Raw genomic sequence first — 57,671 nt, 5'->3', positions numbered from 1 at the left:
GGGTACTCTCGTCTTGTAGGCCAACCTTCGTGTGCCATCCTTTTTGAAGACCGGCACGCTTGCTAGGCGGTTCTCGGACATGATGGAACGGACCTCCGTCCAGGTGTTCTTAGCATCCTCCTCGATTAACTCTTCCGGCATGACGAAATGTTTGAAGCCTTGGAAAACATCGTCAAGACGATTCTGACCTTTCACCGTCTTGAACACCATGAAGAGAAGTTGTGAATCTCGCAGCTCGTAATAGATTAGTGATTTTTCATATTCGGCCTCGTCCAGCGTCTCTGTCAGGTCCAACGGGAAGAGCTTCGTGTCCTCTACGTGTGCCCCCTTCTCCGTCAGGCGTATCGACTTCATCAACAGATTGAGCTTCGACAAGAAGTCGATGTTACTCGCCTTGCCCTTCGCCCCCAACATCCTGACGATGATCAACTCCGCCATGGACTTCGGTTCCGTCCTGCCATACTTAATATCGAACGTTTCGCAAAGCTCGCGAGCAGTCCGACCAACATATTTCTTTGATATCCTCTTGAGCTCATTCTCCAGTTCCTCCATCGTCGAGATGTCCTCTGGAATCGATGCGTATGTCTTACCTACTGACTTATTGTACATGTTCGAGACGAATGCCCTTTTAATCCGGAATCGTGGTTGTTTCGGCCACTTCGGTGATGTGCCAAGGTAGGTGAGCTGCTTTCGCAAAGCGGAAGAGAGGGTGGAATAGTCCGGCTCTCCTCCCTGTTGCTCCTGTCGTAACGTCTTTATGTAGTCGCGGATCAATTCCCAGTCGTGCTGGAGTGTCAAGCGTTCCTCTTCCGAGAAGGTATGGAAATGGTAGCCGACCACTGGGAAGTCACGATATTTCGATGCAATAACGGTCTTAGGAGAAGCGTATTCGTAATAGACGAGCAATAGATTCTGGGTTTTCTTCCAGAAATGCGAATCAGGAAACGATTCTCTATCGATTTCCTCTGCCCTCACCGCCGTTATCGTGAGAGGCTCCTTTGCCTCCAGCTTCACCTTCGAGGACTGCTTTCGAGGCTTTCGCAAGCCCGTGGTCTTGACCTCGAAATCAACGCCGTCGACGATGATGTCGGGATCGGGACTTGAATTCGCCCCGTATCCTAGTAACGATTGTTCGACCACGGAACCTGCTATCCCCGTCACTTTCGTAGAAGTCTCGGTCATCTTGAACACATTATTCACGTCCACTTCGCCGAGTGTACGACCTTTCGCGTCTTCTAATAGATTGACGAGCTGAGTCCTTGTGAATTCTGGTCGTTCCATTACATCACATCCTTTTTTTTGTTTGGATTCGTTCCTCGATGAATCCTGTAGTTATATATCGGCTGAATCGCCTGGTTTGGAAGTGTGAGAATCAATCACAAGTTACGTGGGACTTTACAGAGCTCCCTTGAGACTCTTTTAATGCACCTGGTGAACTCTTCTTAGTTCGCTCTTAAGCGTACTCTTCTTCCTGTTTCGCCTCTGAGACCATGCGGAAAGGGCGACTTGCTTCAGTATAAATTCCGTGGTTATACGTTTTTAAAATCGGACGTGTAGGGAAATTCAGGTCTTAGGATGAGGTTCATATTCCTCCTGACCATAACGGAGGTGACAGAATCCCTGGTGCGATAGTCAATTGATGAATTTGGGCTACTGTATTTCTGTGATTTGTGGAGTAAATATACTTATACATACATAATTTATTATAATGATTAGAGGTTGCATCTAACAGTAGAAAGAAAAAAGTGCACTTCGACTGGTTGAGAAAGTAAATCTATGTCAGAATAGGAGCGTTTTATCAATGACAATAGTACAGATAGGGCCGACCTGTGGGATATATGCATGGTTGAATGGCCTTAAAGCGATGTTTGAGTTGGAGGAACTGACCTCTGTTGAAATGGAGAGTCTCGTATTAGAGCTTTTAAAAAATAATGAAAGAACGCTCTATAATAAGGAGGAGAAGGGTAAAACCTTCGTTGGTGAATTTTTCGCTTTAGAAGATTACATAGCATTTTTGAGTGGTAATCGTGCCTTTGTAATAGATGAAATACATAAAATTACTGGGAAGAAAATAAGTTTTGATATTTTTACGATGAAAATCAATGATTCAGAGGAATGCTTGAAGGAGCAAAAATGCTTATTCATCTGCTCGATTCTCCCTAGAAATTCACTCCTTCCATCGAGGAAAGTAGATAAGAATAAGACGATTCTACACTGGATAAGTTTTTTATCAAAGAGTGATGATCGTAAGTATAGAGTCATGGATAGTAGATATAGACGTGAGCTTAATATGTCATGGAAAAAAATATACGCGCAGCATAAGAGGCTGGATGAGGAAAAGTATTGTTGGGAAAATTTCAACAGAGAGACGAAGAAAGATGGTATATTCGCGTATTTGATGACTAGGGTGTTTCTAAAGCCGAAGAAAATGGATGAAATAAACGAGTATTTGATGACTAGAGTGAATCAAAAGGATTGTTATATCTCGCAAGGGATTTTAGAGAATGTTGACTATGAGGTTGGGGAAATCGTGTGTTTACGGGAGGTTTCGAAGTGTTCTGTTGAACGTTCGAATGAAAAGTTATCAACTGAAGTGTAAGAACAATGAAGCCCATGACAGCATAAAGGGGGAATCATTCATCTTGAGTACTTCAAGGGCATCAATTTTTTCAAAAGTGTTTCTTTGTCATGAAACCATTGCCTTCTATCATGCCTGAAGAATCTCAACTTCGAATAGATTCTCCGAAAACATCAGATACTTAAATTCGAAGAAGAGACCTCTAACCCCACTACTCCCCTCCTGCTCTCGAAAGTGTCAAAATCACCCTCACACATGGTTTCATGCATTCTAAAGCTGTTGCTCCTTCCAGACTAATAAAATCATTTTCGTGAGAAGAGCATAGAATGTATGTGGAGTATTTACTTCGGATCAGGAAGTGTGGAATATGAATTTCATCTTCAGGGATTCATCGACGACCGAGAGGGTGCGGATTGAATGAAGGGACTTTGGTCTCTTCTTTTTTTTCGTGCTGTTCGACAGGTGCCGATAAGTTTAAGGAAAAGAAATGAAGCGTATGATGAACACCATACGCTTTAGTCCATTTTGATAAGGCGAAGAATGCTTAGGATGCATTCTTCGCCTTATAGATTCGAGCTTCGTATGGTCGTAATGTATCCGTTCCATTCGATACGTTTTGTAAGAACATGCCTCGAAAGTCTAGAGATAACGGAAGTACCACATCTTCGTCCGAGTGATTCGAGACGATCACGAACCTATCTTCGTCGAGGCGACGCTCATACGCATGAATGACAGGATGTTTTGACAATAAATCCTTGAAGTCCCCATAAACCAGTGCACCATTCGTTTTCCGAAGATGGATCAAATCTTGATAGTAGCGGAACACAGAATCCTCTCGACGTAAGTCCGTCTCGACGTTCAGCTCGACATGGTTCGGGTTGACCCTCATCCATGGAACGCCGTCCGTGAAGCCAGAATCGGTCGAATCATTCCACTGCATCGGCGTACGTGAGTTATCACGACTGAGAGGTTGCAAGCTCGACAACACTTCTTGTGGATTTCGACCTTTCGCTACTTCTTCGTTGTAGCGATTCTTCATGGCGATATCTTGATAATCATCAATGGAAACGAATACGACACCGGTCATGCCGATTTCCTCCCCTTGATAGATGTACGGCATCCCGAGGAGCGTATGCGTGAGTGTCGCGAGCATCTTCGCGGATGCTACACGATATGTCTTATCGTCGCCATAACGTGTCACCTGGCGCGTATGATCGTGATTGTTCAAGAATTGTGAGTTCCATCCTCGTCCCTTCAATCCCTCATACCACTCTCGCTGGATTTCCTTGAAGCGAAGCATGTCCCATTTCGGCATCTCGTCGGCGATCCGGAAGTGGAACAAGGTATCGAGTTCGCATCGTGACTCGTCGACGTAGAGCGCCCCCTCGGCTGGCGTCACGAACGGGATTTCACCGACCGTCATACAGTCATAGTGACGGAGTACCTGCTCGTGCATCTCTTAAAGATAACTATGGATGCCGGGATTGTTCGCCAGGTAACTGAGGTCGTACGGATTCTCGACGTCTGATAAGTCTGTTCGTTTCGCGAGCAGGTTGATGACATCCATCCGGAAACCATCGATGCCCTTGTCGAGCCAGAATCGCATCATCGCATAGATTTCGTTCCGTAAGTCTTCATTCTCCCAATTCAGATCAGGTTGTTCGACGGCGAACGAATGATAATAATACTGTCCACTCTTCCCCTCGTACTCCCAGCAGGAAGGCGCGAAGTAGGAACGCCGTTTGGTGCCTCATCATTGATTGGGTCGTGCCAGATGTAATAATCCCGTTTCGGGGAGTCCATCGAGGTTTTCGACTCTAAGAACCAGGGATGTTGGTCCGATGTGTGGTTGACGACGAGGTCCAGGATTACCTTGAGTCCGACTGCATAGTCTTTTTCTAGCAGCCGCTTTAAATACTCCATCGTATCCGCTTTTTCCATGATGTTATAGTAATGTCAATATTCATTGAACTTGTCTAGTAACACATAGAATGGGGTTAAGCTACACCACGTTTGCTTCGAGTGCTTTCGTAATAAGGTAACTTCCAACGGACACACTCTAAATCACAATATACATTATCACCTAAAGATTTTTTTAAAATCTGAATTAAAATAATTCGATTGTGAAATCTCTTGCATCTATAAATACTAGATAAACTTCGATCAATACATTACAATCCTCGATTCCTATTTTGAACATTCCTGCTACAAAAAATACTTCGATTCTAGCAAAGATATCCACGACACCGACACAATTCATTAAGGTTATTTTCAAGTAATTTCATTGTCTATACTACTAAGAAAAATCGATTAATTACTAAAGTAACAATTAAATTGAATTCCATAGGTATCAATTAAGTGTGAATCTGTTGAAACGATGACTTGTTTCATTGAATCAGTTAATTTACTTCTAGAAACTCCAGGCTGAACGATTGAGATATTTAATCGAGTTTCAAAGCCTGATTGAATCATTTTTTTTAAGGTATTCAATATATTTAAGCCCCCTTTTTCGAATCTAGAACTTGAATGACTTTTTCTTCTAGCATTTTCACGATAAATCATACGATCAATCAGTTCAATGATGTTATCGTTCCAAATAATCGATTTTTCTGCTTGACCACATACTTCATATAAGTCTTTAACTCTAGCACCGGGTTTAACTCCATCTGAATATTTGCAGTGATATAAATTAAATGTTACATCTTTCATCTTTTGATTAATTTGGATTGAGACAACATCTGCTATTTCTCCGGAACCATCATCATCAAAGATAACATCTGATGATTGATCTACAATGTTATGAATCGTAGCATACTGAATAGAGTCAGGTTTTTTGTTAATACCTTGAGATTCAGATTTAATATCGACACCAAGTTGAATCCAATTGATTGGTATTATTTTATTTGGATTTAATTCAATATTTTTTTTAGGATTGACAGTAATGCTTAAATTTTCTTGTACAACAACGACTACACCATTATTTTGAATAAATGATATTTCAGGAGCATTATCAAACAAATAGTCTGTTGCGCTTACCTTCTTAGTTCGACTAATAAGTATAAATAATTCATCACCTTCGATTTGTGAGAAAGAAAATGAGTTTTTTTCGATACTTTGTGCAAAAACATATTTGCGTTCATTTATCCATAGTTCAAATTGAAGTTTTTCTTTTATAATTTTTGGATTTTTTAATTCAGCATTAAAAAATGGATAATGTTTATTTTCTTTTTCAATATAAAATTGCTTACTCAGTGAATTGGATGTTTCGATGGATTCAGGTAATAAAATTTTATATGGCGTACCCTTAGGAAATTTATTAATTGGTTCTGAGACTAGCGAATTTTCAAAAATTTCAGTGGTACTAATACTATCGTCTAATATTTTTGAGCCAATTAATTTGCACCATTCCTTCCAAAAACCAATGCTTTCAACCCATCTCATCCATACTTTTCCTTTATAAGAACAACCAATGCTGATTCTATTTCCATTCTGATATCCATAGCCAAACAAATTTGATTTAATTGAACCAGCAGATATTGATTCATTAATTCCAGATTTAATATCAGATCCAGTAAACATTCTAAAACTTATTCGTCCGCTTGGTTGTTGCTTTAAACCTAGTGTTCCAATCATTAAACGATTGATATCGCTTAAACTTCGATAAATTACATCCCCTTTAATAGCGGATGTTTCTTTAAAGATTTTTTCGATGAGTTTGTTCCCTTTACTGACATCGGTTTCATGTATATGAATCAACTTTTTCTCTTTATCATAAAAAACAACAAAGAAATCATAACCATATTGAAAGATATTTTTTTGATCTGACCAATGCACTCTAGATTCAATTTCTTCGATGAAAATAAAAACATTATCTTGTTCATTTATCAAGTTTGTTGTTCTAGTTTTATCTAATACATCTTCCCAACGATCTATATCAATTTCCGCAGAAAAATTTCTAAAAATGCGAGTACTTATTTTAAGTTTTATTTGAGACAAATCAATATCTTTCACATGACCTTTTTTAAAACTACTGTAAAATTCATCTGTTTCAATTTCTTTAGAAATAGCATTGCTTGAATGAATATTTAAAAGTTGATTCCAATCAGAGTTTTGGTGATAGAGTTCCTCAACGGATTCTTTCAAATCGTCTATTGCAATATTAGTTACTAATTTAGCGTTTCCTAGCTTCTTTTTTCCAGATCTAGCGAATCTACCAATGAACTGTAGAGTTATAGGTAAAGATTTGTATTTGTCATGAATAGCTGCAATTTTTAACGTCGGGATATCTATTCCTTCTCCAAACATGTCAACGCATACCACGATTTTAGATTTACCGTTCTTGATAGATTGCATCTTTTCTTTTCGTTCAGCTGCAGGAATATTTGAATGGATTACAACCGGATTAAGATGAGTAAACTTCGAATAAATCTCTTTAAACAGTTCATTCGCTCTTTTTTGAGTGTTTGCTCTAGCTAATAAAATATGATTGAATCCTTCATCTATATCTTTTTCCAAAAGTTTAATTGAAATGTTTGCAATTTCTAAATCAGATTTTTGCTCGTCGAATTCTTTAATAGGATAAAAGTCGATAGGCATAAAATATCCGGCATTTTGAGCTAATGAAAGATTGTAATTAAAAATGATTTTTCCATCAATCTTTTTTCCGTCATTTCTAAATGGAGTAGCTGTAAACTGTAGTATTTTATTTCCTGTAAACATCTCTCTGACTAATGACCACTCTTTTGCTGCTAAATGATGAGCTTCATCAAAGAACACTACATCTACTTTCTGAACTAATTGTTTCATTATTTTTGGCGACATAGAACTTAGCATTCTAGGAGTCGTAACAATAATATTAGACATTAAAATATATTCAAGTAACAAATCTTCGTCTTCTTTTTTAGGTTTTGATTTATACATTAAAGTTGTAGGTAGTAATGCTTTTTTTGATATCATTTCTAATTCAGGTAAAATCCCAAAATTTTTAGCACCCTCGTAAAGCTGTTCTCTTAAATAGTTTGAGGGAACAACAATAAGAGATGAAGTAATTCTTTCAGAGACTATTGTAGAAAAAATAGTTTCAGATTTGCCGGTACCAGTAGGTAAAACAATAGTAGCTGGAGTGGATGAAGTAGTCCAATGAGCTCGAATAGCAGATAATGCACCAAATTGAGGTACTCTTAATCCAATTTCTTCTTTCTCTCTAGATACTTTTTCTATGTAGTTATCTTTCCAGCTGTCTGAAATTTCTTCTGGACTTATAAATATATCTTTATCATCAGTAGTAATACTCAATCGATTTAATCCTAATTTTTTCTCATAACTTTTAAATTTAGACAAAATAATCACTACTTTCACAATTTAATATGAAGGAAAATAAAATAAAAAAAGTTAAAAAATGAAATTAATTTTACTTCATTTTAATAATATGGATTTAAAACCATATTATCTCTTTTCTATGAAAGTTAGCAATAGATGCGAAATAACATAAATGTGGTTACTTAATTTGATACGATTTTCGCATTCAATTTTCCTGAAATGACTTAGCTAAATTTTGAGTTATAATAATCATTTTACATATTAAAATATTTTACAATTTGAATACATATTCACCGTACCAAGTCTAATTTTATAAAATTAGACTTGGTGCAACTAGTATCGTCATTATTCGACATATGTAATAAAGTTGACATATTAAAATATAAGTTGAATTAACAGAATAATCTGTTATATTCTAGCTATCACCAGGAAGACATTGTTATAAAGCAATTCTCAAAGGAGAGGAGCATGTGTATGTACCGATTCGGAGAATGGTTAAGACATGAACGTCTAGAACATGGTTGGAGTCAGGTCGAGTTAGCAGAAAAGACGTATGGAGAAATTTCGCAGGCAACCATCAGTGCTTACGAGCGGAATCGTTCACTTCCTTCCATCCTTGATGTCCAGATTCTTGCGACAGCCTGTGAACAGACACTTGGATCCATTCCTTGGGATGAATTCGACTTGAGGATGGAAAAGAAACAAAACTGGTCAAATCTGAAGCGGGAACGTTTCGATTTAGCAGAACTCCCGCTCGCGGATTCTGTCCGCACATTCGATGGTAAGACGTATCAGTTACACGGGCGGATCGCCATTGAAAAAGAGACCAAGGAGACTCGAGAAATCGCCCAACTCTATTACCGGATCCGGACTGTTGTTGGGGAGAATCAAGTCATCGCAAAAAGGAAGCATCCGGATGACGAATTGATTCATGTCTCCCGTCGCAAACTAGTCCATCAGTAAGGTACCTATGTACGTATGTTGAGATTTACTTATCAAATAACACGAAACACGACAAGAGGAATCGATGACCGTAGCAGCATATCGCTAAGGACAGTCACTCCAATCACATACCGGCGTGTCCCTCATGTGTGACCGGATGAGCGGGATATACGCAGAAATGGTTCGGCGAGAGTCGCCTAAAACTCGCCCACAGGTCACGTATTCGTTGAGGGTCATCGAAAAACCCTAAACAGACGTCCGATATCGGATGTCAGAGTTCGTGGGGAAACCTGCTACAAACCCACCGACTTGCTTGACTCCGACTGTCCTTAAGGATGTGCTGCTGCGCATCGACCTCAAGGAAGGAGTGTACGCTATGCCGACACGTGAACAGAAGCAGAATAAGACCTTTGCCGAGAAGTTGCTCCGGATCCAAGGGAAAGACTATGAGGAGTGGCTCGACGCCCAACATCAACTCGTCATCCAAGAGAACCAGGAACTGATCTTAGAAGCACTCGACTCAAAACTGAACTTCACATCGCCTGCATCCGCGTCACGGGATTGAGAGGAGGAAAACAGATGGGATTGAATGAGACAGGACTCAGCTTACTCCAGTTCTTTCAAGGACTTGCCGTCATCGCGGCAGCGATTGCTTTCGCGGTCGGTGGATTCTATTTTATCTTTGGTGGGGATCGCGGGCGTTCGAAAGCAGTTGGTTGGCTCGTCGGCGGTGCCGTCGGCCTAATCATCGTCATGGGTGCCTTCACGCTCGCTGAGATGGTCAACGATAACATCAAATTCTAATTGAACAAGCGATCAAACAGACCGTCATTCCAAACTGGATGGCTTTTTTTATTGCCTGCGTTACGATGTCTCGCTTCAAAGGAGGAGAATGTATGCTCTTTGTCCGTTTTACCGACGTACCAAAAGAAAGCTTTCCGAACTATGAGCGTCTTCCATATGAGGAGGCGCTTTTATTATCGACTCAAGTCCATCAGGAAGCTCAGCAAGCCAACGAACGCTTCGCGAGCGAGTTCCGGATCTTTGATGATGTCGACCAGCTCGTCTATAAAGGAACGTTCCAGTTTGGTGACCCGACCTACCCGAACCTTTATCTGCAGCTGAAGGATCGGATTCCGCGTATTCGGATCCGAAAGGAGGATGCGACGAAGAAAATCCTGTTACTTGAGAACTTGGAACGTCTGACGCCAGAATCCTATAAGACGATGACGACGTCAGCGATTCAGCAACATCCGGACGCGACACACGTCTCCCGTTTACGTCGCGGACAACGGCGCCTCGTCTATGGCGTCAGTGGTGTCAGTCTGTTGCTCCTCGGTACGCTATCCGTTGTCCAACTGGTACAACCGGATCCACCCATTGGTGTCCAAGCTGCAACGTCAGAGTGGCAACCGCTATATGAAGCAGCGTTGACTGGAGAGACGGAGCCGCTCATGCAGCGTCTGGAAAAACAAAAGTCATTGAGTAACGAACAACAACAGTTTCTCATTACCCAGTATGTCGAAAGAGAAGACTATGATCAGGCGGTTGCTGTGACGAACGATCCGATCGATGTCGAGACGATTATTATACAGTCGAAGCCATTCGCAACAGACCGTCAAGAGACACTGCAAGCGTTCCAAGCGGTCTACCCAACGGATGAAGGGACCTTCGATCTCGCCATCCTAAAGAAAGACTATAAACGTGCGGTCTCCATCCCGGACATCGAGATGACGACTGCGCGCAAGGAGGCGAAGACACGTGCCTACATCGCGTTGAAAGATGTGACAAATGCACAAGAAAGCGTCAAGCTGGTTCAAAACGAACAACTGAAACAACAAGTGGCAACGCTCGTCCAATTAGATGAAGAGATTCAAGCACTCGAAGATCAAAAACGACAGTTATCCGAGAAGACAGACAAAAAAGAGCTGGAGAAGCTCAACGAGTCGCTCGAAGCGAAGCAAAGACAAGCGTCTTCAATTTTTTAATGAAAGTGTGGTGATTGAAATAATGATGAACTTCTCACTTCGTTCTCTCTTTACATCCGCTTGGCTGTGGCGATGTTTTGCCTTTTTGATTGCTTTACCACTTCTCTTGTTCTTAATACTCAATGTGGCGTTTCAATTTCTACAAGAGACAATCAAAAATCTCTTTCAGGACGGGAAGTTGACGACCGGTTCCCCGCTACAATACGAATCCAGTTGGTGGACGACGCTCGCCTGGTCATCTTCCCTCGCTTTCGCAATCTTTGGTGTCTGCTTCCTGTTTGGTTGCTATCTCTTGTTGAAGTATTGGCTCAACTTCCGTGATCTCAAAGCAGCACAGAAAGGAAGTGCCCGCTTCACGACGTTCCAAGAGCTGAAACAGCAGTATCGGGATGTGCCGGACCGTAAGGAGACCTACAGCGGATCCGGTGGTGTCCCTGTCGGTCGCTACCGTGACCGTCTCTACATCGATGACAGTGCCGTCAATAATCTCGTCATCGGGACGACCCGATCGGGTAAAGGCGAGACGTTCGTCTTCTCGACGATTGACCTCTACAGTCGTGCTGAACGCCAAGCGAGCCTGATTATCAATGATCCAAAAGGTGAACTATTCGCTGCCTCCAAAGAGACACTCGAGGCACGCGGCTATCAGGTCGAAGTCCTGAATCTGATGAATCCGTCGCAATCGATGTCCTATAACCTGTTGCAACTGACAATCGACGCGTATTTAGACGAGAACTACTCCCTCGCCCAACAATATGCCCGTTCGGTCGCCTACATGCTCTATCATGACCCGAAGGCGAAGGATCCGTTCTGGAGTAACTCCTCAACAGACCTCTGTACCGCCTTGATTCTTGGACTTTGTGAACAGGCGAAACACGAACCGGAGAAGATCACGATGTATAACGTCGCCCTGATGCTGTCCGATCTCGGATCGCGGACGGTCACGGATGACATGGGTCAGGAACAATCGGCGCTCGACACCTTCTTCGCGGCGTTCCCAGAGAATCATCCGGCACGCATGCAGTATGCGACGCTTCATTTCTCCGGTGGCCAGACCCGTGCCAGTATCCTCGCGAACACGAATGCCAAGCTCGGGATCTTCACCCTCGATGCGACGGCACGATTGACGGCACAAAACTCACTCGACATGAAATTGATCGGTTTCAACCGTTGGATTCGCGGGCGTGCCCTTCCCTTGTCACGGCTGACGTTCCACTTCCCAAGCGGAAGGCAGCTCGCCTTGACGACAGACGACGATGGGAGTTTCGTGCTGCATCACGAAGAAACACTCGAGGTCGGATCTACTATCACAGTGGAAAGTGAAGGGCAAAAGTATACTGTGGCACTATCCGGTTGGAAAGGCGAGGTGACTGGAATCTTCGACGGTACGACCGATGCCCCGATCGACATCCGGGAGATCCGCCAGCACCCGCGTCCGGTTGCTGTGTTCCTGATCGTTCCGGACTATGATCCGACGCTAAACGTCATCGCCTCACTGTACGTCAAACAAGTCTATACCTCACTGGCTCGCGTCGCTTCGCAAGCGACGAGTGGACGGTGTGAACGCCAGGTCATCTTTCTCCTCGACGAATTCGGGAACATGCCGGCGATCGAAGGAATGGCGAACATCATCACCGTCTGTCTCGGTCGGAACATCCGCTTCAACCTCATCATCCAGTCCTACGCCCAACTCGAGAATCTGTACGGGGAGGATTGGAAGACAATCGATGGGAACTGTGGGAATACGCACTACTTGTTGACGGCAGACGAATCGACGGCGGAATTGATTTCGAAGAAGCTCGGCGAACAGACGATTGTCACGAAGTCGCGTTCCGGACAGACCTTCTCACTCTCGAAATCGAAGACGGAAAGCGTTGATGGCCGGCGCTTGCTGACGGCAACAGAAGTGATGGGACTGAAGGAAGGCGAGATGCTGATCATCCGCGTCATCAAGCGACAGGATAAACAAAAGAGACGGATCCAGTCCTATCCCCTCTTCCTGACCGGACGGACAGCGATGAAATACCGCTATGAATACTTAGCGGATGACTTTAATACAGAACGTTCCATCAATGATCTCGTGATTCCATGCGCACATGCCCATCTCGACCTGAATACACTCCAAATCCCGTTCCAACTCGGTACCTCAGTTGCATTGAAGAACATTCAGACGGATGAGGAGACATCTGATGCAACAGAATGGCGTGTCTGTGATGTCCTGCAACCAAAAATCCTACGCTCAATCTTCGAGACGACGGAATACGATACCCTATCTATCACGGCGTTCGAACAAGGAATCACAGACAAAACGATTCCCGTAACTGACAACCAGCGTCACTTTTTGAAGACGATCATCAGCAAACGACTCGAGAAACTTCGGCATGGCGTCTAAGGAGGGCATCATATGACAGAACTGACACGCACCGAACGCGTCCAGCGCGAACTCCGGGTCATCGCGACCATCATCAAGGAGAACAAGAAGCGCCTCCGTCGTGGTGAAGTATTGAATATCCAAACCCAAGATGGCTTTTTAGTCGTATTTGAGGAAGAAGACCCAGACTCAGGCGACCGAAAAACTGTTACGCTTATAGACACATTCGATTTCCGGGTCCATGTCAGCAATGATGACCTGACAGGTCCGGAACAGGTGTCATCATAGGAAAAGGGGTGGAGGCATGCAAGCGAAACGAGTACTCTCCGGACTATTGATTTCCTCTGCGTTACTTTTAGTCGGTTGTAGTGAAGAAACGTCGAAAAATACATTAGCTCAGATACAAGATTCTGAAGTTGATAAGATGATGAATGGTAAAAAAGACGGTATCTTATTAGTGGTAAAAGAAACTGATGGAGAATTTGAGAGTTACGTCGATAAGATTAAAAACATCTCTGAAGAAAAGAACAAATCGGTGAAGATGTACAATACATTCCAACCTGATGGAAAAGAATTAGTTAACAGAGATACTTTTGAATACACATCCGAATTAAAAGGAGAGCGTCTATACTTCATTAAGGATGGTGAAGTACAAGACGAGCTAAATATTAATGTTCTTACTGGAACTCAACTGAACGATGAAGTCGAAAAATTTATTGATCAGAACAGTTAATAAGGAGTGAATCTTATGACAGATTCCGAGCTAATTTCAAAGTTCAAAGACCTTGAGGATGTTTTTAATCTCAGTAATCTTGTAAATGATGCACTAAGGACTGTTGGATGGATATTAGTTCGGGGACTTGCTGTCATAATTGATGGATTAGAAGAAGTAACGAACACTATCCTTTTAACAAAGACATTCTTTAATAATCCAGAAGTGGTTGAATTCGTTCAGACGATTCAACCTTTTTTATATGTCATCTTAGCTGGTAGCTTTCTTTTTACAGGCTATTTGATTATCTTCCAAAAGAAGTTTGATCGGGAAGGCTTCTTAATCAACGTGTTTATCACTCTTTTAGTCCTAGGGCTACTTTCCCCTACGATGATAAAAGTAAATGATTTTTCAGATGAAGCGATTGCACAAACTAATTCGAGCAGTTTGTATGACGACAATGACTCTACGATTTCAAATAAGATATTACTTCAGAACATCCATGATTTAGTACTCTACGATAAAAAAGATTTTAAAGTACCTGGACAAAAAGAAAAAATGAATAACATTCCTGAATCATTAGTTAAAAATCTGAGAGTCAACGAAGTCTTCAATCAAAATGATTTTGCGCTTTCTGATACAGGTATTAAACTTTCCGAGAGTTTTGTGATGTGGGATGGAAAAGAAGCTGTATTAGGCGAACTCGATCAAAGTGGCGTTGAATGGAACAACCAATATTACTATCGGTATCACCCGAACTGGCTGACAATCCTCGTCACGCTTGGGGTGGTGGGTTTCACCCTCTTCTCAATTGCCTACAAGCTGGCTCGACTCTCGTTCGAGTTGGCTTTTAATTATGTCTTGGCGATTTTGATAGCACCCGCTGATCTACACAGCGGACAAAAGACGAAGAAGGTCATTCAAAGCATCTTGAACACCTTTCTCGTCATCATTCTGATCTTCGTTTCGATCAAAATCTATACGATTGGAACGGCATACTTGGCTGATACACTGGACGGACTCGCCTATTTGATTGCGTTGATTGCCTTCTCTGCCGCTTTGATTGATGGACCAAACATGGTCGAACGTCTCTTCGGGATTGATGCCGGTCTGAAGCGCGGTTGGGGTGTCGCACTCGGTGCGTATGCTGTCGGAAAAGGAACAGCGAAAGCGGGCGCTCGTGTCGCCGGTCAGACGATGAAGATGGCATCACGCCCTGCCACTCCTTCTGTCTCGGAAGCAGCAAGTACGAAGTTACCACCGAACCCGCCACCGAATGGCGGTACACCCGTGAGTCGTCCAGATCGTTCGCCTGAGAGTGTTCCGACTCCATCACAAGCACAAGAGCGGACATCTCGTTCAACAGGACCAGAGAACCAACAAATTGAGTCAGTTGAGATGACAATGCATGGTACGGCGCAAGAGGCTCATACTGCAGCACCACCCGAATCCGTTCCACATCGCCCAGACTCTGACGCACAAGCAAAACCTGTGCCATCGACTTCGCAATCGACAATACCTGCTACGCAACCAAAGACTTTCGATTCACCGATGAATGAAAGAAATGCCAACTCATCTGATGCATTCGAGTCACCTGAAATGTCTAGTTCCTCTCAACCAGTTTCACCATCTGTGGAGACTTCTACAGTAAATCGTAAGCCAGTAACGTCTTCAGTGGATTCGACACCGTTCGACAAAATGACTACTAGCGCGCCCGCTCATTCTGTGGAGACAACAGAGAATGTGTCTCCGAGCGTCGCCTTGTCTAGCTCTTCCAGCGGCTCACCATCCATCAGTGAATCGTCGCAGGAGACGTCATCCGGAACACAGCGACAACGAAAGTCGATCTATCAGACACTGGAAACCACGACGCAGAAAGAACTCAAGCATGTTGAACAAGCCCAGACGCGCGTGACACAGGAATCGTCCCGGATGTACTCAACAGATGTTCCGCGTCTAGATCCGAAAAAGGAGTGAGAACATGCAACAGCGCCAATACCGGATTCCGAACGAAGTCACGACCGAACTGAAAATCAACAAGATGCTCTATCTCTATGATTTACTGTTCCTCGTCGCCTTAATCATCGTCCGCTTAATCGCCCTGCCGTTCATCCCGGACATCTTGCATCTCCCGTTCACGTGCTTCCTCGTTGGCTTCGGACTCTTTCTCGTCATCCGACCGACGACGAATCCGGAAAAGCGGATGGTCCACGTGCTCTATTACGCACTCATCAAGAAGAAAGACACCTATATCGCGTTGGCCGACCGGAATGAATCTTCGAAAGGAGCGTGATCAGATGAGTTTATCGGAAGATACACGATTGAAAACAAGTCCTACGAACGATATCACCTGGCTCGATGAGGTTCAGTTGACGACACCACCAGCACGCAAGGAGAAGTGTGTCCGCATCCCATCGTCTGTCGCCTCCATTTTGCCGATTATCGACTCAACAGCGCTCGATGTTTTCGAGATGCAGGACGGGACGTTTTGCGACATCATTCAACTGACTTCAAAGGATATTTACGGACTATCTGAGACGGAGAAGGACCATGACATCTTCTCCCTCGCCTATCTCTTACAGGCGTATGTCCATCCATTGAAGGTAATTCCGCTCAATACACCGCTTAATCTAGAAAAACAGAAACAACGGATCGAACGACAGCTACGACAGAATCAGATTGCCGCCTATCGTCCGTTTCTTCAAAAGAAGAAACAAGAACTGATCTACCTTGAGGAGCATCGCACGAATCGCGATTATCTCCTCTTTTTTTATGCTCCGGACGAGGCGATGCTTCGGGAACGGAAGCATCAATTGACGAAACTCCTTCGACGCAGCAACCCGATGGTCGAACTGACGATCGAGCAGAAAATCCATGTATTGTTCCAACTGCACAACCCGAATACGAAACCAACCCAGGACGGAAAGGAGTGATGGCATCATGTGGCGTACGCGTTTTCTACGGAAGCAAGATCCGGATACGATCAAACAACAGGACGGCTACAATCCGACATTCGTCCAAGCGATCCAGCCGCAAGGCGGACTACGCTTCGAACCGAACTATGTCCGGACCGGTGACGGTTATCTCGCCTGCCTCCATGTCTATAAGTATCAGTCGACCGTCTATGATTTCTGGCTCGAGCCAATCCTTAACCTGCCCGGTGTCCTGACGACGCTCGACATCGGGACAGCGGACAAGCGAGAGATGATCCGGACGATCAATAAGTCGATGGCCGAGCAGAATACGCGCTTCGAGAATGCGAAAGATAATGTCGCCCGGATTGATGCGCGCGAGACGTACAAAGAACTGAACGAACTCTACGAACAGATCACGCAGGGTGAGACGATGAAGTACTTGCATCTCCGACTCTACGTCAAAGCGAAGACACTCGAAGCACTCGAACGACAAGTCCAGGATGTGATGGAGGAACTCGAAGCACGGAACTTCCGCGCTGCTGTCTTCCTCAACGAACAGGAGTGGGAATGGCAGAGCCTGTTCCTCAGCTATGAGCAACAGCAAAAACTGCCGAACCATCGTCGGGGCAAAGAGATTCCTTCGCTCTCGATCGCAGGTGGTTATCCGTTCCACTTCACGTCGCTGCAGGATCCGACCGGTACCTATTACGGGACGACCGACACGAACGGGAGTGTCATCTTCGACTTGTTCCATAAGGATAAGCAACGGAAATTTTACAACGCGCTGATGATTGGGAAGATGGGTTCCGGGAAGTCGACGTTGCTCAAAAAGACGGTCCTCGATCAAGCAATCAAAGGCAATCACGTCCGCATCTTGGACGTGACAGGTGAATTCTCCGACCTCGTGCGGCAACTTGGTGGGAAAGAGATCGCACTCGACGGTTCCGCCGGGCGGATCAATCCGCTGCATGTCTATAAGACGGTCACGCATGCCGACGGCTCTGCGGATGAAACACTCTCGTTCATGCAACACCTGTCGAAGATTGCGGTCTTCTATCACTACATCAATCCGGCAGCCTCCCAGGAAGAAGCGAACGAGTTCGAGATTCTGCTTCGTCAGCTCTACCTTGAAAAAGGGCTCTGGAACGAGGACGGTGACGCCCCGATCACGACGCATCCAGCGAACAGCTATCCCATCTTCTCCGATTTTTTGACGCTTGTTCGTTCAGAGTTATATGCCGATGCAACACGGACATCGATCCGCGAGACCATCAGCACGAATCGTGTCAGACGGCTAGAGAACATCGAACTCGCCATCACGAATCTTGTCCATAACTACGGCAACATCTTTGATGGGCATTCTTCGATTGAGCGGTTCGATGAGGAAGCGATCGTCTCATTTCCGCTACGCAACCTGACGAATCTGAAGGATGAGATTTTTCAGGCACAGGTCTTCAACCTGATGAACATGCTCTGGGACGGGATGATCCTCAACGGTGCCGGACAACTGCGTAGCTACAACCAGGGCGAGGTGTTGATCGAGGATGCCTTCAAGTATCTGATCGTCATCGATGAGGCGCATCATCTGATCAATACGCGCGATATCGCCCAACCGGCGATTCTATACCTGCAACAGTTCATGCGCGAAGCGCGGAAATACTTCGGCGGCATCTTCTTCGCCTCGCACTTGATCACGGACTTCGTCCCGACCGGTTCGAAGTCGGAGAACGCCGAGAACGTCAAGACACTGTTCCAGCTGACGCAGTATAAGTTCATCGGCGAGCAGGATGCTGAGAGTATCCCGACGATCCAGACCGTCTTCGACGGACAACTGACCGAGAGTGAGACGCGGTTGATCCCGTCGCTCGAGACCGGACGCATCGTCCTTAGTATCTCCGGTGTGAAGACACTGATCTTCGATGTCGATGTCTCACCCGAGGAGCTGACCTTGTTCGGAGGTGGTGCCTGATGTGGAGTACGGTCCGGGAGTCGGCACGTGTCGCCGTCCGGATGAAATGGCGACTCCTGACCTTAAAGTATCGTCTGATTGCGCTTGGTATCGCACTCCTTCTCCTTCTGCTGATCATCATCGTCGCAGGCATTCTCGACACGTTGACTGGGATCGAGAACGATCAGGCGACGGAGACACCGATCGCTTACTCGGACACCAGCTTACAGGTTAGTGATGATGTTCTACAATATCGTGAGGCGATTGCGCGTGAATTAAAGAAAGAACAACTTGAAGGACAGACGAACGTCGTCCTTGCCTTGATGATGCAGGAGAGCGGCGGACGCGGGAACGATCCGATGCAAGCGAGTGAATCCAAATGCGGACGGATTGGTTGTATCACTTCTCCCGATGAGAGCATTCGTTATGGGGTGAAACACTTCGCATCCGTCTTCCGACAAGCGAACCAAGACGTCAAGTTAACACTCCAGAGTTACAACTTCGGGAGCGGCTTCATTGATTACGTCCAAGAAAAAGGTGAACGCTATACGAAACAACTTGCAATCTCTTTTTCACAGATGATGTACCAACGCGTCAAGAAAAGTGGCATCTATCAATGTCATCGTCCGAGCGCGATCGAGCATCAAGCCTGTTATGGCGACATCGAATATGTTGATGCCGTCCTCCGTTATCTGACGCCGACGGTACTGGCAGAAGGCAAGACGGGACCGATCAAAGGGAAACTCCACGCCCCCCTCGACATCCCGTTGCAGATGACGTCGGGATTCGGATTACGGATCGTTTTCGGAAAGACGGACGTCCATACGGGCATCGATTTCAGTTGCCACGATACCGATACCGTCCACGCCGTCCGCTCCGGTACCGTTACCTATAGCGGCTTACGCGGACCGTACGGGCAGTTGATTCAGATCAAACAAGGGGAATGGATTACCGCTTACGCGCACCTTTCCGCGCGCCAAGTCAAGGCGGGTCAGAAAATCGAAGCCGGACAAGCGATTGGGATGTGCGGTTCGACCGGACGTTCGACCGGAAACCATCTGCACATCGAATTTAAGACGAGTGATTGGTCCGGACACATTGATCCGGCACCACTCTTTTCTCTATAAGGAGGGATGCAACATGGCATTGAAGAGTCGTCATCTTTTGTGGCTCACGCTATTCTGTCTGCTGCTTTCAATCAGTGCTAACGTCTACCAATACCGTTCGTCGGCATCAGATGGACTACACATGACTTCAGAAAAACACACAAAGGATTCGTCACCAGAAATGATTGTACCAGACTCAACTGTCGTCACTGACGCAGAGGAGCCAGGGCAGCAGTCGTCCATTTCTAAGAATGCAGAACGCTTCATCTCGTTTGCATTCACGTGGGAAGACGGGACCTATCCGACGCGTAAGCGACAGGCCAGCCAGTACATGTCGGAGTCAATCAAACGGACGTTGTTCGCAAGTAGCGGAAGTGATAGCAAGTTTACTGCCGCTGTCTCTGACATCGAAGTCTTTCCGAGTCGTGACGAGCCAGAACATTGCCTCGTCCGCTTCAAACGGACGTTGACGATCGATTCAAACGGCTATGAAGAGACATCCGATGAGCTGATCGAACTGACGTTTACACATCAAGACGGACGCTACACCGTCAATCAGATGAAGAGCCTCAAGACGTCAGGAGGTGTCTAAATGAGTACAAAAAAACGTAAGACGTTGACCCGTGACTGGTCACGCCTGTATCTCGGAACAGGTATGTTCTTCTTGATTGGTTTTCTCTTTTTCGGTTTCTCTTCCCTCTTCTTTGCCGAGGAACAACCGATCAATGCGACACCGATTGGTAAAGAAAAACGGTTGACGAATGGACAGACTGTCATGCTTCTCGACTGGTCTCATGATGAGGAGCGAAAGCAAATGCGTGTCCGCCTCCAGTTCGACCAACCCCAAGACTACGCGACAAAACTTGTTGCTCGCATCGCTTACAAGGAACGACCGACGGATGAGCAGCGCGTCCGAGTCGTCTATCACCAAGACGAGCACTACGTCTTCGAAATCGAAGGTGTACCACGCGACTTTGATCAGCTAGCACTCCGCTTATATGTCATTAAGCCCCAACAGTCACTCGAGAAGCTGAGTGCTACGAAGCGAGAAGATGCGCTCGTCGAATCACTCTATATGGATCAGCGTCGTGTCTCAAATAAGTCACTGCCTACTCAACAAACGGATGACTACACCCAACTTTTTCTTGCCGACCAACACATACAGAGTCAAAGACGAATCAAAAAAATGAAAGGCAAACAGATGGAACAAGCTTCTCTCATCCAACAAATCGAACAGGACATCGAGACAAAACAAGCCACGTTACCCGACCTGACACTCGATGAACAAGTCGAGCATGAGGATGAAATATTTAATCTGAAGCAAGATAAAGAAGACACAGTTCTACAACAAGAAGAACTGAAAAAGCAACTCATCCAAGAAGAGAAACGACAAGATCAACTGCGTATTAAAGCACGTGAACTGAAATGGTAAGGTGGCACACACCGTGCCAAAATGCCATTTTTAGTGGCACAGGGTGTGACCTTTTCGCGATTTTGATGATATCAAGGAAACACTAGGCTCCGCCTAGGCTAGCACGCTGAGTGATAGCAGTTTCCCCTTATGCTCTTTTTCACGATTATAGGTCCATCTCTGTTTCTACGGTCTCTAAATTTTTGATTGGAGACAACTCATTTTTTTCTGTTTGATTGAATAAAAAAACGAGCATCGCAACCCGTTGAATTCATTCCAGGATTATTTTTTTTAACGTCTCAAATACTTTAAACATGACATAAAACGAACCGAAGCTACATGCTAATCCGAACAAAGCGAGTGCCCAAACCGTCATCCTCAATTCCTCCTTTCATCCTTATACATGATTTGGGAGAGCGAGGTTTCAACAAATGGAAAATTTTCTTAATTCACTTTCATCTGATCTTTATTCGATTAATGGACGTCACTCATATTTGATGAATCAGATTCACGTGTGCGCGTTCTCGAATACATGTTTTTCAGGAGTTCGATGATCAAGGAGACGATCAAGGCTTCTCCGAGTGTATAACTATGTTCGATGATTGACTGCATGTAGTTCCCTCCGTTCTTCGTCTGAGTGGTAGCACCTTTCTCACTTCTAATGACAGGAGGAACGGCTGAATTGTTCGGAAAGAATTTCATTTTTTTGAAAGTAGAGACTCACTTTCGTGTTGAAAGGAGGCAAAGAGATGGATCTCTTGATTCGCGACATTGACCCCGTCCTCGTCAAAAAACTCGATGAACAAGCGGAGAGACAGCGGTGTTCACGCCAAGAATTGTTGAAAGGTTTACTGACTACCTGGTGCGCGAATGGCGTCCAGTCGACACAGATTGCGCGCCTCGAGCGGCAACTCGAAGCGAACACCTTACATCTGAAGCGGAGCGCAACAGAACTTGAACAATTGACCACACTCTTCCGTGAGGTGATGCACGATGACTAAGGTTCCCGGTGTCATCATCAAGTCGAAGTTCAAGTTGCCTCAAGCAACCCGACGTGCGCGTCGCTATACGACGTACCTCAGTTACATCGATCGACCGGAGACGAAAGCACGGTCACAACAGTTTGAGAACTATCACGATTATATGGAGGATGAACTGAAATCGAGCGGTCTGTTCACAGCGACGCAAAATCGATTGAGTGCGATTGAACGAGAGCAATTGCGTGAAGTCTTTCGACGGGCACAAGAGAACGGCAGCATCCTCTGGCAAGATGTCATCTCGTTCGACGAAGCGTGGTTACAGGAAGTCGGCGTCAAAGAAAATCGTTATATCGATGAACAACGTTTGATGCAGGCGACACGGAACGCGACCGCGCTGATGATCGAAAAGGAACAGATGTTGCACGCGACATGGACTGCTGCGATTCATTACAACACGGATAACATCCACGTCCATGTCGCGACAGTCGAGACGATACATCCACGCGAACGCGGTAAACGGAAACCGAAAACAATCGAGAAGATGAAGGCGCAAGTCGTCCATACGCTTGCCGACCGGACACGTGAACAAGAGAAACTGAATACATTCATCCGGGAAGAAGTGCTCGCACACAAACGAAATCGTTCGACGACGTCCGCTTCGAATTGGATCCTGCACCCGGAACTCGTTCGGCAGTACAAAACGATTCAGAAACAATTACCGGACGACAAGCGGCAGTGGTATTACAACATGAACGGCATGCACGAACTGCGTCCTTCACTCAATCAATTTACTGACACGTATCTTGCGACCTACTTCGAGAAAGAGCACAGCGAGTTTAAACAACAACTCGATACCGAGGTCACATTCTACGAACGGAGTTATGGATCGGCATCCCAAGCATCGGCTTATCGCAAGACGAAGGAACAGGATCTCTACACGCGGATGGGAAACGCCATCCTGTGCGAGATGCGTGAGTCGTCCAAGGCACCTCAGAAGCTTGCGAAGACGAATACATTCTCACCTAAACAAAGAATCCGATCAGCGTTTCGATGTGAACGGATCATGCAAGAGACGCTCTATCGAATCGGACGACACATGAACAATGAATGGGAACACATACAAAACCAAAAGGCGTTTGAAGCTCTTCAGCAGGAAATCGAGCAAAATCGATAAAAGAAAAAGTCACCCTTTTATATAGAAGGATGACGGGCAACAATTTTTTTAGCGACGATTCATTTGGATTGCATAATCATTTAATCGACGGAATTCTTTATTGTACATTCGGTTCAATCTTGATTTGGAAAGTTTATAAAGAATGGCATAAGCCCACTTCGGTGTCTCTACTAACAAATCAATTTGTAACTCTGTTTGATTCTGTTTCGATTGCAATTGGTATTGACCAATCGTCGTTCCTATTTCGTTTGAAGTTCTGACATCAATGAAGGACGGTGCCTCAAGTTTCTCAACCCAAGCATCAGCGGAATACCTTTTTCCACGATGCTCTTGGATAACTTGAAGTTTCTGACCAGCGTATAAGTATTGCAATGGTTCTCCTTCTGCGTAGATATGATCCTTAGTCATATTGCTCCAGCTAAGAATATGTTCATTCTTCGTCAGGTAATCGTATACCTCTTCAATGGAGGCATCAATCACTTGAACAGATTTGTAAAAATGAATTTTTGACATGTTTGTACCTCGCATTAACTAATTTTTATATGTTAATCATACCATTCGAACGGAGTCCTGTTTCTTTGGCAATCGTTTTTACAATTGATGATTATAGAAAGGAGAATACAGATGGAGGAAACAAAGCAAGTCCGGATCCGGCTGAGTGCCGTGACAGCTGAATTTTTAGAGGAGTATCGCGAGCGGGAACGACTGTCCGGGATTGGTCCGGCAATCGATCACATCATCCGTGACTATCAAGAGATGATCAAGAAGCAATGGGATTTGAACTATATCAGTCGTTCCGTATCAAAACAGATCGAACAAGAGTTGACCACGTTCTGGGAAGAACAAATCACAAAGAGTCTCTCTCCGTTACGAAAGAGCGTCCAACAGACAGACCTTCAAACACAGGTATTGATTGAACTGGTGCAAGCCTTGATGCAGACGGAAAGCATCGAGGACATCATCACGACGACAGAATACCGTCCTTCGTTCCTTGAGACAGCGGAGACGGCCGTCAAATCACGGATCGACCAACGAAAGCAACATAAGCATTCGGATGAGGAAAGGATGACCCACAAATGAGACGACTGGAAGCTTTCACACTCGCAACGTTTCTCGAACTACAACCGACCCACGTCACAGTCTTGATTCATCAAGCGCGATACGACATCCCTGTCTCATATGACGAATATTCGTTCCTTGAGATCCTGCAAGAAGAGCCTCTGTTGTTGCTACCGGTATCACGTGATCGTCGTCATCTACTACTGGATCGACTCGCTGCCGATCCGATTGTTCTGCAGGAACTAGAAGATTTCGAAGGTGCCGCCGATTCGTCTTTCTCGTCTGAAGGAGCGTGAGACACATGGCATACAAGAAGAAAACACGTGAGGATTATCAGAAGGAATTACAAGCGTTGACCGACAAGATGGAGATGCAGCTCGCTTCTCACTTCGTCAGTCAGGAGAGCATCAAGGAACATCTCGACTTCATGAGCCGGTTCCATCGCTACTCGACGCGGAACATGCTATTGATCGAGGAACAGTTCCAAGGCGCACGTGCTGTCGGTTCCTATGCATACTGGGAGAAGCAAGGCGTCCAGGTCCAAAAAGGAGAGAAAGGGATCAAGATTTTCGTCCCCTCCCCTGTCACCTTCATCAAACGAGAGACGGATTGGGTGGCATGGAAGGATGCGACGAAGACAGAACAAAAGCGCGCAAAGGAAGGTGCTCTTCCGACACGGAAAGCGATGTACTATAAAATTGGTCACGTCTTCGAGTACACGCAGACCGATGCCCGTGAGAAGGGACTCGAAGTCTCCGAGCTGTTTGCTTCGTATCATCGGAACGGTTCAATTCGTGAAGCAGAATCATTTCGCCGTGCGTTGAACGGGATTGCTGAGACACAAGACGTGACGTTACTTGATAAACCGTTGAATGAGCTTGGTACAGCGAAGGGATGCTTCTATCCAGATTTAAACGCGATTGCCCTGAATCCACGGAACTCGGACATCGAGAATGTCACCGTCATGATCCATGAACTCGCGCATGCGAATCTGCATAACACAGAACGAAACGAAGAGCGTGGAATCGAGTTGAATCCGCACGAGAAGGAATTCCAAGCGGAGATGGTCGCCTACACTGTTGCGGCTCACTTCGGTTTTCCAACGGACGAGTTTTCGTTATCGTATCTCGCCAGTTGGACACAAGGGAGAGACGTACGCGATAAAGAAGACCTGTTGCACGAAGTCCATCAGACATCTGGTCACTTCATCCGCGAAATCCATACTTCGCTCGAGCACGAACAAGTCCTGGAACGGGAAGCATCGCCTCTCAAGATGATCGAACATGTCGAGAACGTGGCACACATTACGGATCAGGGGATGCCATTAGCCGAACGGCTCGAGCGGATCATGCAACACACACCGGAGGACGTCGGATCTTACCTGACGAGTATCGCCAAGCAGGACACGCAACAAGACCTTTCGACGTTCGATGAACCGATGATGCTCGTTCATGGTGCAACAGACTTCTTCGAACCATTTGCGAAAGCCAACGACCGCGACTTCGACGAACATGAGACGATTGCCTATACGTTGGTCATTCCTGGAGAAGAAACGATCAGTCAACACTTCCAGGGTCTTGAGGAAGCCAGTAGCCCGTTACATCATATCCTTAAAACAGAAGTCGTCAGTAAGGAAACGGAACAAGTACTCGAAAAGGCATGGTACGACGAGATGATTTCGACGGAAGATCGCGACCTAGAAAAGTTGCGACAGATTGTGACTCGACACTTCAATGTACCGGAAAAGAAATTCCGTATCCGCTAAAAATTACACTGTTACCTATATAAAATTAATCGGAAATAAAATAAAATTTAGTAGGTTTAACTATACATTTAAATAAAAAATGAGAGTTGCGTCATATCGAGAGGCAATTCTCATTTTCTATTTCTAATTAATATATAACTTAATAAATGTTAGACGATTTAATGGCACTTGTAACTTAAAAGCTCAAGTATATAAATAAGCAGTTCTTAGGATTAAATACAACATCTTTTATATTTTCTACCACTACCACAAGGACACAAGTCATTACGTCCTATTTTCTTTTTACCAGTCTGATTCTTATACGATATTATACGACGTTCAGCCAATATATCTGCTAGTCGTTCTATTTCGACTTTTCTTTCCTGCGGTATATCTTCTTTCGTTAAATATTCATATTCTACATCATCTAGTTTTCCATCGCTTGAATAGGATAGATATAAACCCAATCTAACTTCATCGTTTGCTTTTAATAATGTAGCTAAAACATAGTCCCTTGAGTATTCATCACTATAACTCTCTACTTCAATCTGCTTACAAATAAATGTTATTCTAGCTTCTCCAAATATACTTAAAGGTAAAGTTTTATTAATCTCATTTTGTCGTTCTAAAACTTTAGTAATATTTTCCTCAACTGCCCATCTTGTTTTTTCATCTAAATTAAGCAGAGAGCTGACTATTTTAGATTTACCAAATATATCATTCAAATCTAACCATCCTATTACTTCTTGTATTTTTTGAGGTAGTTCTTGTTTGGGTTTGGATGGAAGTTGCTCGTCAAAAATTAATTTAACAAAATATTTATCTAAATCTTCGCGATATCCTTGCCACATAATTTTTACCTCTTTGTTCTCTCCTGCTAACCGTGAATAATCATTATGTTTGATATACATTCCTAAATGATCGAGTTCATCAAATAATTCTAATTCATCGGATTTTGATGCTTTAATTCGTTTCTCTAAAAAATGAGTAAATAAAAGTGGCGATTCAAAGTAATCCGTATATACTCTCAAATCGTCTATTGATAAACTCCAAACTGGTAATTCATTAAATTTAATCCCTAAAGCATTTAGTTGATTTATTCTTGAGGAAAAAGAAGTGAAATTTTCTAATGTGACACAACAAATAGTTATCTGTCGGAAATTATTTTTCTTTAATTCTCGGATTGGCTTATGTTCTTCATCATATATCGTAACAACATCTTCACTAAGAATATAATCTATAAATCTTGTAGCTTGATCATGTGGACTTTTAACAAGAGTTTTTATTGAGTTAATATAAGCTGGGAAATCAGTAGCTGGAGAAGTATAGGTAAACGAACCGGCCTTAACTTCGATAATAATAATATGATCGTCATAAATAATAATTCCATCATTTTCACACCATTGTAGTTTCTTACCGACTTTACTCTGATAATAAACAGACTTGTGTATTTCAGGTTTATTAAGCAACTTGTTAAATAATACAAAGGGTAATTCTTCAGACACCTTTTTTTGTTTTTCATTCCATGTATCTTTATAATCTGCTTTTAGACGAAAAAGTAGTCTTTGTATTATTCTGTATAAATTTTCAAACAAACTATATGCATCGAAACAATAATACTTATTATCTAAAAAAATAAAAGGTCTTATTTCGATAGGCATCCTTCTAAGCGGCCATCCTGCATATTCACCATCTTCAAAAAAACTACTTTCTTCTCCAGGGGCCCATGACAATTCTCTTAATAAAGCATTAGGTAAACCCGTAACTTTTTTAACATCAAATAAATCATAACCAAATAGTTTCCCGAATACAGAATCTCTAATGCTTTCTAGTTCTGGTTCCTCAAAATTAAGTGCTCCTACCGATACCGTTTTTTGTAACAATAATTCCATTTCTTTTTTCCCATCATTAACTCCCTGCATTAATGAGTGCTGTAACTTTGAAATTCCTGTCAAAAATTCTTCAACTGTTATGTTAAAAAGTTCATTAAAAATGTCCTCATGTGGATTTAATAAGTCACGCAAGTGAGGAATTTCATAAGCAGAATATCTTTGGCCTCTTACATTTGTTCTTAATTCTTGTGCTTGTACATATAGAGCATCATACTCGGGATCATAATCTTGATCATTAACTTTTAAATATGCACTTTTGTATATATGGTAATCGCTAAGGTTAGAGTACAAATCTGATACTTGTGAAAAAATCTCTTCCCAAATTTGATTTTCTTCGAGGTCTGTCTGAGCATCATTTTTTTCGTCTTGTCGTTGTGGTTCAGACGAAACAATAATACTCTGAACATAATCTATCATCCTCAACGAAACATTATTTTCAAAACCGGATTGATACTCCGATACTATTCCCAGTTGCCCTATTAGATACATAAAATAACTTTGGTGTAGCATTTTTAACGAGTTCCCTTTCGTCACTAAATTGCGAATTGATTTTACTATGTCATCAATTTTTTTATAAGAATTAGAGTGCTCATTTGCTAAATTTTGTATGAGATTATAATATTCTTCTTCAGATAGACTATTTTTTAAAAAAATCAATTTTTCAGTATTAATATTCTTGATTGGTTTTGATTTTTTGATTTTTTTCATTTTATTTTCACCTCATATTCTCAATTAATAAATACACTTATAATAAATTCATTGAATTCAAATAGTATTTAAGCTGTACACAAATAAAAACTGTAAATATTATTTATCTATATCACATCGCATACCGTTAAACTAAAAGCAACAAACGCTTTGTCAACTTAACTTATATGTTCAGCCTATTTCCTCTGTCCTAGTCTTCCCATAGTTCTTCCATCAACTCATCGATTTCGTTGGAGAGTCGTTGCCGCTCTTGGTCATCTTTCTCGATATGACCGTACTCATCGATCCAAATGACGTCTCCAGATTCAACCGTCATGGGAAAGCGAGAAATCAGGATGTCCCGCATTCCATCTTCGAACTCGACGATGACCCACTTTCCTTCAATTCGATCAATGATCCCTTTTTGCTTACTCATTTTGACTTCTTGATCGTGTAGGACGATCCGTTCCCTTCAAAGACGATTGTCCCACTCTTATCTGTCCGTAGCATCGTCGCCTTTGCGCGCTTCAGGTTCGTCACGACTTCGTTCGTCGGATGTCCGTAAGCATTCTTCCCGACACTGATGACGGCGTACTTCGGTTTGACGTACTTGAGGAACGTCGCGCTCGTCGAGGTCTTCGCCCCATGATGCCCGACCTTGAGGACGTCCGCACGCAGCGTCTTCTTCTTCGCAATCATGTCCTGCTCCGATTTCAGTTCCGCGTCGCCTGTGAACAGGAAGGTGTTCTTCTTATAGGCGACGTGCAACACGGCGCTCCAGTTGTTGAGGTCACTCATGGCATAATCCTTCACCGGTCCGACGAACTGCGCCTTCACTCCCTTTACAGGAAGCGAGACTCCTGCCTTCGCTGTCTTGATCGTCAGCTTCTCGCGTTTGACGGCCAGCAGGAAGTCCTTATAGGCTTGCGTCGTGTGTTTGACCTTCGGAGCATAGACACTCTTGACCTTGAACGAATCGAGGACTTCATCAAGTCCTCCGATATGATCGGCATCCGGATGCGTCGAGATCAGCATCTCGATGTCACCGACCTTCTGCTTTTTCAGATAGGCAACGAGCTCATCGCCCTTCCCTTTATTCCCACCATCCATGACGATGTCCTCACCACTCGGCATCTTGATGTAGATCGCATCACCTTGTCCGACATCGATATAGTGGACCTTGATTTTCGGCGTCGCCGCCTCCGCGCCCTGTAACGGTCCTACCAATAAACCCACACTTGCGAGTACCAGGCTGGCGCCCAACCATTTTCTCTTCATCTTACATCGCTCCATTTCTTATTTTTAAGTTATCTTCAGTATACCGTGAATGTCAGGAGAATAATGGGTATATTTCCCACCCCTTATTTTTTCTCGCTAGGTCACATCTCTTAACGAAAAAACATATAAAAAAAACAGACCTTTAACGGGCCTGTTCCAAATAATGTTGCTGAATAAAAGCGAGCAGTATATCGACATCAACGAACCAGGTCACATGCTCGAACGAGCCATCTACTTCTCGCACCAATCGAACTTGTGCATCGATGATGGTCACTTTTTGCGAGTGTTCCACCATGTCCATCCATTTTCTCGACTCCTCGTTCTCTACAGTTGTATTCATTTTCGTCACTCCTCTTTGGTTTGCTTGAACACAGCATACAGTCGTGAAGGACATCGTACGAATCCGTTTGATTGAGATAAGCACGATGATAGCCGAATCAACGGAGGAGTTAAGGATGAATCCATGACTATTTTCACTTCATTCTTTGGAACACGGCGAATCATTTAGAACAGGAATCCCATCACAACTGGTACTTGCAGATTAAAATAACTGGTACCTGCAGATTAAATCAGTTTGAGACTCCTAAACTTATTTTCTGGTCCTTATCACGCTCCGTGCGTTCCGTCGCAAGGATCAGCAACGTAGAGATGCCTCACGCTAGTGATTCGCAGCTCTCGTTATCGGTATGGCAGGAGGACGGAGGACAGCGGTGCGATGAGGATGTGGCTGCGTGCAGCTTACAGCTTCACGCATGAGCCCGAAAGCTCTTTTGTTATCTACGTTACTATAAAAAGGTCAAAACGAGATTACGTCATAATCAATCGATCCAGATCAATCGTCTATCCATAGAACTCCATCCATTCAACTACTTCTCCACTCACCCATACATCACGAAAGGCACTCTTCCTTATAGATATAACGATGGAATGTACACACTCTTGCCTATACTGAGTCCCTCCCCCCTTAAAGTTATGATTGTGCTAAGTCATTACTTCAACGAATCGTCGCGCTCTCCAGCTGAAAAACTCTTATCTCGCTTTAACTAAGTACAGAAATGCACTTCTTCACAAAAACAGAAAAAAAATTTTCGACATTATAGCCACATTAATAAAGTCAAGTGAACTCATTATGAATAATTGTAAAAAAAATTGAAAAAAAGGATTTTATAAATAAAAATAAATTGATAACTAGGACATTTAATTGTTAGCCTTTACTTATATTTGAAAAAAGAGGTGTTTGTTATACGAAAAATCTTAATTATATTTTTAATAGTTGTCGGTACGCTCATGTCTATTATTCTTTTTATAGAAAACCAATCTGAAAGTGATAAAAAGAACAGCGACATTAACTGGGCTGAGACAATAACCGGTCATGATACACGTAGTCATTCCAATCCTGTCAAAATTGCGATTCTCGATAGTGGAGTAAATCAAAACCATGAAGCACTCAAGAAAGTAAAAGTGAAAGAATATAACGCATTTAGCAAAAAAGAAGAAACGGTTTCTGATGAATTTGGACACGGAACTGCTATTGCTGGTCTGATTACTGGTCAAAGTAAAGAGTTCCGCGGTGTACTTACTGATGCCATTCTATATGACGTTAAGGTGTTGAACGAAGCAGGCGAAGGCAAATTAGAGAACGTGATTGCGGGGATAGAATGGAGCATTGAAAAAGAAGTCGATATTATTAATATTAGCTTCGGCTTTAGCAAAAATTATGAAGCACTGCATAAAGCAATCGACAGCGCGCTAAAGAATAATATAGTTGTTGTTGCAGCAGCTGGAAATAACATGGGACTATCTGTGGATTACCCTGCAAACTACGAGAATGTAATCTCTATTGGTTCGATTGATAAATCCTTGAAAATCGATGAATCTTCTACGACTACTGGAGCAGATTACTTTGCTCCTGGCGTAGATGTAACTTCTACTTCAAATGATGGTGGATACAAAACATATACAGGATCATCTTTTGCCACGGCTTATGCGACAGGAATATTTGCATCTATCATGTCAAATAATTCAATACAACGTACAAAACTATCATCAAGTTCATTGAAGCCTTACATTATTCATGCAGATACGAAAGATAATGAAAACGCTAAGATTTTAACTCTGAGTAAAAAAGTACTGGAGGAATCAAAATGAAGAAATGGTTTATCAAAATTTTATTGACTGTCTTTACGATTAGTACATTAATTACGCCTACTGGCTATGCGTCTGCAGAAAATACGAATTCTTCACTACCAACGGATGAAGTCACTTCATTACAAAAAGACGAGGGCAATGTTGAATTAGAAGATGAAAATCGTCCTTTTGAATCTTCAAAAATAGAGGATGGGACAAGTTATAACGTTGATGTCGAAGAAGAATTCGGCATTCATAATGAAGATTTTGAGATGGCAGTCACCGAATCTTCTCAACAAATGAGTGTTGTATCACAGTTACAAACCAAACAAACTGAAATGTCTTCTGAGTTTTTTGTAGATCTTGAAACAGGAGAAATGTATGTAACCGAGTCAATTATCGATGAGGAAAATAATACGCGTAATAAAATCTATGATTTTATTTTTAATGAAATTGATGGAGAAGAGTTTAAAGCCACTTTAATTGATAGAGAGAGCAAAGAAACATACGCGATTAATACGATCGACGCTAAAGCATCTGCCATCCCAGTTTTAGCAATAGTTGTTCAAATGGGAGCGCGATGGGCAATTAAAAAATATGGACAACGTGCATTAATTAGCGCTTTTGGAAAGTATGCTTTAAGTAACGCAATAAAAAATGTCTCGAAATTAACGGTGAAAAGTAAGCATCTAAAAAGTAATACTGGAAAATGGGCCAAATTTAATACGAATAGCCAAAGTACAGCAAAGTCATGGATAAAAGAAGCGATGCAAAAAGTTTCCGTTTCAAACTTTGAAATTAATAATAATGATAAATTATCCTTTAGGTTTGATGTTGGTATGGGAAAAAAGGTTGGGACAAAGGGCGAAACAAAAATCCGAGTGATTATAGGATATGACGGTAAAATATGGTCAGCATTCCCGGTCAAATAATGTTTTCATATACATTTATAAATCAACCAAGTGAACTTTCAAATCGCGTTGCAAGAGATGTCCCAACCATTCTTTCAATCGAAGCAATGTTCACTATTACAATTAATGATGAGATTTATTTGGAAACTTCATTACCTATTTTAGAGTTTTATAAATCATTGTATCGCTGGAAAGAAAAATCAAATGCAATACCGGTCCCTGAATTTCATTATTATTCATTAGAATTCGATGATTACGAAGAAGGTGCTATCATTTCGATGATCCCTTTTTCAAGTCAAGCTAGAATTAAATCGATATGGGGTGAAAAGGATATCTATAACGTTTTCCCTCTAGATTTTTTAGTTTCATCTTTGCTTGATCTAGAACACACATTGAAGAAAGATATTGAAGCATATTTTGATATTCAGTTAGAAAAATTTATACCGCATATCCCTTACACGTTGCTAGATAATTAACGTTTTTGATTGAAATAGATACGTTTAGTTTCTTTATGGATAATATTTATTATATGTCGCTTCGTGCAGCCTACAGCCTCACGCATGAGCCCGAAAGCTCTTCTGTCGTCTACGTTACTACAGAAAGACCAGACGGAAACACCTACGTCATAATCAATCGATCTAGATCAGCTGTCCGTCCATAGATTTCCATCCATTCGATTACTTCTAAACTCACCACTACTTCACGAATGACACTCTTCCCTATAGAAGAGACCATGTACAGACTCTTGCCCGCAGTGGACCCGTCCACTGCGGGTTTCTCACTGCCTTTGGATTTGGGACAAATCCATTCCTTATTCGCTCGTGCTTTCTTAAAAGAAAAACGATGCCGTTTTTCGTCCATTTGAGCAGGATGACGAGGAACACCTCACGGTCATCGTCTTGGATGAAGCGTTTGGCGACACAGAACGCGTCCTCGGGTGACGCGATATGCGTCGTCTCGCGACGTACGGCTTACGGTCCTTTTCCATCAACCAGAGCGGTACCGCTCTGTTTCATGCCTTTGAAATGATCATTTACCGCATCACCTATTCCAAGTAAGACGGCAGAAATGAAAAGTTAGCGCTATAATAAAAGACGCGACGATAAACTGAACGAAAAAGGAGAACGTCGAGCCGCGTAAAATTGCGAGCAAAGCGTTCCGAGCATTTGAAAAGCCTTTTCTTGTAGATGATTCGAAATTACGCCACATATAAAAAGGAGATAACTCCCAATTACACAAGAGTTTGTCTCCTTTTTCTACTCTATTTTTTTGTCATGTTTAAGACGTTTTTTGATTTCTTAGATATTTGATTCAAGTTGTCCAATTACATGGTCTAAGTCGGAAACATCTTCTTTTTCTTTGAACAATGCAATCGCTTGATTGTATGTTATGAACTCTTCTCCTGTATAGTTCAGCAACACTTCAGTCAAAAGTTCAGCATACGAATCTAGTTCATCTTCATCATTTGAACTTTGAACACGTTGACGTAACTCGATGACCAATCCACCAAGATCTTCACATCGTGTCAACCACATACGATAGGCTACGAGTCGCTCATCTTCATCATCACCTTCGATGATTTCTCGAATTTCATCCATCGTCGGATAGTCGGCAAACACATCATCGCGTGACAATTCAACTTCATTTTCACCTTTTCGTCTAACGAGATTCTCAAGGAGTTGGTCGAAGCTCTCCGCTACGAGAAGTGTTGTCTCATCCGAAATATCCAAACACCAAATTTGTGGTTCATTAGGATTGTTGTCGAAATCGAAGTACCAGAAATAACTACCTTCGCCTTCGCCGAACACAATCATTTTTCCTGTTAATCCCCATTCTTTCAACATAGACAAGCCATTTTCAAATTCCTCAACTGTCAAAGTGTTGAATCGATATAAAGGTAGATGAAGACCATCTTCTTCGTCAGACCATGTATTTTCGAAATCAACGTTCACTGAATCAAATGCAAGATCCCCGCCATTCTGTTCTTCTAGCTTTTCGACATATTTTTTAGGGAGAGAAGCGCCTAGTTCTTTTTCGATTTGTTTCACTTCTTCTTTATTTAGCGATAAAGCAACCTCATCTTCTAACAATTCATCCCAAAAATTCATTAAAGCACCTCTTTCACTACATTTTTGTATTTATATACTCTTATAATATTATACGCTATACTTTTTTGAATTTGGATCGTTTGAGACTACAAACATATTCGCAGCAAACGATTTGCTCGCAACAGAAGGTAATGAGTGTAAAGAAATCGTCGATGTCGAATTAGCGCGGTCTGTTGGTCCGCGTCATTGCGAAAAATATCGTCCTTCAGAATGACGTCACGATTGACGGGTGCTATTATGCCGATGAAGTGAAAAATGATCCCTGTAGCATATGCAGGAATCATCTCTTGAAGAAACGTAATATTTTCACATACGTTACATACACAAGTACAGATTGTACTACCAACGTCACTTTTACTTACTTGCGATAACTCAACCTGTCAAGATTAAAAGGTGAAAATAAATTCCATTTCTGATAATTGGAATAACACACTTCAGAAACGCAACCACAATAAAATGTCGCATTGATTAACACATACAATCCATTAATTTCCCACTACAAATTAAGCCTAAGAAGATCTTACAAAAGGGCAAACAGATTTACTTCAAATAATTCAAGAAGATTGCACTATTACTCGGTTAATAAGCTAGTCCCTTACCATTTATTATTTCTATCATAAGTGCGAGTCGAGAGATTCGTAAGTCAGGTATTCAATACACAAAAGTCAGAAGAAGTAAGTCTCGGCAAATTGTTTTATCTCATCACCTAAAATAGCGAGACGCTTTTCGATTTCTTTCCGATGTCCGTATCGAATGATATCCTCTGACGTCAATGTTCTAATCAACAAGCAATGATGTTGGTAAGCCGTTTCGAGCAGTTGAAGGTACTGCTCACCTCTGACTTCTCGAGAAACAGCTAGATCACCATCACTATATCCATCAAGAAATCCTGTAGCTAAATTTTTTAGAATATCCTTACATCTTTCAAACTGGTGTTTTTTATAGCGTGGGGTATTTGCTAACATTCTAAATAAAGTCTCGTACAAGTTCATGAAATTGCCGGCCATCTCACGAGGTTCATAGACGATTGGGTATGGATCAATCAGGCAGACGCTGTCCCCTCTCAACAAAATGTTTTCAGGCGAGACGTCTTGATTGACTAATCTTGCCGAAACGATTCGGCGATTTCGATTCGTAGTCACTATTTGAAGTGCATGTTCCACCCTATTGTCTTGAAACATCGGATACGCGTTAACTAGTTTTTGATAATTATGGACGTGATTTAGACTTTTTTCTTGAAAAAACGTCTGAAATTCCTCGTTTATAGTTCCATGGAGTCCTTTATTTTCTGTCCATGCTAAACGACCAAATCCCTCAATTTCAGGCGTAAGACTTTCCATTTTTCGATAGATGGCTCCAATTTGTCTACCTACACGCAACGCATCGAATAGCGACATTTCTCTTAAAGGCAATGATTTTCCGCCAAATGACTCCAACGTATACGTGAGTTCAGGCGTAACATGAAATTTAAAAAACGCTGGTGCACCACCTGGGACCATTTTATTCACGGATTCGTAATACCATTTTGTTGCAGAATATTCTGCAGTTAATGCGTCTCGATCGAATGGAACTGGCTTTCCGTAAGCAATTTTTTTGGGGATTCGAAGCACCAACTCTTCATCCTCTTTCTTCACTTTCCATGCCATGTGCCATGCTCCTTCCCCAATAATGATGGGCAAAGAGACACCCGTATGATTCATTGCTTCGAGCAAAAATTCTTCTATTGGTGTTTCTTTTCTTACCATTAAATGACCTCCATCGTTTTAAGGTACCGATTATCATTTTACTATAATCAAGCTTGTTATTTACCTAATCAATTCTACATAGTCAATCGGTTCACTAAAGGTAACCCTTATGATAGGAACGTTTACAAAGTAGAAAGAATTAAAAAGAGGAGCAATCACACCAACCTGTCCTTCAATCCGAAGCGACAAGAGAGTATCATACACATCGAATGGAGATAGATGTAATACTTTTCTTACGAGATATAGTGACTCTAAGTCGGCAATGAAGTGACTATCGCTATTTCTTTCTTATAAATAGTCGATAAGATTGAAATGATATCGAAAGAATGGATTAAAAATCAGGAAATCGAGGTAAATTAAAAGAACTAATGTTCTTATTATGTAAAGGAGTGACTTTGTGCGTTATGAAGACCCGGGCAATAAGAAATGGATTCATTTTTTGATGCCAGAACACAAGTTAATGCTGAAACGATCCTATCAAGACGTTCATCATTTCCAGTTCGATGATACGGAAGAATCCATCGACGGGACCATAGAGAATGCACTGAACGATGCCATATTCAGCGGAGATATCGTTACTGTAACAGCAATCAAAGGCCCCTTGACGTATCGTTTCGATGCCTTCATCGAGAAGCTCGACTATATGCGAGAAGAGGTTAATCTCGTGAAGCGAAACCTTAACGTCGAGATTGTTCCGTTCAAGCAAATTTTAAGCGTCCATCTCTCGGAATGAAGAAAAAGTAGTCACGGTATGCAATCGATAAGTATGGTCAAGTTAATACTGATAGGACCATGTTCATCTCATTTTCTCTGCTAAGAGACTTTTATCCTGGCTCATCTACATATATACTAGAATTCGAAATTGTATTACAATGTATTACAAAGGGGATGATAAGTATGAGTACCATTTCTGTACGGCTCGATGATCAGGATACACGCCTCATCAAGGAATATGCGAAGGCGAAGAACATCACGATTTCTACACTCGTACGCGATGCCGTCCTCGATCGGATTGAAGACGAAATCGATTTGCAACTCTATCATGATTCCATGGCAGCGCACCGTAAAAAATCAGAAGCAATCTCGTTTGACGACATGATGAATGACCTTGATTTAGAATGAAGGCATACACCATAGAGTTTGAGCGCGAGGCTCAAAAGACTCTTAAGAAGATTGATTCCCAACAAACGCGGATTATCATGTCCTGGATCAAGAAGAACCTGGTCGGGACGGATGACCCGCATCGTCATGGAAAGGGACTCGTCTCGAATCGTTCGGGTGAATGGCATTATCGTATTGGCGACTATCGCCTGATTGCTGACATCCAAGATGAGAAAGTCGTGATTTTGATTCTCGAGATTGGACATCGATGGGATATCTACAAATAAGATGGAGAAGACTTATGTATAAGTAACTATATGAGTCTTCTTTTTTGTATTTTAGACGACCATTATTGATTACTTATTCATAGACCCTATTTTAAATACCTCTTAAATGCTCTTACTCGTTTTCTCATTCATCCTAAGTCAATAAACGCATCCTTTTATCAATTTATCAATGTATACTGATATTTCGAGAATATAAAAAAACATAAAAGAAATAGAGTGTAAACATTTCGATGTCGAAACGTTTACACTCTTTCGCTTATTATTTAAATTCGAAGTACATCTATCTCTACAAAAAATTCTGATGAATTCTTTCGAGTCTGTATCAAGCATTTAAAACATCTTTTATTGATTGGAAGTCCTAAATCATACTATGACTAATGGATCTCAGTTCTTGTTCTCTTCTAGGATTTCAATCAATTGATCTATCGTCAGTACCTCATCCTTTTTTCGATGAATCATTCTGTGGCAATTAGCACAGAGCGGGACTAAATCGGTGCTAGGATTGATTTCGGCAGGTCCACTAAGTTCGCTCAGTTGCTGGATATGATGGATTTCGATGTATTCCCTCCCGCGTTCTCCATAGACGGCTTCAAAATCAAATCCACATGCCTTACAGATGACACCGTGCTCTTTGATTGCCAACAATCTATTTCTAGGATTACGCTCATAATTTTTGACATATCGATACTTGATTCCGCCATCGACAAATCGCCCTTCTTCTAATTCTTCCGATTCAATATCTAATCCCACGACATCCTCTAGTCTTTGCAACTCATGATTTCGGTTCAACAATTCAATGGCAATCGTGAAATCTTGATGATTGTTCCCAAGGTTGGAAATGACGTCAGCTATGTCTTGACCACCAAAAAGACCTCTGTAATCGGCCCTCATTCCTAGATAGTAAAGAATGTTTGCTGAATCTCGACCTTTGGTATTACCACTCGTTATGCCTAGAACGTTTATGTCTAACCATCTATGCGTCCTATTGTTGATTAAGTGTTCATACAATACTCTAGCTTTTATGTCATCGGAATACTTTTTAAACTCTCTATCTCGGCCGTTAGGCTTGAGTTCTGGTAGTTCACGGTTGAATTCGTTAATCATTCTGAGGCTTCACTCCATCAATTCATCCTGATACGGTCATCGTCCATATTCAGGATGTAGATTTTAGATTTTAGGATTCACATCTTGTTTTAAAATCATTTTGCTCATCTACTTGCTTTATCAGTCCTATCTAATTGACGGGAAGTGGCTCACATTATTATTTTGAAACCTTCTTTCGTTTGTGCAATCGAATCCTGAATTAGACTCTTTTGATACTTCCCACCAACTAAAGAAGTCTTTTCTTTATTGGATTATACTTCAGTTTTCTGAGGAAGGTCTTTCAAAAGTATCTACTTTTCTAATAATTTTTCTTATAGCTGGAAGAGAGTGTTCTAAATCGATCCAAATTTTCAAGTCATGATCAAAATACATTTTTTCTTCTCTTATTCGTTCTATTGAGTTTTTTTCATCGAAATCTAAAACCCACTCCATGTTATCTCTATTCAACCCCGATTCACTCGTCCCCATCGTTTCCTCTTCCTCTTCCTCTTCCGACACTACATTAGATAAGGATTTGATACTATTATGTTCTTCGCTATTCTCCCCGAATCTCATTTCCACATCTTCAATCGTAGTTGATTCTAGTGTAAATTTCTGATTTGAATCAATATGTGATTGATAATACCACTCCCAAATAATAGTCCACTTCTGAATAAGCTTATCTACCCAGTAATGCCCCCATTCAATATCTTTCCTATTGAAGTCAAAGCTAAATATACGATTTTCACAGTCCGAATCTATATCCATTATAACTCTTGTCCGAACTGTCCATTCTGGGTGTTCAACAAGATAGAATCCCATTTCGAACATCTCTGAAAATTCATCAAGCGATTTAATCTGACCTTTTTCATCTTTAAACTTCAATTCTATCAGATCAATTTTCATTATTCTCTCCTCCGTATATTTCTATTCAAAATTTTATTTTTTGCATTACAACCCCGGTTTCGTGTTATGTATAAAGCTCGCTTTACTTTAAAATAGATTAATGTACCCTATGGAGAAAAGTCTCGAAATCAAATATAAACTTACTTCCGGTTTATTTTTGTATCGACCTTATTATTTTCTAGAGTTTTTAGATTTTTTTATTCTTTAACCAAATGGAGATGAAGAGGCATGCGACTTTTCATCGTATGCCTCTTCATCTCTATTCATAAAATATTTGTTCAACCTTACTATACTAACCTCATCTTGCAATTGATAATTTCCGGATTGCCTCTTCTATGTTGTCAAGAGAAGCTGGAACATCTATCCATCTATCCATCTCCGAGTCAAAATAAAGTCCTTCTTCCCGCATTTTTTCTTTATTATTTATTTCATCAAATTCTAAGATTTGATCTAGATTTTGATCCGCTCGTTTAAAATCATCGAATGGTCCTGATCCGTAATAAAAAATCAAGTCTTCTTTGGTATACCCTTCTAATTCTAAAACCTGCTCTTCCATCAATTCAAGTGGACGTATACGAGCTTTGGCGTAATCAATTATAGTCGGATAAACGTTAAATTTTATGTCATGTTCTAAAAATCTTTCTGAATACCATTCCCAAATCCATTTCCATTTACAGATGAAATACACCATGAAATTCACTTGTGACGTTTCTTCTAATTCATGAACATCATATGACCAGGTTATTGAATCATTCTCTAGTTCGATTTCAATTATAAAATCACCATTCATGGCTTCGTCTTCCACCAATTCCTCGATGCCTAAGCCGTTCATTTCAAGATACTCCAACAACGGAATAGATTGCTTCTCTTCCTCCCGAAACAGCACCATGATGTTTTTAATCACTTTAATCTTCATTTCAGAACCTCCAGAATTGATTGACAGGGTAAAACTGCTTGAGCTCAGGATTCATATTTCCATTGAACTTAATCCCGATTCTATAAAAATTACCATCAATGAACCTTGTAAAACCCTGAAACTCCATATGCCTACTCAATATAAGTTCATTGATTTCTTCGTGATTTTCTCTAATATTTTTTTTAACTAAATTAATGATTTCTTTAGTCGATGTCTTATTCGGGAAAAATGTTTGTTGGTTTCGAGAACCTAGACTTCCATCCCAATATCGCACATCGTGCCTATGAAGAATGTGCCCTAGCCTTTCACTTGTCATTTCGATTGGACGCACAGTATAGACATCTCTCATCTTCACTCTTTTTTTCCCATTCAAGTAATCTTTCGCAGCATCATTTGCAGGTTTTTTATTTTTGTAATTCGCTTTCGAGGGCTTTATTGTCTTGCTTACTTTCTTATTACTTTTCTTTTTGATTTTAATCTTAATCTTTTTCTGCTGCTTAATGATTTGTATAATCGCTCTTACGGCGCTAGCTCTTTGCTTTGTAGCTACTTCTTTAGGCTTTCCGAGTTCCCAAGAATCATCTTCAGCAGAGACATCAAAATCATCTTCAATCGTACGATTTCCGTCGACGTTCTCGTCTTCAAAATCTGAATCCTCTTGATTTAATTCAACGACTGTTTCGCTAGCTTCACCCTGCGCGCTCTTCGTTCGAACGATTAAATTTGTGTCTGAATAAATCTTGACCTTCTCAGACTTCCATGTCGTAGCGTCTCCTACATCATAAACGTCATAAGACTTCCCATTGTAAACCAATATTTCTGTAGTGGTATCTTTTGCTTTATTCCATCCTAGTTCGATTGCCAGTGTCCCATCATCGTTCACTAATTCGTCTTCAATCCATACTTCTGGTTCCTCTAAAGGAATTTTAACAGAAGTTTTTTGCGAAGGCTCTCTAGATCCATTTTGATGTACCGCAGTTATACTAATTTGATAACCCGAATCTAAATCTTGATTTACACCTAATAAACTATTCACCTTTCTATATAAAGAACTTGGAGAACGTGGAAGTATCTTCCCATCATCATTCGTTCTAAACGATAGTTCACCATTCGATAGCTGTTCGTCTGTAGGGAAAATCTTTTTATTTTCCGTGGTCCAGCTCGTTTGGTTGCCAGGAACGTCAAAATAGGTAGATTCATGACCATTATAGAATATTACTTGATACTTTATAACATCTTCTACGGGCTCCCAAGATACGTGAAGATCACTCGTCAATGGTGTAGATACCATTACGTCTTCCGACTCTTCGTCTACTTCATTATTTTCGCTAACGACGAACTCTACTTTCGGAGCAAGCAATTTTTTGTAGGACGTGTTCGTCTCCACTACGGTGTTCTCTTTTTCAGAAATTTCGATTGCAGAAGTACTTTCCTCACTTTCTGAATCGCTAGGTCCTAAATAACGTGAAAGGTCCGTCAAATCTTTAGTTGCATCTTCTGCACGGAACGATTGAACAGTAACATAATACAACGAGGTATCCAGACTGGAATTTTTCGTGAGATCATAAAGTTTTTCGGGAGATTTCAGTAACTCATATCCCATACCTTCTGCTTCGAACGACTTACTGACGTCACTGATTGGCCATAAACCTCTAAATTTGCTACTCCAAAATGTCTCGTCTTTATCTAGCCTTGCTACAATTTGTTTGCTCGCGCCATTGTGGAGTAAAACAACATAGCCTTTAGCTTCTTCAATTGAACTCCATGTAGTGTTTAAATATCCTAAATTTTCACTGCCCTCATACTTGAATCCTTTTCCATGAAGGACTGGGTCTTTAGTTGGGAACCAAATTTTTAACGTGCTGGAAGGTAGGCTTTCTCCTTTTTCTGATTTCGCAATGATTTTCACAAAGTAATTGGTACTATTCGAATATTTTGGACCTGTCGAGCTATAAAGTGAGCGTGGATCTGTTAAAAAATCTCTTCCATCTCCATTTTTTCTAAAAAAGGCACCCGGATTAGATGACAGTTGTTGGGCTTCTGTCGGGAATACACGCTTCCCTTTACTCGACCAGCTCGTTACGTTTCCTACCGGGATGCGTTCGTATGTCTCTCCGTTGAATATCAACAAATCATATGAACTAGCACCTTCGGTCTCGTCCCATTCTAGTTCGAACCATCCCTTACCGTCAGCTTTATTTGACTCTATTTTTTCTAACTGAGGCATTTCTGGGTTCTCAGGGATTATGCCATCTAGCACGGGCTTGACGACTGTGGATGCTTCACTAGAACCTAGTTCGTAGTCGGCCACCACTCGAAACTGATAGGCTTTTGAGGTTGTAGTAGAATTGCTACTCGTACGATACATAGGTGAGGGGTCGACTGGCAACTCCATACCGTCTCCCTCGCGGAAGGCTACTCCTCCTGTCAATGAATCTTTATCCTTATACTGTAAGATAGTCGGCCAAATTTTCTTGTTCTTCGTGCTAAAATTCGTAGCTGTCCCTTTGTAGATTGTTCGCCATCCTTTTCCGTTGAACAATTGTAGGCGGTATCCATTTGCCTCAGTAGCTTTTGTCCAGGACAGGTTGATATAACCCGTAGAGGATCCTGCTGCCGTTGGATATGCTTCTGCTTTCAGCCCCTTCATTTGAGGATAACTGTATGAAACGACCATGTTTGACTTTTTAGCAGATTCACTTGCCGTGATTTGTTTCCAGTAGTTTTGATCATTACCATTGGCATGCAATTTAAAGCCGTAGTCATTTGAAGAACCATCTGCGATTTGTTGGATTGTTTTTTTTACGTTAAACGTAGCCCATTGTTCTCTCGCAGCTGTTGTCGAGGTAATATTGGTCGACGCCGGCTTGTTGTCCCAGTTTATTGTAGAATCTGACCAATCGGAGTTTACTTTATCGAGCCATATTCCTGTCTTAGTCGTAGGATGATAGCTCCATTTCACATATGTTTTAAGATTCGCAGATGAAATGGTAGCCCCTTTCAAGTCGTTCAATCCATCCATCTTCATGAAGGCATAGTTCGTGCCGGTTTGATTATCGTATTTTCCTACGCGAAGGACATACTCTCCCTGTGCAGAGCTCCAAAACTTTTTGTAGTTCCCTTTCGGATCGGCACTCGTCACGAAAGCATCTTGTGCAGTACCATTGGTGATGGTAGGATCGATGTATACCGGGTATTGAAGGTCCTTACCATTTAACCATTCCTTATTAGGAACAAGCGCAAGACTATATCCATCATTTTCTTTGGTCAACTCGTAACGAATATCTCGACTTTCTTTAGATAAACCAGAGTTGATATCGAAGGAACTGTCACTCATCACTGGTGCGGGCATCGTGAACTCTATGCTACCATCCGCTGAATCCTTGAAAATAATATTTCCTTCGTCGTCCAATCGTGCGCCAAGCTTCGTATCAATTCGATAAATGAACTTTTCTATTTCCTCATTCGGCTCATTGAGAATGATATCTTCCTTGACCTCCTCATTCATCACGATGTGACGAACATCTAGTTCAGGATAGACATTCTTATAAATGATACGATTGTTTATCGTTTCAGCAGCTCGTCTCTCTATCTTTTGCAAACCATCTTTCGTTTGAACACCCTCGAACTGAAAAGTAATATTACTCTTGCTGTTCAAATCATTAATTTTCATGAAGGCTTCATCGGAAGAAATCATACGATCGAACTGGACATCGATTTTCGTGTTCTTTGGTTCGATGATCGATTTTTCTTTTTCAATCAGATGCATATCGACGTCGTCCCACGTCCCTTTTCTCTCCAAGAAGTTCTCATCGTTATAAACCGTTAATTCATAACTACCTTCTTCCTTCTTTTCCGTCTCCATGAATGGAGTCGTGATTGTCTCTCCAATCTTTTCTTCGAGGTCAAGACTATAGTTCTCAGAACTTTCTAGTACATCCTGCTTCGTTGCTTGCTGCTTATTTTCTTCTGCGTGTACATTATTCATATGTACGGGAATGGAACTTACAAGTAATGAGCTTGCTATCACTGACCTTGTCCACTTTTGAAATGCCTTTTTTTCCACGTTGCTCTCTCCTTTTAATTTATTTTTATAAAACATACGGAACTCTCTTTATACAACGAAAGAACCATTAAAAGTTGATTCCTTACATTTTTGTTAGGTAAATTGACCCACTTTGAAAAAACGTTTTTCTATTTATTTAATAAACCGTTAAATACATATAAAGATTATCTATTTTAATGAAATTACGAAACGCTAGTTCTTTTTTGTAGATTTAGTTAAATCCATTATTCTCAATTAAAGTTGGTAGGATTAATTAATCAAACAAAGAAATAAATTATGTTTAAATAAAAGGAGTTAGTATACATTTCGATGCCGAAATGTATACTAACTCCTTTAGATAGAAAAATGATAATTTTTTTTAGACAGTCTATTCTTTCAACTCCATAAGGCTCTATTCGTTAGTCATCATCAATATCATTCTCCACTCTAAAGCCAAAATCATATCCTCGATGAGCTCCTTCTACCTCATCAGATCAAGCACTTTTTTCAGCCATTCCGTCCATTTTTAATCGCTCTTTAGCATCTCGATTCTGCATATATGGATGTATTCCAAGAATCATTTTTTCTGTACATAGCAATCTAACGGGAAACAATTGGCATCCCGAGTCAATCGGATTTCTTTCAGGACGTATAAGAAAAAAAGCATGCCTTGCATCATGACGTCGTCAGTACCATAGCAATATTGGAGGACATTCCCGAAATCTTATGAACACGTCGTTCTCATTGGTGCATGTAGGTTCTTTAGGAACGTCTCCTTCATGGCATCCGTCTTGTATGTCGTTCTCAACTTCAAGAGAGAGGAATAGCTAAATCTATCATTCAAGAAATAGTAACGTCCTACGAACCTCACACCATTTCTGGAGCCTGCATACATCGTATCTGCCTCCTTCCAGAAGGTTTCTCGAGACTCAGACTCGAGGAACGTATGTAGAGTGTGTCCGTTAGCGACTTTCTTAAGGCCAAGTTTAACAGCATCTCAATCCTATTCTTATATTGCTACACGGATTCCAGAAAATATAGGAACGTATCACGTATCACCCTGTAACTTCTATTTCATATCTTTTCGTTGCGAGGCAAGTCGATGTCGCTCGATAGACGGTAACGATAGTGACGCCTTAATCAACTCGGCGCTGGTAAGGGAATCTTTTCATTGCTCAGACGCATGAGGAGCCTCAAATCCTTTACTCTCGAACTCACTATTTTGAGTGAAAACTTTTCAGGAACCAAAAATCTTGTGAATAGGCATCAATTTCATCGAAGCAGATCAATCTTTAGAGAAAATAAGATTGTAATATACGGTCTCATAATTCATAATAAGAACATAAGTTCTATTCAGGAGGAGATTTACTATGCTCTATCTTCATACCAACGATGAATGTTCTATTACAACGCATGAAAAACCTTCGACATTCACTTTACCGATGAATCAAATCAACACGCTACCGGACAACCATTCTTTCATCCCAACTTCAAGACAGACTGATATCCTATTGTTCATGGCCCTACGTGAAAGAATTCCTTTGATATTGCATACCTTGGATTCCTCTGAAATTCACTCCATTAATGTATACATAGAAGGAATCGATTATCTTCAAAAAAAGTTGATCATCAGACGTATGGATTCATCGATTTCGAACAAATATGACTATGTATACGAGGAGGAGTCATACCTAGACTCTTCGGTCACCCCACTCATATTAGTATGACTCTCTTCCTATGAAAGATATTTGAAATGTATACACACCGAAGAAAGATTTGAATAGCCTTCTCAAACTCGAATTCATTATCCATATCATACTTTTCATGATTCTGAACATCCTCTTCCTTGATGAGATACAGAAAACCACATGCCTCTTCTCTATCCTTTTGTCCTGTATCAAGTTCATTATTGTGCACTGAATATCAAAGCTCCTCCACCGGAGACGAACGGATGGGCCAGTCGTCTCCTCCCCCTTCCGAAAAAGTTCAATTCCATCCTCATGAAACAAATATCTCTTCTTTATCTTAAAAATAGTATCATCTCGTTTCATCATATATTCGTGTGGTCGTCTTTGGACGTTCTAATGACAGGACGTCTCGGATCATCGACCAAAAGTATAAACGATTATCCTCCTTCCAAGGCCTCAGAGCGTTCTGCAGTTTAATCGTCTAATCCACAGAATAGTCTTCTCGTCAATAGATAGTAGTTTTTTATTTCCAACAACTAGATGTAGATTTAAAATTTGTCGAATAACGACTTATAATTATTGATTGATATCAGATTTTTTCTCCGACAAGAAACAGGTTATCTACTCCTTTAGTTTCTAATCGCTAACCTTAGAGGCATCGCGGTATCCTTCCTATATCTAGCCTGATATGTTTCTTGGGCTTGACAATAAGTCCATAGACCTCAAGTAACAACATTTCTTGTATGTGCGAAGAGCGGTGTAAACAGTATTAGTTCATGGGTACATTCGTAACATCTAAATAATAATCAATTGGAGGAACCTCTGAAAAATAAGTAGCGTCTCGCCCACACCAAGATGGTAAAATGATGTTCGAAAAGGTTCATTTCCAAAAGAAAGAATGGAGGTTTTATTAATGAGTAAACAACTTATGCAATACTCAATAACATGGAACGGAGAAGAACTTGAGCAGGGAATGATGATGGCTGATGGAGAGTCTGTCTATGAGATGACCGAAGATGTTACGTCACATCTCGAAAAAATTTACGATCTATTCAATCTTGAGTTTATAGACGTTTCGGATAGCTGGACATTCTCAGGAAGCCTTCGTCAACGACCAGTCGTCCTTACCTTCTCACCGGTCGGTACTCCTGCGGATAAGTTCGCAGTGGACGAGGAAGTTAACTAATACCCTCCCTTGAAAAGAAGGTAGACTAAATAGGGAATTGAACAATCCATCCAGGTGTTAGTTACCATACATACTGCAAGAGAGCCTACTCGGCTCCTTTTTTAATCATCCGATATTCACTAAAAAATACCTACTCGAATATGTATCCGTCTTCTTTTCACTAAAGGTTTATTTCAATCAAAAAAGGTATACATTTCAATATAGAAATGTGTACCTTTTTAACTTGACAAATTTAGGGTCTATAAATCTCATAGATATCATTTTTCATAAAAAATGAGTGATTTTTATAGATTTAAGCCAATACTGGATTTTTACCTGTTGAAGCATGAAGTAAATCAAACATCGTAATGATAGCTCCATCACAAAAAAGTGAAGGGTTAGAATCGAGGTTTCCTTTTAAACTTTCAAAAAATTTTTTATAAGAAATATCCAAACTTGAATATCCGCCCGTACCAAACCGAGGTGTTTTTTTAGTACCTTTACTCTCCGTCCAATGAGGATATGAATCAAACAATTCTTTGTTTGCATACATCATGGATAAAAACCCCATAATCATATCTCTAGGCCTGAAGTCATTCTCTTTCTTAAAATTACTATACTGTTGGAAATCTAAACTACCGTAATTCAGTTCCTGCTCGAAGAACAACCAGGATAAGACCATCAGAGCGTCCGATTGATCACTATCTATATTTTCATGGATGATTTCTTCACCATTATAGACACTCAGACACTGATCATATGTTACATATTCATATAAATCTTGGAATACATTGTAATGTGTCACTTCTCCATCATAGAGTTCTTTATACCTTTGTTTAGCATCCAGATAAAAATCAAAAATACCATGACTTAAATACTGTTTTTTCCATCTCGATTCACTTTTGTCATGTTTCTTAGCGGCATTAAAAGCCACCAATCCATTATATGACTTATACTCTATAGAAAAATCACCATATTTCTCACTTCTGTGTATCACCTGTACGGGAATGAATATCTTTTTTCCCCCTCCGATGAACCGTTCTTTGATTTTAATCTCGTTTGTCTCGATTCTTCTCCTTGCCTTCTCGCTAAGTCCGAGACTCTCGATATTCGCATCTTTAGAATGCTTTTGGTTCAGTATCTCTGAAAAATCTTCATGCAATTCTTGTATCATTTCAGAATATCTTGCATACATTCTTTTTCCCCCTTCTACACTTATCCCACGGTTCCGACGAATAGCGAATTTTCCGACCACGATTCAATAATTTCGTATCGTTACTTCGGTGTGAATAGTTCATCTAAAGTAGAGAAATCATTTCATTAGCATCTCTAATTTTTCGTCGAGAGTCATTTCTTCTTTGGCAAATCGTAAAACTGGTTCTTGCAGCATAAATTTATTCACCTGGCCGATGTAGAAATTAGTTTCTACCTTTTTGAACATCTTTCTTACCAATTGAATTTGAGGCGGATTCTCTAGGTACATTAGCATTTTTTCAGAAGTAATTTTTCCTTGATAGCATTCAAACTTTTCGGGAAGAAACTCCATCACTTCTTTTTTATTAATCATTTTCTTTGAAGGTTCTTTCCTTAGAATCATCGAGCTGAACGATGAAGCATCCACTACGAATGTTTCTCCATGTTTTTGGTTACTTCCCATCATCGACGTAGTGAGGACGATTTTATGGATGTTCTTAATCGAGAAGTCATCGGAGAGTTTTAAATCTTTCTTGATTACGTTCTCGTGATCAGAAAAATGTCTAGCAATCCTGTCGAGTTGTTTTACATTATCTTCGATTTTCTTAAGATGGTTAGCATGCTGGCGGATTTTCATCGGCTGAATATGCGCCTTACACTCGACAAGATAGATATCATCATCTAGACGGAAGGCTACATCGCATTGAAATTCTTCTTTATTGTGACGGTCAGTAATACTCGAACATGTTATGCCAGCCTCTGACAACCAACTGATCACATTAGATTCAAAAGCATAACCCCTGAAATCCAGTTGTATACGTTCATTCAAAAAGTTTGAGCTGATTGATTTTCCTGCATCTGCATTGTATGTGATGGATGGTACGAGTAACAAATATTCTCCAAATTCAATGAATGGATAGTCGAAAAAATCTGTAGACCTGGAATGGAACGTGAACTGATTCATAATGATTTCAGCTTCTTTTCGATTAAATCCATTTTTAGAAAAGAAACTCAACCATTCTTTTTTCTTTTTCATTAATAGGATGCTATTCATGCTGAGTCTATGGGGGCCTGCATCTAGTTTTTTCCCACATTCATCTTGAATTATTTCATACGCCTCTAGCCACTTGATTAAAGCTATATCCTTACTATAGGCTTTAGAAGAATCAATAAAAAAATTGTCCATGAAATCCGTACTAACCATTCTCCTGAGTATCCCATGAGTTTTCTTTTCATTTTCATCATCAGAGAATGTTCTCCTAAACGAGTGTTCATGAACGTTTTCCATCTGCTTATGCGCGACAAGAAGATGAGCTCTATGATCAGAAATCATATTGTGCAGGTCAAAATTATCATCAATAAACTCAGCCTTAATTTTTTGTTCATCAATGAATTCAATAGATAAATCTGCAAATTTCCAATTCTCATACAAGAAGTCTATGTCATTCCATAGCAAATTTAACTTAGCATGTACATCCGCCATCCTCAAATCTTCTATTTTGAAGATTCTATTGTGCTTATCTTGAGGATAATTTTTATACTTGAAATATTTGAATACTTTGTTACTGACTTCCGTAAAAACTTCATAGGTATCTATTTCTTTTTGTGGGTATAAAATCTCTTTTCCATTCTCTCGTTTTGAAAGTTTTTTTATGGTTTCTCCCATTTTTTGAAGAGCGAGTTCTAAGTAAATCAAGTAAGTATTCACTTCGAAAACACTGTTTCCAGAAACCAATTCATTGAAAGCTTTTTCTCTAGACTTAGTTATCTGATTGTACATATTTTCAAATATTTTTTTATCTTCTTTTAATCTATTAAGTATTTCTTCATCTTGAGGAGTGACTATCGATTTTTCAATAATATCAATACATTCAGTAAATAGATTTTCATATTTTTTGGTATTCAATGCATCCACGACTATTCCAGATAATTTTAGGATTTCAGTGGCATGTGTGATGTCGGATTCGGTACAGGCTTTTTTGAGTTCTCGTAAAAAAATCGTTTCATCTTTTAGCATGTTTTCATATTTATAAAAATCATATTCGCTCATAGATATGTCCACTACCTTCCTAATCATTACTGCAAAGAAAAGAAGAAATACGTCTAGTGACAACAAACAAATCGTTGGTATATGTACCAATGATGATCTAAATTTGACACATTCCTTCTATATCTAGTATGAAGCGTTCAATCTTGATTTATTCTGATTCTAAAAAAATTTAATTACGAACAAAAGTTCTTTTTGATTCATATCCATTATTAGATGCTTCTAATCTTCTTTTTAGCTCCACTGTTTCTTGAAAGCTTTTCTAATAAAATTTCATTCAATAATCTATTTATTTCTTCGAAAGCATCTAAAGAATCATTTCGGTAATTTGTATACATTCTTAGGACGAAGTGAATTATTGAAAAAGCCAATATAGTGAGAATAACCAACATGAAGAGTGAGATGTCTTTGACCTCTGACGCTTTTGCTATTGTCAATAAAGTCGTCAGCATGATTGATACATAGGTCGGATTGAAATTATAATAGCTCTTTTTTGAATCTATTTTTTTTACGATTATGCTAGAGAGATGTCTAAATTGTTCTGCTTCGGATAGAGAATACTCATCTCTTAAATATTTCTGTAAGATTTCTTTGAGATAAATATCCTTTTTTTTATGATAAACGAAAAAATTTTTATTAGATTTTTTCTCAAAAAGAATCGAGAGCATGAGCAATAGCAAGCTAATCGAGAGCCAGAAGACGATATAAAGAATGTTACTCGTATGAAAGACGACATACTGAGCTATTAGGAATGATGGTATGAAAAGTAATGTGGACCAAAAATATACAATGAAATCGCCAGTTCTTTTCACCGACTTATAATGTTCTTTCGAGTATTTCTTGGACTCGACCTTAAAGTTCTCTAGAATATCATCAATCATGACTGTGGCACCTTATTATCCTTTTTAATCATCATAAAAAAGTAGTCCTCACTAAACCATGATCTCCAGAATGGACAACTTCTGCGAACCCACCATTAATCAAAGTCATCTGTGGGGGGAAATGTCCGATGTCGAGATCATATAACACCGGGATATCAAATTCCGAAAAGATGTCCTCGAACGCTTGCTGGATAGTAAAATCTTGATATTGTTTACAATCATCGATTCGGCCGAACATGACACCTTTTATATTGTCAAACCATCCTGCCTCCCTCATCTGCCATAGTGACTGATAGACATTAGCAGTGTCCATGTTCGTACATTCTAAATACCAAACGATTCCCTCCGAGAATTTGGTCTCATCTATCAGAGAATTGATGTGATCCTGAGAAGTTCCGATTAGGTTTCTGATGGTGTTCAAACACCCACCTAACAATCTTCCTGAGAATTCAGATTGACGATTAGGAAGCGCACATTTCCATTTGGTCGGTTGATTCAAATTGAACTGGACATCCTCCTCCGTATCGCTAGCTGGCCAGTTTATTTGATAATACTCAGATGCATGCTGTTCGAAAACATCTCCATGTTTAGTAGTGAGTGCTCCTAACCATCCCTTGGTGACATCATCCCATTCTTGGAAAGAAAGATCTATGATGTTCGGACCATGGGCACTAGCTATACGTCCTTTGGTGGAGAGCATGAAATTGAATGTACTGATATCTGAATAGCCTAACACCCACTTCGGCTCAGTTTCTCTTAGCGATACCCAATCAACGGCTTTAATCAGATCTAGTGCAAAGTTACCTCCCCAAGGCGGTATGATGGCTGCGACCGAATCATCTTTCCAAAAATTCATGAATTCGTTCAATCTCTTCTCGACAGATGCGCTTTTCCCCTTTGATTGTGTCCATACTGTCTCACCTATTTCAACAACGTAACCTAGTTTTTCTAGATATGTTTTAGTCTTGATTACAAGATGATGCATTCCCTCATGCACACCACTAGAAAAGGCTGAAATTGCAATTTTATCACCTTTTTGTATTGGTTTTGGATATAAAATATTCATTGATTGTTATTCTCCTTATAATTTAACTATTAATCAGGCACTATTCTTCAAGGAATCTAGTCTTTTCTCCTCCATCAACGGTAATAGCTTAATAAACACACCTAGACCTATCACCGCGAAGACACAAAACATACTAGTCATCATCCAGCTATCTAGAATGCTGCTAATCGATACACACAGATATGATATAAGCAACGCTCCTCGTGTGACCAAATCATTGATCGCTAAGTATGTACTCCTAGAACTATCAGGAATCATCGATGCAAGATAGTTGTTATGTACAGGAGTATATAAGAGCTCTCCGATTGACGCGAAAAACATGGCACACACTAGTATGATTAGATTTTCACTGTATGAGATAATTAAATATCCCAGAGAGTAGATTATTAGTCCCATAATCAGTACATGCTTATCCATATATTTTTTTATGAAATAGTTCGCGATGAATACGAAGAAGATGACGATTATTGTATTTTCAGCCCTAAGTATCCCTAACATACTGGCTCCTTCAATCTTCATATCGATGAATGGTATATTTTGACTCTTTCCGTCTATGTCATAGAGCTTGACTGCTATGTAGTTCATCAGTTGAAACTCAAGAGAAACCAATAGAAGAAGAGCCAGAGTAGAATGGATAAAGAGCTTATCTTTAAACACTCCAAGATAGCTTTTAGAGATTGATTTTAAACTCGTCTTCTCTGTTCGTTCCCCACTAGAGCTCGGGACATACGATTCTTTGATGAAGAAGATAATCAGGAGAGTAGAAATTGCGACTAGAACGGAGAATGCTAACAATAACTCAAAAAAATAATTTTCGAACAATAATCCGCCTAGGATTGCACCTACGGCAATTGAAATGTTATTCGCCCAATAAATTATAGAGTACATATACTTTCGATTTTCTGGAGAACTCACATCAATCAACATAGCCGTAGCTGCAGGTCCTGAAAATCCAGCACATAAACTATTCAGAATCATCATGCACATCGTTATATATGCGGAAACTTCAATAGAATGATTCAATGGTCCGTTCACTAGTGTCATCGTCACTATGCTCACAAACTTTATGGATTCCGCTGTCGCCCAGATTTTTTTTCTTCCGAATCGGTCTGAGTAATATCCTCCGATAAAACTAGAGATCATCCCAAAAATGATACTGACGGAAAGAATGATACCCGCAATGCCTACACCTAGAGCATTCGCAAAATATATGGTCATGAACGGGTAAATCATGTTACTCGCCGAACTAGAAAGTAATGATTCGATTATTCGAATCTTGATGTTCAAATGGAAATCTCTGAATCTCATCCTCATCCCTCCATTCATTTCAGGAAATGATTCAATATGCGCTCCTTGCTCATCAAAAACTCCTTCAATGCATCTTGAGTTATAAATCCCTTCAAAAACTTCTCTATGTTCCACGAAATCATTTTCATGGTATTGTCACATAGATAATAATTGAAATCATTATCAAACTTATGCCGCTCGACCTCATAACCTTGTTCCCTTAGGGATTTCCCATAAAAATTTTTCAACTCTTTTATTAAGTGAATTTCCTGAACATCTTGGATGAAGAGGGTAAAATCTCGTAATGGTGATGATACGCAGGCCCACTCCCAGTCGATGAAGTATATCTCATCGTCCTTGTAAAAAATGTTGTCCAGATGGGGATCGCCATGATTGAAGGTTTTTTCATCGGACGGTTCTGGGAATCTTCTCTGAAATTCCGAATGAATCTTTCTTAATGTCGAAATAGATTCTTCATCAAACCAACTTAGGTTTTTTTTAAGTAAATTTTGCAGCATAGGCAAGGTCCATACGCTCCAGTTAGATATGTCTACATACTCTCGTCGTGAATCCATGGACAAGAATCTTTCGCTATGCATTTTTCCTGATGAATGAATCTTACTTAATGATTGTACAGCTTGATACAAAAGAGATTGTTTTTCGGAACTATTCAAGCCAACCCTCTTTAGCGGGACACCTAAATCTTCCATTATCATTCCTTTAGGAGATTCAGTATAAATCTTTATGACTCGAGGAATATTTGCCCGGATATTTTGTCTGATGAGTTCGTAAACTTCTAACTCGTTTCCGCTCTTCTCTGTAAACTCTTTATAGATATAAGGTTCGTCATTTATTTTTAGTCTGAACAATTTACTTGCAGATAATACATCTATTTCATGGATACTATGAATTCTCTGATCAAAGTTCATCAGTCGTCGGTGCGCTCCCATATCGATTCACTCACATTTCTAATTAATGAACTCTGTATGGATTGAATTGCAGTGTCTGACTTTAAATCAGTTCTCCAACCCATACAGAATTAAACATGAATAAGGAATCAGACTAATTTAGCCTTGATTCTACGTACTCCACTCGAAGAGCTTTCTTCTTTGAGTACTTTGAAGACTCCAAGTTCATTCGTTTTCACTACGTGAGGACCTCCACAAATTTCTTTTGAGAAATCGCCAATAGTATAGACCTTTACTTTTTCATCATATCGGTTCTCAAAAAGTCCTATAGCACCACTTTCTTTTGCTTCTTTAACGTTCATTTCTTGATTGCTTATTTCGAGCCCTTTACTAATTTGTTTGTTGACTATCTCTTCTACTAACTTAATCTCATCCTTTGTAACTTTCCGATCGAACGTAAAGTCAAAACGTAATCTTTCAGGGGTGATGTTACTACCACGCTGTTCCACCGTCACACCCAAAACTCTTCTCAATGCTTCATGTAGGAGATGAGTCGCGGTATGTAGCCGCGTCGTTTCAGTAGAGTTGTCCGCCAATCCACCCTTGAATTTTTTAGCACCACCTTCTTGAGAAAGTAGACGATGCGAGTTAAAACGTTCCTGATATTCGACCATATCAATTTCAAGGTTTCTTTCTGAAGCTAGTTCCTGCGTGAATTCAATCGGGAATCCAAAAGTGTCGTATAAACGGAATGCATCCGTTCCACTGATGATTGTATGATCAGAAGATAGTCTATTAATCACTTTTTCGAATTCTTTCAATCCTTGAGTGAGGGTCTTGCTGAATCGAATCAATTCCTTATTGAGTTCTCTTTTTATGGTTTCTTCATTGGTCAATAATTCAGGATAGGCTTTTTGATATTTGTCGATTATGGTTTGAGCAATATCAATCAGTCCATCATGATTGATATTTAACATTTGAGCATATCGAGCTGCTCTACGAATCAATCGGCGTAATACATATCCTTGGTCTACATTGGAAGGAACGATTCCTTTATGATCACCTAACATGAATGTAGACGTTCGGATATGATCTGCTATGATTCGGATTGACTTTTCTGTCTCACTTTCAACGATTTGGATTTCTCCCAAGGATTTGATTTTTTCAATCGTCTGTTCGAAGAGATCCGTCTCATAGACTGACCCACCGTTCAGTGCTACGAGAATTCGTTCTAACCCCATTCCGGTATCTACGTTCTTTTGTTTCAATAACGTATACGTGCCGTTCTCATCTTTGTTGTACTCCATGAACACATTGTTCCATATCTCGATGAATCTTCCACAATCACAAGAAGGATTACATTTATCAGAACATTTAGCGATATCGGTCTCGATAAAGATTTCGGTATCCGGACCACATGGTCCACTCTCACCAGCAGGTCCCCACCAGTTATCTTTTTTAGATAGGAAGAAAATATGATCTTTGTTCACGCCTTGGTCTAACCAATATTGATAGGATTCCTCGTCTCTTGGTGCATCCTCGTCACCTTCGAATACCGTGAAGTAAAGTCTGCTCTTATCAATTCCAAGCCATTCTTCAGAAGTGAGAAACTCCCAACTCCATTTGATCGAATCTTTCTTAAAGTAGTCACCTAATGACCAGTTTCCTAACATTTCAAAGAAGGTGCAATGAGTATCATCTCCCACTTCTTCGATATCTCCAGTTCTAACACATCTTTGTACATTGGTTAGTTTTGTTCCTTGAGGATGATTTTCTCCTAATAAATAAGGTACGAGTGGTTGCATTCCTGCAGTAATGAACAAAACCGTCGGATCGTTTTCCGGGATTATTGATTTACTCGAAATGATTTTGTGTTTCTTTGATTCAAAAAATTTAAGATATTTTTCTCTAATCTCTTCAGCATTATATTTTCTCATTTTCTTCACCTCATAGTTCAAATTAATTCCTTAATGAATTGATCAACTTGTCTTTTCGTCTCTTTTTCGCTCCCAGAGTTATCAATCACTTTTACCTCCGGGACATCCGGGAATCGTCCCGAGAACAGCACTTGATTATAGGAATCGTATAACCTCTTCAATGTT

Annotated in this window: 48 protein-coding genes and 1 pseudogene (2 of these 49 cut by a window edge); 27 read left to right on the top strand and 22 right to left on the bottom strand. The window is 40.8% G+C overall.

From position 1 onward, the window contains the following. Positions 1 to 1,281 carry the 5' portion of a MutH/Sau3AI family endonuclease gene (locus KNP98_RS13530; RefSeq protein WP_214811915.1) on the bottom strand. 180 nt of this gene lie to the left of the window's left edge, so the window shows 1,281 of its 1,461 coding nt (coding positions 1-1,281); its start codon is at positions 1,279 to 1,281; the stop codon falls past the left edge of the window. Positions 1,282 to 1,801: 520 nt separating this feature from the next. On the opposite strand from KNP98_RS13530, the gene KNP98_RS13525 reads away from it, so the two are divergent. After that, a complete protein-coding gene (locus KNP98_RS13525) occupies positions 1,802 to 2,599 on the top strand; it encodes a hypothetical protein (RefSeq protein ID WP_214811912.1) in 798 nt (265 codons plus the stop codon). 523 nt (positions 2,600 to 3,122) lie between these two features. On the opposite strand, the pseudogene KNP98_RS13520 reads toward KNP98_RS13525, so the two are convergent. Together KNP98_RS13520 and KNP98_RS13515 are read right to left on the bottom strand one after the other, a co-directional pair. Next, positions 3,123 to 4,531: pseudogene (locus tag KNP98_RS13520) on the bottom strand (alpha-amylase family glycosyl hydrolase); the annotation flags it as partial. A 357-nt stretch (positions 4,532 to 4,888) separates the two neighbouring features. Next, positions 4,889 to 7,918 (bottom strand): DEAD/DEAH box helicase, encoded by a 3,030-nt coding sequence (locus KNP98_RS13515; protein ID WP_214811909.1) that lies wholly within the window; start codon positions 7,916 to 7,918, stop codon positions 4,889 to 4,891. A gap of 453 nt (positions 7,919 to 8,371) precedes the next feature. On the opposite strand from KNP98_RS13515, the gene KNP98_RS13510 reads away from it, so the two are divergent. From KNP98_RS13510 to KNP98_RS13445, 14 genes are all read left to right on the top strand, one after another. Then, a complete protein-coding gene (locus KNP98_RS13510; RefSeq protein WP_214811906.1) occupies positions 8,372 to 8,860 on the top strand; it encodes a helix-turn-helix domain-containing protein in 489 nt (162 codons plus the stop codon). Between the two features lie 355 nt (positions 8,861 to 9,215). Next, complete coding sequence (locus KNP98_RS13505) at positions 9,216 to 9,404, top strand: hypothetical protein (RefSeq protein WP_214749308.1); 189 nt, start codon at positions 9,216 to 9,218, stop codon at positions 9,402 to 9,404. A 14-nt stretch (positions 9,405 to 9,418) separates the two neighbouring features. Further along, positions 9,419 to 9,643 carry a hypothetical protein gene (locus KNP98_RS13500; RefSeq protein WP_050678812.1) on the top strand — a complete coding sequence of 75 codons (225 nt, stop codon included), beginning with the start codon at positions 9,419 to 9,421 and terminating at the stop codon, positions 9,641 to 9,643. A 92-nt stretch (positions 9,644 to 9,735) separates the two neighbouring features. Next, a complete protein-coding gene (locus tag KNP98_RS13495) occupies positions 9,736 to 10,827 on the top strand; it encodes a hypothetical protein (protein ID WP_214811904.1) in 1,092 nt (363 codons plus the stop codon). A 22-nt stretch (positions 10,828 to 10,849) separates the two neighbouring features. After that, positions 10,850 to 13,219, top strand: a complete 2,370-nt coding sequence (locus KNP98_RS13490; protein WP_214811902.1) for a VirD4-like conjugal transfer protein, CD1115 family — start codon at positions 10,850 to 10,852, stop codon at positions 13,217 to 13,219. A 12-nt stretch (positions 13,220 to 13,231) separates the two neighbouring features. Then, complete coding sequence (locus KNP98_RS13485) at positions 13,232 to 13,486, top strand: hypothetical protein (protein ID WP_088838321.1); 255 nt, start codon at positions 13,232 to 13,234, stop codon at positions 13,484 to 13,486. 16 nt (positions 13,487 to 13,502) lie between these two features. Beyond that, a complete protein-coding gene (locus KNP98_RS13480; RefSeq protein WP_214770819.1) occupies positions 13,503 to 13,931 on the top strand; it encodes a hypothetical protein in 429 nt (142 codons plus the stop codon). Positions 13,932 to 13,946: 15 nt separating this feature from the next. After that, a complete protein-coding gene (locus KNP98_RS13475; RefSeq protein ID WP_353048594.1) occupies positions 13,947 to 15,887 on the top strand; it encodes a pLS20_p028 family conjugation system transmembrane protein in 1,941 nt (646 codons plus the stop codon). A 4-nt stretch (positions 15,888 to 15,891) separates the two neighbouring features. Continuing rightward, positions 15,892 to 16,203, top strand: a complete 312-nt coding sequence (locus KNP98_RS13470; RefSeq protein ID WP_214721979.1) for a DUF5592 family protein — start codon at positions 15,892 to 15,894, stop codon at positions 16,201 to 16,203. A gap of 4 nt (positions 16,204 to 16,207) precedes the next feature. Next, complete coding sequence (locus KNP98_RS13465; protein ID WP_214811898.1) at positions 16,208 to 16,843, top strand: hypothetical protein; 636 nt, start codon at positions 16,208 to 16,210, stop codon at positions 16,841 to 16,843. Positions 16,844 to 16,850: 7 nt separating this feature from the next. Then, entirely contained in the window at positions 16,851 to 18,794 is a 1,944-nt protein-coding gene (locus tag KNP98_RS13460) for a VirB4 family type IV secretion system protein (protein ID WP_214811896.1), read from the top strand. Beyond that, positions 18,794 to 19,900: a lysozyme family protein gene (locus KNP98_RS13455; RefSeq protein WP_251135188.1), complete on the top strand. Its 1,107-nt coding sequence runs from the start codon at positions 18,794 to 18,796 to the stop codon at positions 19,898 to 19,900. Before KNP98_RS13460 ends, KNP98_RS13455 begins: the two co-directional genes overlap by 1 nt. 13 nt (positions 19,901 to 19,913) lie before the next feature. Then, on the top strand, positions 19,914 to 20,471 hold the full coding sequence (locus KNP98_RS13450) for a hypothetical protein (protein WP_214811894.1): 558 nt from the start codon (positions 19,914 to 19,916) through the stop codon (positions 20,469 to 20,471). Beyond that, on the top strand, positions 20,472 to 21,311 hold the full coding sequence (locus tag KNP98_RS13445; protein WP_214811893.1) for a hypothetical protein: 840 nt from the start codon (positions 20,472 to 20,474) through the stop codon (positions 21,309 to 21,311). A 453-nt stretch (positions 21,312 to 21,764) separates the two neighbouring features. Here KNP98_RS13445 and KNP98_RS13440 read toward each other — a convergent pair whose 3' ends face one another. Beyond that, positions 21,765 to 21,902: a hypothetical protein gene (locus KNP98_RS13440; RefSeq protein WP_214811890.1), complete on the bottom strand. Its 138-nt coding sequence runs from the start codon at positions 21,900 to 21,902 to the stop codon at positions 21,765 to 21,767. Between the two features lie 137 nt (positions 21,903 to 22,039). Between KNP98_RS13440 and KNP98_RS13435 the strand changes: the two genes are divergently transcribed. Continuing rightward, a complete protein-coding gene (locus tag KNP98_RS13435; RefSeq protein WP_214811887.1) occupies positions 22,040 to 22,291 on the top strand; it encodes a hypothetical protein in 252 nt (83 codons plus the stop codon). Continuing rightward, on the top strand, positions 22,284 to 23,444 hold the full coding sequence (gene mobP2 / locus KNP98_RS13430) for a MobP2 family relaxase (protein ID WP_214811885.1): 1,161 nt from the start codon (positions 22,284 to 22,286) through the stop codon (positions 23,442 to 23,444). Before KNP98_RS13435 ends, mobP2 begins: the two co-directional genes overlap by 8 nt. A gap of 48 nt (positions 23,445 to 23,492) precedes the next feature. Here mobP2 and KNP98_RS13425 read toward each other — a convergent pair whose 3' ends face one another. Continuing rightward, positions 23,493 to 23,957: an SRPBCC domain-containing protein gene (locus KNP98_RS13425; RefSeq protein ID WP_214811882.1), complete on the bottom strand. Its 465-nt coding sequence runs from the start codon at positions 23,955 to 23,957 to the stop codon at positions 23,493 to 23,495. Positions 23,958 to 24,068: 111 nt separating this feature from the next. On the opposite strand from KNP98_RS13425, the gene KNP98_RS13420 reads away from it, so the two are divergent. The 3 genes from KNP98_RS13420 to KNP98_RS13410 are packed head-to-tail and all read left to right on the top strand — an operon-like array spanning position 24,069 to position 26,268. After that, positions 24,069 to 24,524, top strand: coding sequence for a hypothetical protein (locus tag KNP98_RS13420; protein WP_214811880.1), 456 nt, complete (start codon positions 24,069 to 24,071; stop codon positions 24,522 to 24,524). Beyond that, positions 24,521 to 24,799: a hypothetical protein gene (locus tag KNP98_RS13415; protein ID WP_131504354.1), complete on the top strand. Its 279-nt coding sequence runs from the start codon at positions 24,521 to 24,523 to the stop codon at positions 24,797 to 24,799. The genes KNP98_RS13420 and KNP98_RS13415 overlap by 4 nt, the downstream gene beginning before the upstream one ends. A gap of 5 nt (positions 24,800 to 24,804) precedes the next feature. Next, positions 24,805 to 26,268 carry an ArdC-like ssDNA-binding domain-containing protein gene (locus KNP98_RS13410; RefSeq protein WP_214811878.1) on the top strand — a complete coding sequence of 488 codons (1,464 nt, stop codon included), beginning with the start codon at positions 24,805 to 24,807 and terminating at the stop codon, positions 26,266 to 26,268. A gap of 212 nt (positions 26,269 to 26,480) precedes the next feature. Here KNP98_RS13410 and KNP98_RS13405 read toward each other — a convergent pair whose 3' ends face one another. The 4 genes from KNP98_RS13405 to KNP98_RS13390 form a co-directional block, all read right to left on the bottom strand. Then, positions 26,481 to 28,847 (bottom strand): SEC-C metal-binding domain-containing protein, encoded by a 2,367-nt coding sequence (locus KNP98_RS13405; protein ID WP_214811876.1) that lies wholly within the window; start codon positions 28,845 to 28,847, stop codon positions 26,481 to 26,483. 190 nt (positions 28,848 to 29,037) lie between these two features. Next, on the bottom strand, positions 29,038 to 29,262 hold the full coding sequence (locus tag KNP98_RS13400) for a DUF3006 domain-containing protein (RefSeq protein WP_214811874.1): 225 nt from the start codon (positions 29,260 to 29,262) through the stop codon (positions 29,038 to 29,040). Next, positions 29,259 to 30,104, bottom strand: a complete 846-nt coding sequence (locus tag KNP98_RS13395) for a ComEC/Rec2 family competence protein (protein WP_214811872.1) — start codon at positions 30,102 to 30,104, stop codon at positions 29,259 to 29,261. Before KNP98_RS13395 ends, KNP98_RS13400 begins: the two co-directional genes overlap by 4 nt. 142 nt (positions 30,105 to 30,246) lie before the next feature. Beyond that, positions 30,247 to 30,444: a hypothetical protein gene (locus tag KNP98_RS13390; protein WP_214811870.1), complete on the bottom strand. Its 198-nt coding sequence runs from the start codon at positions 30,442 to 30,444 to the stop codon at positions 30,247 to 30,249. A gap of 947 nt (positions 30,445 to 31,391) precedes the next feature. On the opposite strand from KNP98_RS13390, the gene KNP98_RS13385 reads away from it, so the two are divergent. Genes KNP98_RS13385 through KNP98_RS13375 form a run of 3 tightly spaced genes read left to right on the top strand, consistent with a single transcriptional unit; the run spans position 31,392 to position 33,618 of the window. Then, complete coding sequence (locus KNP98_RS13385; protein ID WP_214811868.1) at positions 31,392 to 32,252, top strand: S8 family peptidase; 861 nt, start codon at positions 31,392 to 31,394, stop codon at positions 32,250 to 32,252. Continuing rightward, on the top strand, positions 32,249 to 33,163 hold the full coding sequence (locus tag KNP98_RS13380; RefSeq protein WP_214811865.1) for an SAR2788 family putative toxin: 915 nt from the start codon (positions 32,249 to 32,251) through the stop codon (positions 33,161 to 33,163). The genes KNP98_RS13385 and KNP98_RS13380 overlap by 4 nt, the downstream gene beginning before the upstream one ends. Next, positions 33,139 to 33,618: a DUF7878 domain-containing protein gene (locus KNP98_RS13375; RefSeq protein ID WP_214811864.1), complete on the top strand. Its 480-nt coding sequence runs from the start codon at positions 33,139 to 33,141 to the stop codon at positions 33,616 to 33,618. Before KNP98_RS13380 ends, KNP98_RS13375 begins: the two co-directional genes overlap by 25 nt. Before the next feature lie 822 nt (positions 33,619 to 34,440). Here KNP98_RS13375 and KNP98_RS13370 read toward each other — a convergent pair. Continuing rightward, on the bottom strand, positions 34,441 to 35,250 hold the full coding sequence (locus KNP98_RS13370) for an SMI1/KNR4 family protein (RefSeq protein ID WP_214811861.1): 810 nt from the start codon (positions 35,248 to 35,250) through the stop codon (positions 34,441 to 34,443). 665 nt (positions 35,251 to 35,915) lie between these two features. Next, complete coding sequence (locus tag KNP98_RS13365; protein WP_251135187.1) at positions 35,916 to 36,995, bottom strand: hypothetical protein; 1,080 nt, start codon at positions 36,993 to 36,995, stop codon at positions 35,916 to 35,918. Positions 36,996 to 37,392: 397 nt separating this feature from the next. Between KNP98_RS13365 and KNP98_RS13360 the strand changes: the two genes are divergently transcribed. From KNP98_RS13360 to KNP98_RS13350, 3 genes are all read left to right on the top strand, one after another. Further along, a complete protein-coding gene (locus tag KNP98_RS13360) occupies positions 37,393 to 37,728 on the top strand; it encodes a YolD-like family protein (RefSeq protein WP_214811859.1) in 336 nt (111 codons plus the stop codon). Positions 37,729 to 37,892: 164 nt separating this feature from the next. Further along, positions 37,893 to 38,117, top strand: coding sequence for a type II toxin-antitoxin system RelB family antitoxin (gene relB, locus KNP98_RS13355; protein ID WP_214811857.1), 225 nt, complete (start codon positions 37,893 to 37,895; stop codon positions 38,115 to 38,117). Next, positions 38,114 to 38,383 (top strand): type II toxin-antitoxin system RelE family toxin, encoded by a 270-nt coding sequence (locus KNP98_RS13350; RefSeq protein ID WP_214811854.1) that lies wholly within the window; start codon positions 38,114 to 38,116, stop codon positions 38,381 to 38,383. The genes relB and KNP98_RS13350 overlap by 4 nt, the downstream gene beginning before the upstream one ends. A gap of 384 nt (positions 38,384 to 38,767) precedes the next feature. On the opposite strand, the gene KNP98_RS13345 is transcribed toward KNP98_RS13350, so the two are convergent. The 4 genes from KNP98_RS13345 to KNP98_RS13330 all read right to left on the bottom strand — a co-directional run bounded on the left by KNP98_RS13345 (position 38,768) and on the right by KNP98_RS13330 (position 45,354). Beyond that, positions 38,768 to 39,487 (bottom strand): HNH endonuclease, encoded by a 720-nt coding sequence (locus KNP98_RS13345; protein ID WP_214811852.1) that lies wholly within the window; start codon positions 39,485 to 39,487, stop codon positions 38,768 to 38,770. A 258-nt stretch (positions 39,488 to 39,745) separates the two neighbouring features. Next, positions 39,746 to 40,372, bottom strand: coding sequence for a hypothetical protein (locus KNP98_RS13340; RefSeq protein WP_214811850.1), 627 nt, complete (start codon positions 40,370 to 40,372; stop codon positions 39,746 to 39,748). A gap of 298 nt (positions 40,373 to 40,670) precedes the next feature. After that, entirely contained in the window at positions 40,671 to 41,288 is a 618-nt protein-coding gene (locus tag KNP98_RS13335; protein WP_214811847.1) for a hypothetical protein, read from the bottom strand. Position 41,289: 1 nt separating this feature from the next. Then, positions 41,290 to 45,354 carry a DNRLRE domain-containing protein gene (locus KNP98_RS13330; RefSeq protein WP_214811845.1) on the bottom strand — a complete coding sequence of 1,355 codons (4,065 nt, stop codon included), beginning with the start codon at positions 45,352 to 45,354 and terminating at the stop codon, positions 41,290 to 41,292. 2,580 nt (positions 45,355 to 47,934) lie between these two features. Between KNP98_RS13330 and KNP98_RS13325 the strand changes: the two genes are divergently transcribed. Continuing rightward, a complete protein-coding gene (locus KNP98_RS13325; protein ID WP_188005500.1) occupies positions 47,935 to 48,207 on the top strand; it encodes a hypothetical protein in 273 nt (90 codons plus the stop codon). Positions 48,208 to 48,499: 292 nt separating this feature from the next. Here the strand turns inward: KNP98_RS13325 and KNP98_RS13320 are convergent, their stop codons facing one another. From KNP98_RS13320 to KNP98_RS13290, 7 genes are all read right to left on the bottom strand, one after another. Further along, positions 48,500 to 49,381 carry a hypothetical protein gene (locus KNP98_RS13320; protein ID WP_214811842.1) on the bottom strand — a complete coding sequence of 294 codons (882 nt, stop codon included), beginning with the start codon at positions 49,379 to 49,381 and terminating at the stop codon, positions 48,500 to 48,502. A gap of 117 nt (positions 49,382 to 49,498) precedes the next feature. Continuing rightward, positions 49,499 to 51,430: a hypothetical protein gene (locus tag KNP98_RS13315; protein ID WP_214811840.1), complete on the bottom strand. Its 1,932-nt coding sequence runs from the start codon at positions 51,428 to 51,430 to the stop codon at positions 49,499 to 49,501. Positions 51,431 to 52,339: 909 nt separating this feature from the next. Then, the gene (locus tag KNP98_RS13310; RefSeq protein ID WP_214811838.1) at positions 52,340 to 53,374 is read right to left on the bottom strand and encodes a S66 family peptidase; all 1,035 of its coding nucleotides are present in this window, start codon (positions 53,372 to 53,374) and stop codon (positions 52,340 to 52,342) included. Between the two features lie 33 nt (positions 53,375 to 53,407). Then, positions 53,408 to 54,796: an MFS transporter gene (locus tag KNP98_RS13305; protein WP_214811836.1), complete on the bottom strand. Its 1,389-nt coding sequence runs from the start codon at positions 54,794 to 54,796 to the stop codon at positions 53,408 to 53,410. Then, complete coding sequence (locus KNP98_RS13300) at positions 54,697 to 55,590, bottom strand: aminoglycoside phosphotransferase family protein (RefSeq protein WP_214811833.1); 894 nt, start codon at positions 55,588 to 55,590, stop codon at positions 54,697 to 54,699. Before KNP98_RS13300 ends, KNP98_RS13305 begins: the two co-directional genes overlap by 100 nt. 128 nt (positions 55,591 to 55,718) lie before the next feature. Next, on the bottom strand, positions 55,719 to 57,506 hold the full coding sequence (locus tag KNP98_RS13295) for an alanine--tRNA ligase (RefSeq protein WP_214811830.1): 1,788 nt from the start codon (positions 57,504 to 57,506) through the stop codon (positions 55,719 to 55,721). A 17-nt stretch (positions 57,507 to 57,523) separates the two neighbouring features. Then, positions 57,524 to 57,671: the end of a dTMP kinase gene (locus KNP98_RS13290; protein WP_214811827.1), read on the bottom strand. 494 nt of this gene lie beyond the right edge of the window; the window shows 148 of its 642 coding nt (coding positions 495-642); its start codon lies off the right edge, out of view; the stop codon is at positions 57,524 to 57,526.

The organism is Exiguobacterium sp. s127 (assembly GCF_018618695.1).
Taxonomy (GTDB): domain Bacteria; phylum Bacillota; class Bacilli; order Exiguobacteriales; family Exiguobacteriaceae; genus Exiguobacterium_A; species Exiguobacterium_A oxidotolerans.
The sequence above is the reverse complement of the archived record's forward strand: the minus strand, read 5'-3'. Positions and strand labels throughout refer to the sequence as shown.

Excerpts from the sequence above, each read along its gene's own strand:
- KNP98_RS13440 (WP_214811890.1), bottom strand. The coding sequence starts at position 21,902 with ATGCAGTCAATCATCGAACATAGTTATACACTCGGAGAAGCCTTGATC.
- KNP98_RS13475 (WP_353048594.1), top strand. The coding sequence starts at position 13,947 with ATGACAGATTCCGAGCTAATTTCAAAGTTCAAAGACCTTGAGGATGTT.
- KNP98_RS13395 (WP_214811872.1), bottom strand. The coding sequence starts at position 30,104 with ATGAAGAGAAAATGGTTGGGCGCCAGCCTGGTACTCGCAAGTGTGGGT.
- KNP98_RS13415 (WP_131504354.1), top strand. The coding sequence starts at position 24,521 with ATGAGACGACTGGAAGCTTTCACACTCGCAACGTTTCTCGAACTACAA.
- KNP98_RS13405 (WP_214811876.1), bottom strand. The coding sequence starts at position 28,847 with ATGAAAAAAATCAAAAAATCAAAACCAATCAAGAATATTAATACTGAA.
- KNP98_RS13375 (WP_214811864.1), top strand. The coding sequence starts at position 33,139 with ATGGTCAGCATTCCCGGTCAAATAATGTTTTCATATACATTTATAAAT.
- KNP98_RS13425 (WP_214811882.1), bottom strand. The coding sequence starts at position 23,957 with ATGTCAAAAATTCATTTTTACAAATCTGTTCAAGTGATTGATGCCTCC.
- KNP98_RS13410 (WP_214811878.1), top strand. The coding sequence starts at position 24,805 with ATGGCATACAAGAAGAAAACACGTGAGGATTATCAGAAGGAATTACAA.
- KNP98_RS13390 (WP_214811870.1), bottom strand. The coding sequence starts at position 30,444 with ATGAATACAACTGTAGAGAACGAGGAGTCGAGAAAATGGATGGACATG.
- KNP98_RS13505 (WP_214749308.1), top strand. The coding sequence starts at position 9,216 with ATGCCGACACGTGAACAGAAGCAGAATAAGACCTTTGCCGAGAAGTTG.
- KNP98_RS13465 (WP_214811898.1), top strand. The coding sequence starts at position 16,208 with ATGAGTTTATCGGAAGATACACGATTGAAAACAAGTCCTACGAACGAT.
- KNP98_RS13480 (WP_214770819.1), top strand. The coding sequence starts at position 13,503 with ATGCAAGCGAAACGAGTACTCTCCGGACTATTGATTTCCTCTGCGTTA.
- KNP98_RS13485 (WP_088838321.1), top strand. The coding sequence starts at position 13,232 with ATGACAGAACTGACACGCACCGAACGCGTCCAGCGCGAACTCCGGGTC.
- KNP98_RS13400 (WP_214811874.1), bottom strand. The coding sequence starts at position 29,262 with ATGAGTAAGCAAAAAGGGATCATTGATCGAATTGAAGGAAAGTGGGTC.
- KNP98_RS13490 (WP_214811902.1), top strand. The coding sequence starts at position 10,850 with ATGATGAACTTCTCACTTCGTTCTCTCTTTACATCCGCTTGGCTGTGG.
- KNP98_RS13325 (WP_188005500.1), top strand. The coding sequence starts at position 47,935 with ATGAGTAAACAACTTATGCAATACTCAATAACATGGAACGGAGAAGAA.
- KNP98_RS13300 (WP_214811833.1), bottom strand. The coding sequence starts at position 55,590 with ATGAACTTTGATCAGAGAATTCATAGTATCCATGAAATAGATGTATTA.
- KNP98_RS13340 (WP_214811850.1), bottom strand. The coding sequence starts at position 40,372 with ATGAAAATTGATCTGATAGAATTGAAGTTTAAAGATGAAAAAGGTCAG.
- KNP98_RS13295 (WP_214811830.1), bottom strand. The coding sequence starts at position 57,506 with ATGAGAAAATATAATGCTGAAGAGATTAGAGAAAAATATCTTAAATTT.
- KNP98_RS13350 (WP_214811854.1), top strand. The coding sequence starts at position 38,114 with ATGAAGGCATACACCATAGAGTTTGAGCGCGAGGCTCAAAAGACTCTT.
- KNP98_RS13420 (WP_214811880.1), top strand. The coding sequence starts at position 24,069 with ATGGAGGAAACAAAGCAAGTCCGGATCCGGCTGAGTGCCGTGACAGCT.
- KNP98_RS13315 (WP_214811840.1), bottom strand. The coding sequence starts at position 51,430 with ATGAGCGAATATGATTTTTATAAATATGAAAACATGCTAAAAGATGAA.
- KNP98_RS13445 (WP_214811893.1), top strand. The coding sequence starts at position 20,472 with ATGAGTACAAAAAAACGTAAGACGTTGACCCGTGACTGGTCACGCCTG.
- KNP98_RS13435 (WP_214811887.1), top strand. The coding sequence starts at position 22,040 with ATGGATCTCTTGATTCGCGACATTGACCCCGTCCTCGTCAAAAAACTC.
- KNP98_RS13495 (WP_214811904.1), top strand. The coding sequence starts at position 9,736 with ATGCTCTTTGTCCGTTTTACCGACGTACCAAAAGAAAGCTTTCCGAAC.
- KNP98_RS13525 (WP_214811912.1), top strand. The coding sequence starts at position 1,802 with ATGACAATAGTACAGATAGGGCCGACCTGTGGGATATATGCATGGTTG.
- KNP98_RS13460 (WP_214811896.1), top strand. The coding sequence starts at position 16,851 with ATGTGGCGTACGCGTTTTCTACGGAAGCAAGATCCGGATACGATCAAA.
- KNP98_RS13450 (WP_214811894.1), top strand. The coding sequence starts at position 19,914 with ATGGCATTGAAGAGTCGTCATCTTTTGTGGCTCACGCTATTCTGTCTG.
- KNP98_RS13510 (WP_214811906.1), top strand. The coding sequence starts at position 8,372 with ATGTACCGATTCGGAGAATGGTTAAGACATGAACGTCTAGAACATGGT.
- KNP98_RS13455 (WP_251135188.1), top strand. The coding sequence starts at position 18,794 with ATGTGGAGTACGGTCCGGGAGTCGGCACGTGTCGCCGTCCGGATGAAA.
- KNP98_RS13380 (WP_214811865.1), top strand. The coding sequence starts at position 32,249 with ATGAAGAAATGGTTTATCAAAATTTTATTGACTGTCTTTACGATTAGT.
- KNP98_RS13365 (WP_251135187.1), bottom strand. The coding sequence starts at position 36,995 with ATGGTAAGAAAAGAAACACCAATAGAAGAATTTTTGCTCGAAGCAATG.
- KNP98_RS13345 (WP_214811852.1), bottom strand. The coding sequence starts at position 39,487 with ATGATTAACGAATTCAACCGTGAACTACCAGAACTCAAGCCTAACGGC.
- KNP98_RS13370 (WP_214811861.1), bottom strand. The coding sequence starts at position 35,250 with ATGAATTTTTGGGATGAATTGTTAGAAGATGAGGTTGCTTTATCGCTA.
- KNP98_RS13500 (WP_050678812.1), top strand. The coding sequence starts at position 9,419 with ATGGGATTGAATGAGACAGGACTCAGCTTACTCCAGTTCTTTCAAGGA.
- KNP98_RS13385 (WP_214811868.1), top strand. The coding sequence starts at position 31,392 with ATGTCTATTATTCTTTTTATAGAAAACCAATCTGAAAGTGATAAAAAG.
- KNP98_RS13470 (WP_214721979.1), top strand. The coding sequence starts at position 15,892 with ATGCAACAGCGCCAATACCGGATTCCGAACGAAGTCACGACCGAACTG.
- KNP98_RS13335 (WP_214811847.1), bottom strand. The coding sequence starts at position 41,288 with ATGAAGATTAAAGTGATTAAAAACATCATGGTGCTGTTTCGGGAGGAA.
- KNP98_RS13310 (WP_214811838.1), bottom strand. The coding sequence starts at position 53,374 with ATGAATATTTTATATCCAAAACCAATACAAAAAGGTGATAAAATTGCA.
- mobP2 (WP_214811885.1), top strand. The coding sequence starts at position 22,284 with ATGACTAAGGTTCCCGGTGTCATCATCAAGTCGAAGTTCAAGTTGCCT.
- relB (WP_214811857.1), top strand. The coding sequence starts at position 37,893 with ATGAGTACCATTTCTGTACGGCTCGATGATCAGGATACACGCCTCATC.
- KNP98_RS13320 (WP_214811842.1), bottom strand. The coding sequence starts at position 49,381 with ATGTATGCAAGATATTCTGAAATGATACAAGAATTGCATGAAGATTTT.